At 66.5% G+C, this 54,830-nt stretch carries 54 protein-coding genes, 2 pseudogenes and 1 riboswitch (1 of these 57 cut by a window edge); of the genes and pseudogenes, 35 read left to right on the forward strand and 21 right to left on the reverse strand.

The genetic code is table 11. The features are described from left to right. The 7 genes from ACLQ3C_RS00805 to ACLQ3C_RS00835 form a co-directional block, all read left to right on the forward strand. On the forward strand, positions 1 to 1,167 hold the 3' portion of the coding sequence (locus ACLQ3C_RS00805) for an MSMEG_0569 family flavin-dependent oxidoreductase (protein WP_425702550.1). 123 nt of this gene lie to the left of the window's left edge; only the last 1,167 of its 1,290 coding nucleotides appear in the window; its start codon lies beyond the left edge, outside the window; its stop codon occupies positions 1,165 to 1,167. Positions 1,168 to 1,194: 27 nt separating this feature from the next. Further along, positions 1,195 to 2,667 carry an AMP-binding protein gene (locus ACLQ3C_RS00810; RefSeq protein WP_425702552.1) on the forward strand — a complete coding sequence of 491 codons (1,473 nt, stop codon included), beginning with the start codon at positions 1,195 to 1,197 and terminating at the stop codon, positions 2,665 to 2,667. Further along, positions 2,664 to 3,719, forward strand: a complete 1,056-nt coding sequence (locus ACLQ3C_RS00815) for an MSMEG_0568 family radical SAM protein (RefSeq protein ID WP_425702553.1) — start codon at positions 2,664 to 2,666, stop codon at positions 3,717 to 3,719. Before ACLQ3C_RS00810 ends, ACLQ3C_RS00815 begins: the two co-directional genes overlap by 4 nt. A gap of 1 nt (position 3,720) precedes the next feature. Beyond that, positions 3,721 to 5,160 (forward strand): MSMEG_0567/sll0787 family protein, encoded by a 1,440-nt coding sequence (locus ACLQ3C_RS00820; RefSeq protein WP_425702555.1) that lies wholly within the window; start codon positions 3,721 to 3,723, stop codon positions 5,158 to 5,160. Positions 5,161 to 5,223: 63 nt separating this feature from the next. Further along, positions 5,224 to 6,072, forward strand: a complete 849-nt coding sequence (locus ACLQ3C_RS00825; RefSeq protein ID WP_425702556.1) for a carbon-nitrogen hydrolase family protein — start codon at positions 5,224 to 5,226, stop codon at positions 6,070 to 6,072. Then, on the forward strand, positions 6,072 to 7,172 hold the full coding sequence (locus tag ACLQ3C_RS00830; protein WP_425702558.1) for an MSMEG_0565 family glycosyltransferase: 1,101 nt from the start codon (positions 6,072 to 6,074) through the stop codon (positions 7,170 to 7,172). Before ACLQ3C_RS00825 ends, ACLQ3C_RS00830 begins: the two co-directional genes overlap by 1 nt. Positions 7,173 to 7,326: 154 nt before the next feature. Next, complete coding sequence (locus tag ACLQ3C_RS00835) at positions 7,327 to 7,755, forward strand: nitroreductase family deazaflavin-dependent oxidoreductase (protein WP_425702560.1); 429 nt, start codon at positions 7,327 to 7,329, stop codon at positions 7,753 to 7,755. 120 nt (positions 7,756 to 7,875) lie between these two features. Here ACLQ3C_RS00835 and ACLQ3C_RS00840 read toward each other — a convergent pair whose 3' ends face one another. Together ACLQ3C_RS00840 and ACLQ3C_RS00845 are read right to left on the reverse strand one after the other, a co-directional pair. After that, positions 7,876 to 8,232 (reverse strand): hypothetical protein, encoded by a 357-nt coding sequence (locus ACLQ3C_RS00840; RefSeq protein WP_425702562.1) that lies wholly within the window; start codon positions 8,230 to 8,232, stop codon positions 7,876 to 7,878. A 193-nt stretch (positions 8,233 to 8,425) separates the two neighbouring features. Beyond that, the gene (locus ACLQ3C_RS00845; protein ID WP_425702563.1) at positions 8,426 to 8,800 is read right to left on the reverse strand and encodes a MerR family transcriptional regulator; all 375 of its coding nucleotides are present in this window, start codon (positions 8,798 to 8,800) and stop codon (positions 8,426 to 8,428) included. Between the two features lie 71 nt (positions 8,801 to 8,871). Here ACLQ3C_RS00845 and ACLQ3C_RS00850 point away from each other — a divergent pair, with 71 nt between their 5' ends. The 8 genes from ACLQ3C_RS00850 (at position 8,872) to ACLQ3C_RS00885 (ending at position 15,878) form a co-directional block, all read left to right on the forward strand. Continuing rightward, positions 8,872 to 9,861 carry an MBL fold metallo-hydrolase gene (locus ACLQ3C_RS00850; protein ID WP_425702564.1) on the forward strand — a complete coding sequence of 330 codons (990 nt, stop codon included), beginning with the start codon at positions 8,872 to 8,874 and terminating at the stop codon, positions 9,859 to 9,861. Between the two features lie 33 nt (positions 9,862 to 9,894). Beyond that, positions 9,895 to 10,323, forward strand: coding sequence for an ester cyclase (locus ACLQ3C_RS00855; protein ID WP_425702565.1), 429 nt, complete (start codon positions 9,895 to 9,897; stop codon positions 10,321 to 10,323). A gap of 75 nt (positions 10,324 to 10,398) precedes the next feature. Then, positions 10,399 to 11,124: a GntR family transcriptional regulator gene (locus ACLQ3C_RS00860; protein WP_425702567.1), complete on the forward strand. Its 726-nt coding sequence runs from the start codon at positions 10,399 to 10,401 to the stop codon at positions 11,122 to 11,124. Between the two features lie 139 nt (positions 11,125 to 11,263). Further along, complete coding sequence (locus ACLQ3C_RS00865; RefSeq protein WP_425702569.1) at positions 11,264 to 12,604, forward strand: MFS transporter; 1,341 nt, start codon at positions 11,264 to 11,266, stop codon at positions 12,602 to 12,604. Positions 12,605 to 12,642: 38 nt separating this feature from the next. Further along, positions 12,643 to 14,040: an acyclic terpene utilization AtuA family protein gene (locus ACLQ3C_RS00870; protein ID WP_425702571.1), complete on the forward strand. Its 1,398-nt coding sequence runs from the start codon at positions 12,643 to 12,645 to the stop codon at positions 14,038 to 14,040. After that, positions 14,033 to 14,350, forward strand: coding sequence for a DUF4387 domain-containing protein (locus ACLQ3C_RS00875; protein WP_425702572.1), 318 nt, complete (start codon positions 14,033 to 14,035; stop codon positions 14,348 to 14,350). The genes ACLQ3C_RS00870 and ACLQ3C_RS00875 overlap by 8 nt, the downstream gene beginning before the upstream one ends. Continuing rightward, positions 14,347 to 15,219, forward strand: coding sequence for an amidohydrolase family protein (locus tag ACLQ3C_RS00880; protein ID WP_425702574.1), 873 nt, complete (start codon positions 14,347 to 14,349; stop codon positions 15,217 to 15,219). Before ACLQ3C_RS00875 ends, ACLQ3C_RS00880 begins: the two co-directional genes overlap by 4 nt. A gap of 137 nt (positions 15,220 to 15,356) precedes the next feature. Then, positions 15,357 to 15,878, forward strand: a complete 522-nt coding sequence (locus ACLQ3C_RS00885) for an OsmC family protein (protein WP_425702575.1) — start codon at positions 15,357 to 15,359, stop codon at positions 15,876 to 15,878. 68 nt (positions 15,879 to 15,946) lie between these two features. Here the strand turns inward: ACLQ3C_RS00885 and ACLQ3C_RS00890 are convergent, their stop codons facing one another. Beyond that, positions 15,947 to 16,873 (reverse strand): MBL fold metallo-hydrolase, encoded by a 927-nt coding sequence (locus tag ACLQ3C_RS00890; RefSeq protein ID WP_425702577.1) that lies wholly within the window; start codon positions 16,871 to 16,873, stop codon positions 15,947 to 15,949. A 102-nt stretch (positions 16,874 to 16,975) separates the two neighbouring features. Beyond that, positions 16,976 to 17,878, reverse strand: a complete 903-nt coding sequence (locus ACLQ3C_RS00895; RefSeq protein ID WP_425702579.1) for an NADP-dependent oxidoreductase — start codon at positions 17,876 to 17,878, stop codon at positions 16,976 to 16,978. A gap of 251 nt (positions 17,879 to 18,129) precedes the next feature. On the opposite strand from ACLQ3C_RS00895, the gene ACLQ3C_RS00900 reads away from it, so the two are divergent. From ACLQ3C_RS00900 to ACLQ3C_RS00910, 3 genes are all read left to right on the forward strand, one after another. Further along, positions 18,130 to 20,253, forward strand: coding sequence for a heavy metal translocating P-type ATPase (locus ACLQ3C_RS00900; protein ID WP_425702580.1), 2,124 nt, complete (start codon positions 18,130 to 18,132; stop codon positions 20,251 to 20,253). A 73-nt stretch (positions 20,254 to 20,326) separates the two neighbouring features. Continuing rightward, positions 20,327 to 20,560 (forward strand): type II toxin-antitoxin system Phd/YefM family antitoxin, encoded by a 234-nt coding sequence (locus ACLQ3C_RS00905; protein ID WP_425702581.1) that lies wholly within the window; start codon positions 20,327 to 20,329, stop codon positions 20,558 to 20,560. Further along, on the forward strand, positions 20,557 to 20,955 hold the full coding sequence (locus ACLQ3C_RS00910) for a type II toxin-antitoxin system VapC family toxin (protein ID WP_425702583.1): 399 nt from the start codon (positions 20,557 to 20,559) through the stop codon (positions 20,953 to 20,955). The genes ACLQ3C_RS00905 and ACLQ3C_RS00910 overlap by 4 nt, the downstream gene beginning before the upstream one ends. A 167-nt stretch (positions 20,956 to 21,122) precedes the next feature. Here ACLQ3C_RS00910 and ACLQ3C_RS00915 read toward each other — a convergent pair whose 3' ends face one another. Continuing rightward, positions 21,123 to 21,929, reverse strand: a complete 807-nt coding sequence (locus ACLQ3C_RS00915) for a LysR family transcriptional regulator (RefSeq protein ID WP_425702585.1) — start codon at positions 21,927 to 21,929, stop codon at positions 21,123 to 21,125. 71 nt (positions 21,930 to 22,000) lie between these two features. On the opposite strand from ACLQ3C_RS00915, the gene ACLQ3C_RS00920 reads away from it, so the two are divergent. Beyond that, a complete protein-coding gene (locus tag ACLQ3C_RS00920; protein ID WP_425702587.1) occupies positions 22,001 to 22,519 on the forward strand; it encodes a nuclear transport factor 2 family protein in 519 nt (172 codons plus the stop codon). Between the two features lie 11 nt (positions 22,520 to 22,530). After that, complete coding sequence (locus ACLQ3C_RS00925) at positions 22,531 to 23,511, forward strand: zinc-binding dehydrogenase (RefSeq protein WP_425702588.1); 981 nt, start codon at positions 22,531 to 22,533, stop codon at positions 23,509 to 23,511. 205 nt (positions 23,512 to 23,716) lie between these two features. Here the strand turns inward: ACLQ3C_RS00925 and ACLQ3C_RS00930 are convergent, their stop codons facing one another. Continuing rightward, positions 23,717 to 24,154 (reverse strand): VOC family protein, encoded by a 438-nt coding sequence (locus ACLQ3C_RS00930; protein ID WP_425702590.1) that lies wholly within the window; start codon positions 24,152 to 24,154, stop codon positions 23,717 to 23,719. A 379-nt stretch (positions 24,155 to 24,533) separates the two neighbouring features. Continuing rightward, a complete protein-coding gene (locus ACLQ3C_RS00935) occupies positions 24,534 to 25,133 on the reverse strand; it encodes a TetR/AcrR family transcriptional regulator (protein WP_425702592.1) in 600 nt (199 codons plus the stop codon). Positions 25,134 to 25,218: 85 nt separating this feature from the next. On the opposite strand from ACLQ3C_RS00935, the gene ACLQ3C_RS00940 reads away from it, so the two are divergent. Both ACLQ3C_RS00940 and ACLQ3C_RS00945 read left to right on the forward strand, forming a co-directional pair. Further along, positions 25,219 to 26,148 (forward strand): NADP-dependent oxidoreductase, encoded by a 930-nt coding sequence (locus ACLQ3C_RS00940; protein ID WP_425702593.1) that lies wholly within the window; start codon positions 25,219 to 25,221, stop codon positions 26,146 to 26,148. A 186-nt stretch (positions 26,149 to 26,334) separates the two neighbouring features. After that, a complete protein-coding gene (locus ACLQ3C_RS00945) occupies positions 26,335 to 26,871 on the forward strand; it encodes a hypothetical protein (RefSeq protein ID WP_425702595.1) in 537 nt (178 codons plus the stop codon). A gap of 90 nt (positions 26,872 to 26,961) precedes the next feature. Here ACLQ3C_RS00945 and ACLQ3C_RS00950 read toward each other — a convergent pair whose 3' ends face one another. Continuing rightward, positions 26,962 to 27,732, reverse strand: coding sequence for an alpha/beta fold hydrolase (locus ACLQ3C_RS00950; RefSeq protein WP_425702596.1), 771 nt, complete (start codon positions 27,730 to 27,732; stop codon positions 26,962 to 26,964). A 101-nt stretch (positions 27,733 to 27,833) separates the two neighbouring features. Between ACLQ3C_RS00950 and ilvD the strand changes: the two genes are divergently transcribed. Continuing rightward, the gene (ilvD, locus tag ACLQ3C_RS00955; protein WP_425702598.1) at positions 27,834 to 29,549 is read left to right on the forward strand and encodes a dihydroxy-acid dehydratase; all 1,716 of its coding nucleotides are present in this window, start codon (positions 27,834 to 27,836) and stop codon (positions 29,547 to 29,549) included. 24 nt (positions 29,550 to 29,573) lie between these two features. Here ilvD and ACLQ3C_RS00960 read toward each other — a convergent pair whose 3' ends face one another. The 3 genes from ACLQ3C_RS00960 to ACLQ3C_RS00970 form a co-directional block, all read right to left on the reverse strand. Next, entirely contained in the window at positions 29,574 to 30,587 is a 1,014-nt protein-coding gene (locus tag ACLQ3C_RS00960) for a hypothetical protein (RefSeq protein ID WP_425702599.1), read from the reverse strand. A 61-nt stretch (positions 30,588 to 30,648) separates the two neighbouring features. After that, positions 30,649 to 32,292 (reverse strand): hypothetical protein, encoded by a 1,644-nt coding sequence (locus ACLQ3C_RS00965; protein WP_425702601.1) that lies wholly within the window; start codon positions 32,290 to 32,292, stop codon positions 30,649 to 30,651. Positions 32,293 to 32,307: 15 nt separating this feature from the next. Next, the gene (locus ACLQ3C_RS00970; RefSeq protein WP_425702603.1) at positions 32,308 to 33,606 is read right to left on the reverse strand and encodes a serine hydrolase domain-containing protein; all 1,299 of its coding nucleotides are present in this window, start codon (positions 33,604 to 33,606) and stop codon (positions 32,308 to 32,310) included. A gap of 78 nt (positions 33,607 to 33,684) precedes the next feature. Here ACLQ3C_RS00970 and ACLQ3C_RS00975 point away from each other — a divergent pair, with 78 nt between their 5' ends. After that, the gene (locus ACLQ3C_RS00975) at positions 33,685 to 34,293 is read left to right on the forward strand and encodes a QsdR family transcriptional regulator (protein ID WP_425702604.1); all 609 of its coding nucleotides are present in this window, start codon (positions 33,685 to 33,687) and stop codon (positions 34,291 to 34,293) included. A gap of 38 nt (positions 34,294 to 34,331) precedes the next feature. Here ACLQ3C_RS00975 and ACLQ3C_RS00980 read toward each other — a convergent pair. After that, positions 34,332 to 34,628 (reverse strand): annotated as a pseudogene (locus ACLQ3C_RS00980) (TetR/AcrR family transcriptional regulator); the annotation flags it as partial. 14 nt (positions 34,629 to 34,642) lie between these two features. Between ACLQ3C_RS00980 and ACLQ3C_RS00985 the strand changes: the two are divergent. The 4 genes and pseudogenes from ACLQ3C_RS00985 to ACLQ3C_RS01000 all read left to right on the forward strand — a co-directional run. Further along, positions 34,643 to 35,589 (forward strand): annotated as a pseudogene (locus ACLQ3C_RS00985) (dihydrodipicolinate reductase); the annotation flags it as partial. Positions 35,590 to 35,804: 215 nt separating this feature from the next. Next, a complete protein-coding gene (locus tag ACLQ3C_RS00990; protein WP_425702606.1) occupies positions 35,805 to 36,410 on the forward strand; it encodes an LGFP repeat-containing protein in 606 nt (201 codons plus the stop codon). 171 nt (positions 36,411 to 36,581) lie between these two features. Continuing rightward, positions 36,582 to 37,028, forward strand: a complete 447-nt coding sequence (locus tag ACLQ3C_RS00995; RefSeq protein ID WP_425702923.1) for a hemerythrin domain-containing protein — start codon at positions 36,582 to 36,584, stop codon at positions 37,026 to 37,028. Positions 37,029 to 37,038: 10 nt separating this feature from the next. Beyond that, positions 37,039 to 37,704: a phosphoribosyltransferase gene (locus tag ACLQ3C_RS01000; protein WP_425702607.1), complete on the forward strand. Its 666-nt coding sequence runs from the start codon at positions 37,039 to 37,041 to the stop codon at positions 37,702 to 37,704. Here the strand turns inward: ACLQ3C_RS01000 and ACLQ3C_RS01005 are convergent, their stop codons facing one another. Beyond that, the gene (locus ACLQ3C_RS01005; protein WP_425702608.1) at positions 37,705 to 38,190 is read right to left on the reverse strand and encodes an SRPBCC family protein; all 486 of its coding nucleotides are present in this window, start codon (positions 38,188 to 38,190) and stop codon (positions 37,705 to 37,707) included. 3 nt (positions 38,191 to 38,193) lie between these two features. After that, positions 38,194 to 38,520 carry an ArsR/SmtB family transcription factor gene (locus ACLQ3C_RS01010; RefSeq protein ID WP_425702924.1) on the reverse strand — a complete coding sequence of 109 codons (327 nt, stop codon included), beginning with the start codon at positions 38,518 to 38,520 and terminating at the stop codon, positions 38,194 to 38,196. 188 nt (positions 38,521 to 38,708) lie between these two features. On the opposite strand from ACLQ3C_RS01010, the gene ACLQ3C_RS01015 reads away from it, so the two are divergent. Continuing rightward, complete coding sequence (locus tag ACLQ3C_RS01015; RefSeq protein ID WP_425702610.1) at positions 38,709 to 39,767, forward strand: YihY/virulence factor BrkB family protein; 1,059 nt, start codon at positions 38,709 to 38,711, stop codon at positions 39,765 to 39,767. A gap of 38 nt (positions 39,768 to 39,805) precedes the next feature. Here the strand turns inward: ACLQ3C_RS01015 and ACLQ3C_RS01020 are convergent, their stop codons facing one another. Beyond that, the gene (locus ACLQ3C_RS01020; RefSeq protein ID WP_425702612.1) at positions 39,806 to 40,597 is read right to left on the reverse strand and encodes a hydroxymethylpyrimidine/phosphomethylpyrimidine kinase; all 792 of its coding nucleotides are present in this window, start codon (positions 40,595 to 40,597) and stop codon (positions 39,806 to 39,808) included. A gap of 135 nt (positions 40,598 to 40,732) precedes the next feature. On the opposite strand from ACLQ3C_RS01020, the gene ACLQ3C_RS01025 reads away from it, so the two are divergent. Next, on the forward strand, positions 40,733 to 41,584 hold the full coding sequence (locus ACLQ3C_RS01025) for a 3-hydroxybutyryl-CoA dehydrogenase (protein ID WP_425702614.1): 852 nt from the start codon (positions 40,733 to 40,735) through the stop codon (positions 41,582 to 41,584). A gap of 49 nt (positions 41,585 to 41,633) precedes the next feature. Here ACLQ3C_RS01025 and fadD5 read toward each other — a convergent pair whose 3' ends face one another. Further along, complete coding sequence (fadD5, locus tag ACLQ3C_RS01030) at positions 41,634 to 43,238, reverse strand: fatty-acid--CoA ligase FadD5 (RefSeq protein ID WP_425702616.1); 1,605 nt, start codon at positions 43,236 to 43,238, stop codon at positions 41,634 to 41,636. A gap of 162 nt (positions 43,239 to 43,400) precedes the next feature. Between fadD5 and ACLQ3C_RS01035 the strand changes: the two genes are divergently transcribed. After that, positions 43,401 to 43,616, forward strand: a complete 216-nt coding sequence (locus ACLQ3C_RS01035; RefSeq protein ID WP_425702618.1) for a dodecin — start codon at positions 43,401 to 43,403, stop codon at positions 43,614 to 43,616. A 26-nt stretch (positions 43,617 to 43,642) separates the two neighbouring features. Here ACLQ3C_RS01035 and ACLQ3C_RS01040 read toward each other — a convergent pair whose 3' ends face one another. Beyond that, the gene (locus ACLQ3C_RS01040) at positions 43,643 to 44,455 is read right to left on the reverse strand and encodes a methyltransferase domain-containing protein (RefSeq protein ID WP_425702619.1); all 813 of its coding nucleotides are present in this window, start codon (positions 44,453 to 44,455) and stop codon (positions 43,643 to 43,645) included. 245 nt (positions 44,456 to 44,700) lie between these two features. Here ACLQ3C_RS01040 and ACLQ3C_RS01045 point away from each other — a divergent pair, with 245 nt between their 5' ends. Next, on the forward strand, positions 44,701 to 46,938 hold the full coding sequence (locus ACLQ3C_RS01045) for an NADP-dependent isocitrate dehydrogenase (protein WP_425702621.1): 2,238 nt from the start codon (positions 44,701 to 44,703) through the stop codon (positions 46,936 to 46,938). A gap of 94 nt (positions 46,939 to 47,032) precedes the next feature. Here the strand turns inward: ACLQ3C_RS01045 and ACLQ3C_RS01050 are convergent, their stop codons facing one another. Beyond that, positions 47,033 to 47,587 carry a hypothetical protein gene (locus ACLQ3C_RS01050; RefSeq protein ID WP_425702623.1) on the reverse strand — a complete coding sequence of 185 codons (555 nt, stop codon included), beginning with the start codon at positions 47,585 to 47,587 and terminating at the stop codon, positions 47,033 to 47,035. 69 nt (positions 47,588 to 47,656) lie between these two features. Continuing rightward, positions 47,657 to 47,721: riboswitch (guanidine-III (ykkC-III) riboswitch) on the forward strand. Between the two features lie 18 nt (positions 47,722 to 47,739). On the opposite strand from ACLQ3C_RS01050, the gene ACLQ3C_RS01055 reads away from it, so the two are divergent. The 3 genes from ACLQ3C_RS01055 to ACLQ3C_RS01065 all read left to right on the forward strand — a co-directional run bounded on the left by ACLQ3C_RS01055 (position 47,740) and on the right by ACLQ3C_RS01065 (position 49,016). Continuing rightward, on the forward strand, positions 47,740 to 48,054 hold the full coding sequence (locus ACLQ3C_RS01055; RefSeq protein WP_425702625.1) for a DMT family transporter: 315 nt from the start codon (positions 47,740 to 47,742) through the stop codon (positions 48,052 to 48,054). 1 nt (position 48,055) lies between these two features. Beyond that, complete coding sequence (locus ACLQ3C_RS01060; RefSeq protein ID WP_425702627.1) at positions 48,056 to 48,394, forward strand: DMT family transporter; 339 nt, start codon at positions 48,056 to 48,058, stop codon at positions 48,392 to 48,394. A gap of 145 nt (positions 48,395 to 48,539) precedes the next feature. Then, positions 48,540 to 49,016: a DUF5313 domain-containing protein gene (locus ACLQ3C_RS01065; RefSeq protein WP_425702629.1), complete on the forward strand. Its 477-nt coding sequence runs from the start codon at positions 48,540 to 48,542 to the stop codon at positions 49,014 to 49,016. A gap of 10 nt (positions 49,017 to 49,026) precedes the next feature. Here ACLQ3C_RS01065 and ACLQ3C_RS01070 read toward each other — a convergent pair whose 3' ends face one another. The 3 genes from ACLQ3C_RS01070 to ACLQ3C_RS01080 are packed head-to-tail and all read right to left on the reverse strand — an operon-like array spanning position 49,027 to position 54,691. Then, positions 49,027 to 52,371, reverse strand: coding sequence for an ATP-binding protein (locus tag ACLQ3C_RS01070; protein ID WP_425702631.1), 3,345 nt, complete (start codon positions 52,369 to 52,371; stop codon positions 49,027 to 49,029). Further along, positions 52,368 to 53,204: a DUF4194 domain-containing protein gene (locus ACLQ3C_RS01075; RefSeq protein ID WP_425702633.1), complete on the reverse strand. Its 837-nt coding sequence runs from the start codon at positions 53,202 to 53,204 to the stop codon at positions 52,368 to 52,370. The genes ACLQ3C_RS01070 and ACLQ3C_RS01075 overlap by 4 nt, the downstream gene beginning before the upstream one ends. Continuing rightward, positions 53,201 to 54,691, reverse strand: a complete 1,491-nt coding sequence (locus ACLQ3C_RS01080) for a DUF3375 domain-containing protein (RefSeq protein WP_425702634.1) — start codon at positions 54,689 to 54,691, stop codon at positions 53,201 to 53,203. Before ACLQ3C_RS01080 ends, ACLQ3C_RS01075 begins: the two co-directional genes overlap by 4 nt. Between the last annotated feature and the right edge of the window lie 139 nt (positions 54,692 to 54,830).

Below are 54,830 nucleotides of genomic sequence, written 5' to 3' on the forward strand. Positions count from 1 at the left end.
CAGACCGCGGTCCACGCCTGGACCTCCAAGCGGTGGGACAACTTCACCCTCGTCACACCCAACTGGCATTGCCGGCTCCCCGGCTACGCCTACGAGGGCCCGGACCCCGACGGCTTCATGACCCGTGACGAGGTGGTCGATTGGCTGGGTGGATGGCTCCGCACGTTCGCCCCTCCCCTGCGGGAACACACCACCGTCACGCGGCTTCGCCAGACCGGCGACACCGGATTCGAGCTCACCCTGCAGAATGCCGGCGGCCACGAGACACTCACCTGCGACCAGGTGGTCGTCGCCACCGGCGGGTATCCGCTCCCGGTCGTGCCCGACTTCGCGGCGTCGTTGGATCCGGCTGTCGCCCAGATCCATTCAGAGGAGTACTTCACTCCCGATCAACTGGCCGCCGGTGCCGTGCTCGTCGTAGGCTCCGGACAGTCCGGCGCACAGATTGCCGAGGATCTGCACCTCGCCGGGCGGCAGGTGCACCTCGCCCTCGGCAACGCGCCCCGGGTGGCGCGCACCTACCGGGGTCGCGATTGCATGACGTGGCTGGCCGACATGGGGCTCTACGACACCCCGGCCCAGGAGTATCCCGGAGGAAAGGCTGCGCAGGAGAAGACAAATCACTATGTGACCGGTCGCGACGGCGGCCGCGACGTGGATCTCCGGCAATTCGCGGCGGAAGGAATGACGCTGTACGGCAAACTCACCGACGGCAAAGACGCCATACTCCGCTTCGCTCCCACCCTGGCCGAGTCCCTCGATCACGCCGACTCGGTGTACAACTCGATCTGCTCGGACATCGACCGATACATCGAGGCCAACGGCATCGACGCCCCGGCCCCGTCTCGGTACGAGCCCGTCTGGACCCCGGCGCACGAACCCACCGATCTCGATCTCGGCGATGCCGGCATCACCAGCATCGTCTGGGCCATCGGCTACCGGCCCGACTACCGCTGGATCGAGGCCAGCGCCTTCGACGGTGCCGGGCGGCCGATGCAGACGCGCGGCGTCACCCAGGTGTCCGGACTGAACTTCGTCGGACTCCCCTGGATGCACACCTGGGGATCGGGCAGGTTCCTCGGCATCGATCGCGATGCCCGCCATATCGCCGAGTCCGTCGGAGCTGCGCTGGGCCGGCCGGGCATCCGACTCGCCGCCAACCAGTAGCGGAAATCGCGAGAGGGGCCCAAAGTCATGGTCGTTCAATCGATCTCGTCGGTCTTCGCCGATCGGGCGCGGACCGCGCCGGATCAAGTGCTGGTCACTGACATCACCGGTGCCACGACGGCCGGCGAGATCGATGAGCGTGCCAACCGGCTCGCCCGGCTGCTCCACAACCATCATGTCCAGCGTGACGACCTCGTCGAGGTGGCCCTCCCCAACGGCGTCGACTTCGTGGTGGCATGCCTGGCGATCTGGCGGGCCGGCGCGACTCCCATGCCGTTCGAACCGGCAATGCGCGCCGACGAACGTGCCACGCTCCGGGAGCTCGCACAACCGACGGTGGTCATCGGGGCGTCGGCGTCGGCGTCGGTTCCTGTCGTGACCGAGTCCGACGCCCTCGAAGTGTCGGCCGGGCGACTGCCCGACATCTGGTCCTCCTCCTGGAAGGCACCCGCGTCCTCCGGAAGCACGGGAGTCCCGAAGATCGTTGTCTCGCAGACTCCGGCACTCGTCGACCCCGAGGCGCCGGTTGCGGCGTTCGTACCCCGGCAGGCGAAACAACTGGTGTGCTCGCCGCTCTGGCACTCGACCGCATTCACCTACGCGTTCCGCGGCCTGACCGCCGGACACACCCTCGTCATCGAGCCGCATTTCGACGAACACCGGTTCTTGCGCCTCGTGGCCGAACACCGGATCACCTGGACCGTGCTGTCCCCGCCGTCGATCCGGCGTCTGCTCCGACTGCCCGAGTCCGAGCGGCATCGGCACGACCTGAGTTCGTTGGAGTCGGTACTGCATCTCGGAGCCCGCTGCCCGGCCCCCGACAAGCAGGCACTGATCGCGTGGCTCGGCGCCGAGCGCGTCGTCGAGGTGTATGCGGGCAGCGAATCCAACGGGCTCACCATGGCCACCGGATCGCAGTGGCTCCACCACCCCGGGACGGCCGGAAAACCCATCGGGGGAACGGAACTGGAGATCCGCCTACGCGACGGCTCGGTGGCCGCAGCGGGTGTGGCCGGGACCATCTGGATGCGGCGCGGCTCGGCGCCGTCGTATCGATATCTCGGTGCGCCCGGCAGACGCCGCGCCGACGGCTGGGACACCCTCGGTGATGTCGGATACGTCGACGACGACGGCTACCTCTATGTCCTCGACCGCGAGTCCGACATCATTCGCCGCGGCAGCGACCACCTCTATCCCGCCGACGTCGAACAATGTCTGGCGGAACTGCCCGGCGTCGACAGTGCTGTCGCCTTTGCCGAAGCCGGCCCTGACGGGCGGTCACAGCTGTCCGTGACCATCGAAACCGCTGCACACACCTGCCCCGCAGAGCTCGTCGCGCAGTACATCGAACGACACTTCGGGGCGCAGTGGCGGCCGGCCCGAATCATGTTCACCGATACACCACTCCGCAACGACGCGGGCAAGATCCGACGACGCGCGCCGGCCGGGAACAGCCTGCGCGGGCCGGCCCGACCCACTGACGAACGGACTCCACGATGACCGCATCCACCCGCGTCGACCTGGCACTCCTCGGCATCCGCGGCACCCCACCGGTAAACCGCACCGGCGGCGCCGGACCCACCGACGACGGACACCTCCTGGTCGACGGACTCCATGCCGCGATTCCCCGAAACCCGGACAGTCCCTTCGTCTTCGACGGCGACCGCGTCCTGTACGACGGAATGGACGTGGGCCTAGACATCGGAGTCATCGGACGCCCACGGTTCTACGACCGGAGCACCGACGACGGCGTCGGATACGAGCAGATCGCAAAGCTGCACGGCCGCAACGTCCTCGCGACCACCGTGCTCCAGACGTGCATTCGCTACACCGAAGACCAACGCTGCCGATTCTGTTCCATCGAGGAATCGTTACGCACCGGATCGACCGTCGCGGTCAAGAAGCCAGAACATCTCGCCGAAGTGGCCCGGGCCGCAGTCGATCTCGACGGTGTCACCAATATGGTCATGACCACCGGAACCTCCGCGGGCAAGGACCGTGGTGCGCGACACCTCGCCCGGTGTGTGCGGGCGGTGAAGGCTGCCGTTCCCGAACTGCCGATCCAGGTGCAATGCGAACCTCCGGCGGACCTTGCGACCCTCACCGAACTCCGCGATGCCGGTGCCGACGCGATCGGTATCCACGTCGAATCGCTCGACGACGAGGTACGCCGTCGGTGGATGCCGGGGAAGTCGACGGTGCCGATGACGGAATACTGGGCGGCCTGGCGGGAGGCAGTCCGGGTGTTCGGCCGTAATCAGGTCTCGACCTACCTTCTCGTCGGCCTCGGTGAGGACCCCGACGAGATGATCGCCGGTGCAAAAGAACTCGCGGATGCGGGCGTCTACCCGTTCATCGTGCCGTTCCGGCCCCATCAGGGCACGCTCGCCGTCGAGGTCGACAGGGCGTCGGCGCCCGATCCCGCGGTCGTCGAGAAGGTCACCCGGGAGGTCGCGGTCCACTTGCAGCTGCTCACCATGTCCGGTGGCGATCAACGCGCCGGATGCGCGGCGTGCGGCGCGTGCAGCATCCTGCAGAGCGTCGGGGGCTGACATGCTCGACGGCACCTCCGTGGGATGCGCGACGTCCACCACCGACACGGCCGACCTGTCGATTCTCGCCGGATCACCTCGGCAGGTGGCCAGTCCCTTCCTGATCCACCTGGCCGACACCATCACCGAACTGCAGGCGTACCGCGACCTGCGCCACGTGCAGTTCGTGCAGCGGCAGGACTTGTTCAGCCGCACCGATCGTGACGACACCGATGACGACCCGCGCACCGCGGTCCTGGTGGCCACCGCCGACGACGGCCGTGTGCTCGGCGGCGTCCGGCTGGGGCCGTGCACACCCGTCGACATCGGATGGTGGTCGGGCAGCCGGCTCGTCGTCGCCGACGACGCTCATGCCGCCGGGATCGGCGCGGCGTTGGTCCGTGCGGCGTGCGCCTTCGCCGAAGGCCACGACGTCCTGCGCTTCGACGCCACCGTGCAGGAACGCTACCGGCGACTGTTCACCTCGCTCGGGTGGGACGATCTCGGAACCGGCCCCGTCATCCGAGGCCGTTTGCACCGGCACATGTCGTGGCCGATCGGTCGCCTCCAGGCACACTCCGATGACACGAAATCCGGCCTGGCCCACGCAATACGACCCTTCGCAGCGCAATCCGGCGGTCTGGGGCCGGCGGGATTCTGCGGCGACGACGGCGTACCGGTCCCCCACAGTGACCTCGTCGCGGCCTGCGATGCGATCATCCCGTCGATGGTGGAACGCGACCCGGAATGGGCCGGCTGGTGCTCGGTCCTGGTGAACCTCAACGATCTCTCGGCGATGGGCGCCGATCCCGTGGGCATGCTCGATTCCGTCGGCGCGCCCAGCACCGCTCACCTGCACCGGATCATTCGCGGGATCGCGGATGCCGCGCAGATGTGGCGCACCCCGGTCCTCGGCGGACACACGCAACTCGGTGTCCCCGCTGCGTTGTCGGTCACAGTGCTGGGGCGGACCCCGCAGCCGGTCCCGGGCGGCGGTGGACGGGCCGGCCACACGGTCTCGCTCATCGCTGATCTGGGGGGCTCGTGGCGGGCGGGGTATCAAGGACGCCAATGGGATTCGACGAGCACGCGGTCGAGTGGGGAACTCGTGGGCATGTCGTCGATCGTGGGTGGGCTGCGCCCGGCGGCGGCCAAGGACGTGAGCATGGCCGGGTTGGTCGGAACGCTCGGGATGCTCGCGGAGGCATCGGGCACCGGTGCCGAACTCGACGTCGCCGCCATCCCCCGCCCGGATTCGGCGGCGATGGGTGCATGGATGACGTGCTTCCCCGGGTTCGCGATGCTCGTCGCCGACAAGCGCAGGATCGCCGACGCTCCGGGACCGGCCACCGCAGCTCCATGCGGTCGGTTGACGTCGCAAGCCGGGGTGCGGTTGCGCTGGCCCGACGGGCGCACCACGACCGCGGTGGAATCCACCGTGACCGGATTGGGCATCGCGTGAGACCGCAGCACGCGCGGGTCGTCAGCAGGTCGACGGGGCGAGCTCTCGGTAGAGTTCGATGACATGGGAACAGTCACGCTCGGCGCACTTGCGGGTCACTTCGGCCGCGACGTGGAACGTGGCGTCGCCAAGGCCGTGGGGATCATCGAGGCCGCTCGTCGCGACGGGGTCGATCTCCTCGTGTTTCCCGACGCGACCCTCGGCGGCTACATCGGCAACCTGCGCTCCCCCGATCTCGACGACCTGCCCCCGGCCCTCGACCCGCACGGACCGGAACTGGCAACGATCGCCGAGGCCGCCGGGGACATGACCGTGTGCATCGGATACACCGAAGCCGACGGCGAGACCCATTACAACGCGGCCGTATGTCTCACGGGCGACGGCATTCTCGGCTCACACCGTAAGGTCCATCAACCGGCCGGCGAGTCCGCGGCCTACGCGGCGGGCGATTCGTTCACCACCTTCGACACGCCGGTCGGACGCATCGGGATGCTCATCGACTACGACAAGACCTTCCCCGAATCGGCCCGCACCCTCGCCGTCGACGGAGCCCAGATCATCGCGGCTCTCTCGGCGTGGCCGGCGAGCGTGACCGACCGGGCCGCCCGCCTTCCGGCCGACCGCCAGTCGCGCCTGTTCGACCTCTACGACTGCGCCCGCGCCGCCGAGAACCAGGTGTTCATGGTCTCCGCCAACCTCACCGGGGTCACCGGCTCACTCCAATTTCTCGGCCAGGCAAAGGTTGTCGGGCCGGGCGGAGACGTCCTCGCCACCACCCGATCCAAAGGCGGCCTCGCCAAGATCGACGCGGACGTCGAGTCCGAGATCATCCGCGCCCGACGCACACTGAACCACCTCGCCGAGCTGCGTCCCGAAATCTATTCTTCGGCAGCCGATCTCGGAGCGACCTGATGCGTGTTGCGCTGATCACCTACTCGACGAAGCCGCGTGGTGGGGTGGTCCACACCCTCAACCTCGCCGAATCCCTCTCCCGACTCGGGGCCGACGTCACGGTGTGGAGCCTGGCGCGTGGTGGCGACGAGGGCTTCTTCCGCTCGATCGCCGGTTCCGTCCGACAACGTCTCATCCCGTTCCCGGACGTCCCCGACGAGACGGTCACCGACCGAATCGTGAGGTCGATCAACGTGATCGGACATTCGTTCGCGTACAACGATTATGACATCGTCCACGCCCAGGACTGCATCAGCGCCAACGCAGTCGGGACATGCATTCGGACGATTCACCACCTCGACCGGTTCACCACGCCGGTGCTCGTCGAGTGTCACGAGAAGGCCGTGGTCGATCCGTACGCACGGATCTGTGTGTCACAGGCCGTCGCCGACGAAGTGCGCAACGGGTGGGGTCTGCATCCGACCGTGATCCCGAACGGAGTCGACTATGCGCGGTTCGCGTCGGCAGCAGCCGACACCCCGGCCGCCGAAGCGAGGCGGGACGAGTGGCGCACGCGTCTCGGGCACTACGTCCTGGCTGTCGGCGGCATCGAGCCCCGCAAAGGCAGCATCGACCTCCTCGAGGCATATGCTCTGCTCCGCCGTGATCACCCCGATCTCTCGCTCGTATTCGCGGGCGGCGAGACCTTGTTCGACTACCGCGACTATCGAGCCGACTTCGACCGCAGGCAGTCCGAACTCGGGGTAGCGCCGATCGTGCTCGGTGCCGTCGACGACGCCGCCCTCCCCTCGCTGGTCGCGGGCTGCGACGCATTCGCCTTTCCCTCGATCAAAGAAGGTTTCGGGCTCGCCGCGATGGAGGCGCTTGCGGCCGGAAGACCAGTGGTCACACGCGAACTCCCCATCCTCCGAGAGGTTTTCGGAGATGTGGTCACCTACGCCGGGGACGTTGGGTCACTGGCCGCGCGACTCGACGCGGCATTGCGCGGCGATCATTCCCGAGCCGAGCCCGGCCGTGCACTGGCACGCGAACTCACGTGGGAGACCGCGGCCCGGTCGCATATCGAGTTCTACGAGCAGCATCCGCATCCGGAGAGTTGATGGATCTGCGTGACTCCCCGCGTCCGCACCTCGGCGAAGCACTACCCCGCGACCCGGCCGTCGTCGTAGAGTCGGTCTACGACGCACGACCCTTCCGCCGGCGCCACCCCGCTGTTCATCACTGACCACTGCACCGACCATCGATGAGGAGCCCATGAGCGCGCCACACGACTGGAACACTCAGATCATCACCGAGTTCCGCGCCAACGACGGCAAAGTCGGTGGCAATTTCGAAGGCGCACCCATGGTCCTGGTCCACCACCAAGGCCGCAAGACCGGCAAGCAGAACATCACCCCGATGATGTACCTGCCCGACGCCGACAATCCGCGCACCATCTACGTGTTCGCCTCCAAGGCCGGCGCACCCACCAATCCCGACTGGTACTACAACCTCACCACCGCGGGCACTGCGCGCATCGAGGTGGGCAGCGACACCCGCGACGTCGAAGTCACCGAGATCACCGGCACCGACCGCGACCGTATCTACGCCGAACAAGCCCGCCGCTACCCCGGCTTCGCCGACTACGAAAAGAAGACGGCCGGTATCCGCACCATCCCCGTCCTCGCCCTCACGACGAAGTAACGCAACGTCTTCGAGAAGTACGTCGTGCCAGTGCACGGCTGTCACGCGCGCTCATTTGTTTCCCGCTCGACGATCTCGTCGCGCGGGAACAAAACGGTTGAGTGGGAACGAAACCGTTACTCAGCGATGCGCCGTAAGGGTGCCCGTGCCGACGACCACGGAACCGAAATAGACCGGACCGCTGTATCCGCCGTGTCCGTCGCGGTTGTAGACGATTCGGTGTCCGGGGAAGATGTCCACGTAACCGCCGTTCGGTGTCGAGTGGATCGGGTACCGCCCGATGAGAACCAGGTCATGCCCTTCGACGTGGCCTGGGCGTTGCAGCAGCACGATGCCCGACGACGACGTCGTCGAGGTGTAGGTGCCGGGGGTGATGTCGGCCGATGCGTGGCCGGCCGCGCCGAGAATGGCGGCGGTGGCGGCGCCCGCGGCGATCACCGCGACGCGGATTCTGGTGGTTCTGGCGTTTCTGGACATCGTCGACTCCCTTTGTCGCTGGGCCTATCCGTCACAACCTCGGCCTGTGCGAACTCGCCCGGCGCCCGTGTGTCAGCAAGGACCGGACAAGGTGAAGAATCCTGGTACGGGTCCGACATTGCCCTTCTAGCGTTGCACTCGTGAGCTGAAAGCACGCTGAAAGATCATCCGGTCGCGCTGCCGCTCGGCCCGCTCATCCGTGGTGCGCAAAGTCGGAACATTCGGGGCATTGGTCGACGAGCGGGTGGCGACATTGGGTGACGTGGCCGAGGAATTCATCGGTGCGACGCAGTTGTGCGATCGTGTTCTGGATTGCGGCGCGCTGCTCGTTGATGATGGCGACTCGCTCGCCGGTGGTCGAGGGCGCAAGCGCACGTATCTGAGCCAGCGAAAGGCCGGCGTGCTGGCATCGCCTGATGATCCGAGCGCGAGTGATCGATTCGTCGTCGTAGATGCGCTGCCCCGTGGCGGTGCGCGCTGGGACGAGCACACCGACGTCCTCCCAGTGCCGCAGTACATGCGTCTGCACCCCGATCGCGGCGGCCGCTTCTCCGATCCGATAGCCCATCCGGGGCTCCTTCTGCCGATTTCGAGTCGACTCTTGACTTCAGGTCGACCTGAAGAAATAGCCTGCCAGACATGACCTCAGCACGCTCGATTTCACGCGACCCCGATCGTCCGGATGTCTCGGCGCGAGGACGTCTGGTCCCGAATCTTCTCGCGGTGTCTGCCGCCGTCGCCGATATGCTGACCAGCGGATTCGGCTCGCACCATGACCCTCGGTCCCCCGCAGGCACCGCGAGCCTCCCGTCGGCTTCCGGAACTGTCACGCTGACGACGTTTCGTCAGGTGCGACGCGAGCTGGCAACGCCGATCGTTGCCGCCGGAGTACGGTCTCCGGCGCGAGTGGGCAATGCGATGACCAGTTTCCTGGTTCGGCACGCGGACGCCAATATCTTGGTCGATCCGGCGACCTGCGCCGACGTGCATCGCCGCGTGTTGCCACAACTGCCTGCCCCGATGCGCGCGTTGGTGGCGCCGCCGGCGTCGGTTGTCAGTGTGCGCGACTCACTGGAAGACGTCGGCCTCACATTCGCCGACATTGATTTCGCGCTGCCCACCCATTTGCATTGGGATCACGTCTCGGGCCTCGTCGACGCGCCGGACCTGCCGATGCGGGTCACCGAGCGTGAATGGCATTGGGCCATGGACGGAAGACGGGCACCGTCGGGTGTCGCCCGTCGGGCCCTGGTGGATCGAATGGTGGACTTCTACGAGCTCGACGGACCTCCGGTCCTCGGCTTTCCCCGCAGTCACGACATGTTCGGCGACGGTTCGGTCACGGTCCTGGAGATGTCGGGTCACACACCGGGCAGCGTCGGATTCTTGTTGCACTTGGGAGAGCGTGCAGCACCGCAACCACGTTGGGTGTTGCTGGTCGGAGATGCGGTGTGGCACAACGTGCAGATCCGGTACAGGCGGGGCAAAGGGCTGAGCCGTCTCTTCGACAGCGATCGTCGGACGGCGTTCGACGTGATCCGAATCTTGTCGGCACTCGACTCGTCCGTGGCAATTGTCCCCAGCCATGACCCCGATGCGGCCTCGCCGTTCCAGCCTGCCGACATCTGACCAGAATTCACCGAGCAGTCGAAGAGGCACCGGATGGATGTGATCGAAATACAAAGACGCGTGCAAAACGCATGGACCAGACAGCGATGGGACGACTGGCGTCGGACGTGTGCGGACCGGTATCGGTTTCACCTCACCCCGACCATCGAACTCGACCTGGAGCAAACGCTGGCGTGGAGCCGCGGATGGTTTGCCGCGTTCCCCGACTATCGCGAACAGATCACCGCACTGTACCGGTCGGACGACACCGCTGTGGCGTATGAGATCGTCGGCGCCGGAACGTCTTCGGCCGATCTGCACCTGGGCGGACGAAAGTTGATCCCCCATTCGCCGGGAGCAACCTTCGAAGTGCGCTACATGAAGGTGCTCGTTCTCGACGGTGATGGCAGAGTCCTCAAGGACCGCCAATATCTGGACACGCAGACGCTGCAGAGTCAGCTGACGGCTACGCACCGGGCGTAGTGATCACACGCGAGGGGCTCGGCGGGGCCGAGCGCTGCTGCAGCAATATGCGATGGCACACGTTAGTCTGGACGCGTGTCAGCCACCTTCGATCCCGCGTCCGATTCCGACTTGCCCGATTCCGACCCGACTGACTCAGCCGCCGTCATCCCGCTGGGCGAGCGCGCCTACCTCGAGATTCGCGAGCAGATCGCCACGGGCCGCATTGTTCCCGCTCAACGGCTCACCGAGCGCTCGCTGGCGCTGTCACTGGGAATGAGTCCGACCCCGGTCCGTGAGGCATTACGTCGACTCGAACAGGAAGGGCTCGTCGAGAAGACCGGCCCGCGCACCCTCGTCGTCGTCGAGCACTCGGCGGAGGCCCTCGCCGAGCTTCAATCGGCAGAGGTGGCGATCCGGGGGGTCTTGGCCGGATTCGCCGCCGAAAAGGCGACGCCGGATCAGATCGCGCTCTTGCGTTCTCGGCTGCGCGACCTCGAAACGGCGGCGCGCGAAGGGATTCCGCGGGTCATCCTGGTGGCGGCACGCCGGTTCGACGACACGGTCGCGAAGGTCGCCGACAATCCGGTCGTCACGCGGCTTGCGCAGAGTTGTGAAGTGGTCGGGCGGTCGGCGCGCCTCGAGGCCATCGAGGTGATGACGCAAAGTCGACGCGAGCTCGGTGAGCAACAGCTGCGTGCGCATGCCGATCTCGTCGACGCCATCGCAGCCCACGACCCCGAGCGTGCCGAACAGGTTACCCGCACCCATCTCCGTTCTTCGGTGGATCTCCGGTTGTCGCACCCGCAGTCGCGACGCTGACCAGCAAGTTTGCCGCAGCGAGTGGTGTGCAATTCCACGATGCTATTGCATAGCGCTATGGCGATGTGCAATGCTTTGTGACGTGGATCAAGTACCTCCGTCGCGTAGCACCGCTGCTGCCCGACCTGCCATGACCCGGATGGACCCGGCGATCGGCGACGAGATGATGGCTCGTCTCGGCGCCGAACCGGTGACGAGATGGCATCGCCGCCTCGTCCTTCTTCTCGGCGTGGGAGGAGTGTTCAACTTCGCCGAGGTTGCGCTCGGGTCCCTACTCATCCCACTCATCGGTGAGCACTGGGACCTCAGCACGATGGCCAAGGCCACGCTGCTGGCTGCTCCGTTCGTGGGCGAGGCAGTCGGCTCCCTGACCCTGGCGCCCCTCGCCGATCGTTTCGGTCGCCGCAGGATGTTCCAGGTCAACCTCGCGGCCTACGCCATCCTGTCGGCCTTGGCCGCGTTCTCGCCGACAGTCGCCGTGCTGATCATCATGCGAGTCCTGCTCGGCATCGGGCTGGGTGCGGAATTGACGCTCGTCGACAGCTATCTGGCCGAGACGATGCCCAACGCGCGCCGCGGCCGACTCATCGCCGCCAGCTACACGATCGCCCTGACGGCCGTCCCCGTCATCGGTGTGCTGACCTTTGCTCTGCCGCACGAAATCGCAGGTGTGGCGAGCTGGCGAATTCTCATGGTGTGCACCGGTGCTGGGGCGATTGTCGTGTGGCTCATGCGCCGCTCATTGCCCGAGTCGCCGCGCTGGCTGATCAGTCAGGGCCGATACGACGAAGCCGAGAAGATCCTGCGCGACATCGCTCGTTCGGCGCCGATCGGGCACCGTCCCACGGTTACCGCTGCGCCGGTTACCGCTGCGCCGGTTACCGCTGCGCCGTCTGCGGTGGCACACACGCCGGGTGAGCTGCGCCGGCGAACCATCCTCATCTGGGTGGTGAACCTGTTGAACCCCATCGGTTTCTACGGCTTTGCCTCGTTGGCGCCGCTGGCGCTGGTCGCCAAGGGGTATGACGTGGCCGATTCGCTGTTGATGGTGGCGTTGACCGCGATCGGCTACCCGCTCGGCTCCATCTGTAGTGTGTTCCTGGTCGAGCGAATTCAGCGCCGAACCCTGCTGATCGCGTCGAGTATCGCAGTCGCCGTGTGCGGCACCATCTTCGGCGTCGGCATCGATGCGGTGGTGATCGTTGCCGCAGGGTTCCTGACGGGGCTCGCCAGTGTCGTCCAGTCCAACGTCAGCCATATCTACCTCGCCGAACTGTTCCCGACCCACATGCGGGCCGGCGCGATCGGACGGCCTTACGCACTCTCGCGGGTGGTCTCGGCCGTCTTGCCGCTCGTCGCGGTTCCGGTCCTCGACGCCGCCGGTGCGGGAACCGTCTATGTCGCGTGCGCCGCACTCGTTCTGATCATGGCGGCGGCCGTGCAGATCCTGGGGCCGAAAACCAACAACCGCACCGTCTGAACGACCTTCGACGTCAACAATCAAGGAGACCTGCCTTCATGTCCATGAGTCTTCCACCGATCGCCCGCATCATGGTTCCGGCCGGAATGCTCGGGACCGGATTTCCGGCCGAGACTCTCGACCGGGGCATCGATCTCGGCGTCGACGCGATAGCGATCGATGCGGGATCCACCGATCCCGGTGCGTACTACCTCGGCACGGCCACGGCGAAGCCGACCGCTGCGGCGGTGCGACGCGACTTGCGGCTGCTGCTGAACGCGAGCTCCCGCGCCGGTGTACCCCTGATCGTCGGTTCGTGCGGCACCGCCGGCACCGACGCCGGGGTGGACTGGGTAGCCGGGATCGCCCGCGACATCCTGACCCAGGACGGGCTGTCCTTACGACTGGCGCGAATCTACAGCGAACAGAAGCCGTCGGCGCTGGTCTCGGCACTCGCTGACGGCGACATCGCTCCGCTGCCGGGCGGCGGCCCGCTCGATCAAGATCTCCTCCTCGAATGCGAGCACATCGTCGGGTTGATGGGGCACGAACCCCTCAGCGATGCACTGGACCGCGGCGCGGATGTCGTCCTAGCCGGACGCACCACCGACACGGCGGTCATCGCGGCGGCCATGCTCCGCAAGGGCGCGCCCGAAGGCCCCACCTGGCATGCCGCGAAGATCGCCGAGTGCGGCGGGATGTCGACCACCAACCCGGTGGCCGGTGGTGTACATATCACGCTCGACGCGGGCGGTTTCACCATCGAACCACTCGCCGCCACCGCAGCGTGCACACCGAGATCGGTTGCCGCGCACATGCTCTACGAGAACGTGGATCCGTTCTTGCTGCGTGAACCAGCCGGGACCCTCGATACGACCGCGGCCACCTACACCGCACTTGACGACCGGCGGGTCCGGGTGGAGGGCAGTGTCTTCCACCATGAACCGCACACCGTGAAACTCGAAGGAGCCGCGCTACGTGGCTACGAGACGATGAGCCTTGTCGGTCTTCGGGATCCGGTGATCCTCGACCGCTTCGACGAGTGGCTCGCCTTCTTGCGAGTGCAACTCGACATCCGTATCTCCGATCTCCTGGCGGACAAGGCCACTGGGGTCACCTACGATCTGCGCCCCTACGGCTACAACGCGGTACTCGGCGATATCGAACCCGATGTCTCGCCGCCGCGCGAGGTCGGTCTGGTGATGCTCGTGCGTGCCGGCGATCAGGAGACGGCGACGGCCGTGGCGAAGATCGCCAGCCCCCTACTGCTCCACCTGCCGCTTCCGGACATGGATCGGCTGCCCAGCTTCGCCTTCCCCTACTCCCCCGCCGAGATCGAGCGCGGACCCGCCTACGAGTTCGTTCTGCAACATGTCTTGTCGGTGGAGTCGGCAAACGCCGCATTCCGCACCGAGTTCGACGGAAACCTCCACCACGACGGGAGCCACCATGCCTGAGTCACCGACCGTGTCGGACATCGCCAGCTACGTGCGGGCCAAAAACGCTGGACCGTTCTGGACGACCATCGACATCTTCCTCCCCGACGATGCAGCATTCACCACGCTCGTCAACAGTTCGGCCATCACCGCCGAGCGCGTCGGCGAACGCTACCGCGTCGACCCCGCCGACGTCCGGGTCTTCGAACTGCCGGAATTGCGGGTGGTCAAGGTGTCCCTGCCCCGTCGCGCCCCGCAGGGCGGGCTCCATGACCGTGACCTGCACTCGGGTCAGCAGCACGTACCGCTGGCGACGATGAGGTTGGCGTGAGTGTGCCTGGTTCCGGCCCACATGTACCACCGGCGTGTGACGCCCACATCCATGTGCTCGAGCCGGGATTCGCGCCGCGCGGCGACTTTGAAGGTCAAACCGTCCCGGCCGGTTTCGGGCTCGAGGACTATCTGCGCGCCCGACGCCCATTCGGCACCCGGCGCGTGGTGATCGTCCAGTCCAAGGTGTACGGCACCGACAACGGTTGTCTCGCTGACGCTCTCGACCGACTCGGCGATGCCGGTCGCGGGGTCGCCGTGGTGGATCCCGACATCTCCGATTCCGAGCTCCACGCGCTCGACGCCGCCGGTGTCCGAGGGCTTCGGTTCAGTCTCTGGAATGCCGCCGATTCGGTGGTGGACGTGGACATGCTCGAACCGCTCGCCCGGCGTGTCGCCGATCTCGGTTGGCATATCCAGGTGCACCTGATGGGTGAGCAGATCGCCGGATATGCCGACCGGCTCGATGGTCTGCCGTGCCCGCTCGTCATCGACCACATGGCCCGGTTGCCGCTCACCGGCAGCATGACGGGTCCGGCCTTCGACGCGCTCCAGCGGTTGCTCGACAACGGTCGTACATGGGTCAAACTCTCCGGCGCCTACCTCAACGCAACCGATCCCGAAACGGCGAATCGCACCGGCGACTATCCCGAAGCGGCCCGCGTGGCACGGACACTGGTCGCCGACGTGCCGAATCGACTTGTCTGGGGCAGTGATTGGCCGCACCTCACCGAACTGGGGCGCCCCCCGGACGACGCCGCCCTGGCGGCGGCGCTGAGCACCTGGGTACCCGATCCTGCTGTCCGCGACCGTATCCTGCGCCAGAATCCGGCCGAGCTCTATGGATGGGACGACGCCGTACAGGGGTGATCGCCGAGCACGGCGGGTCTGGTCCCGAGATGCGGGCGTAGTCTTCCCTTGTTTGAAATCGGTGCGGATTTAACGAGGAATCCCCGGGTGCCGCGACCTACCGTCGGTGTGGTCGACGACTCGAGAGGATCCAATCGATGACCGAAACCGCGACCAGCCAGCTCAACGATGTCAACATCGGCGCCGTCGGAAGTCTGGTGCAGTCGATCGAGGACGACCCGGGGAACGCGAAGACCACCTGGGCGGCCCATGTGACCTGGAAGGGTGCGTTCGCCTCGGAGGCCAAGGTACGGAAGTTCGCCCCGTCGGCATCGGACGAACCGGCCGGCCTGGGCGGCGCCGACACCGCGCCGAATCCGGTCGAACAGCTCCTCGGAGCGCTGGGCAACTGCCTGGCCGTCGGCTATGCCGCGAACGCCACGCTCGCCGGGATCGAGCTTCGGGACGTGCGCGTCGACCTCAAAGGCGATCTCGACCTGCACGTCTTCCTCGGACTGGCCGAAGGCCACGCCGGGTTCGACTCGATCACCGCGACGGTCACCGTCGATTCGGATGCGCCGCGCGAGCAACTGGAGTCGCTGCACGCGAACGTACTCAAGAGCTCGCCGGTCGGGCACACCATCGGCAACGCGGTACCCGTGCAGATCAACCTCGCTTGACCGGCACCGCGTCCAGGACGTCGGAGCATGCCTGTTGCCGCGCCGGCGCTTTGAGTTGGTACGGCCGATCAGACTGTCGTCGTGGGACTTCTGTCATGGCTGGGCGCGATGGTGATGCGGTCTCGTATCGCGTAGAGGCGATGTAGCGTCTGCCAGGCGGTGTCCCGTTCGGCGTCGGCGAGCAGCCCCGGGTACGACGCCTTCTGTCGGAATCGGTCGATCTGGACTCTGCTCCACACGGCATCGCCGGCGAGAAGTGTTGGGCCGGCGGCGGTCTGCGCGAGAATTCCGATACTCGCCGGGGTGTGACCGGGTAGGCCGACCAGGATCACCGACTGATCGCCGAACAGGTCGAGACTGTGCGGAAAGGTGAGAACGGGCGGCCCGTCGAGGTCATATAGGCTCACCGGCCTGTCCCGCAGTGCCCGGCGTACGCCGCCCTGCGGAGCGAGTTGCCCGCTCATCATCCAGGTGTGTTCGGGGCGATGAAGCCACACGGGCAGCCCGGGCAGGTCGAGCAGTCCGGCGACGTGATCCCAATGCAAGTGTGTGGGCAACGTGAAGTCGATACCCGCGCCGTCGATACCGGCGAGGGTGAGCGCCTGTCGAATGTCGATGACGTCGCGTCGCGGCGTCACCGCGATCCGAAGAGCCCACGGCAACTCGGCGACCGCACGATCGACGACATCGATGCAGACGCCCGGGTCGACGAGGAAAGTTGCTTCTGGGTGGCGGACGACGAAGGCGTTGATCAGGTTCGGGGTGCGGGCGGGTCGCCACACGCCCTCGGCGATCCCCGGAGTCGGCACCAGCCGTTCTCGCTGGGGCAGCGTGATCACCTCGACGGTCGTGTCGGAGGCGGGTATGCCGTGGTCGGTCAAAGATGCCAAGAACGGGCGGTCGGGTCGTCGCGGACGGATGACGCCGAGCGGCAGACCGGCGGCTGCCCGGCAACAGGTCAGCAGAGACGGGTGTGCGACGCCAGCATCTGTCATCGGTGACACTTCCTTGTGGTGGGAGGGCGAAACCGTTGGTGTGCCGAGGTTTCGGCGCGTGAGGTTCACGTGCTCGCGGATGCTCTCCCAAGTGGACATCGGTCACTGCACCGTCAGCACGAGCTTTCCGCGCACCGCGCCGGATTCCCCGACCCGGTGGGCCTGGGCAACCTCGGACAGGTCGAAGGTGGCGCCCACCGGAATCGAGAAGCGGTCCTCGGATGCCAAGGTCGCCGCCTGCGCGAATGCGTAGGTCGCGCGGCCGTCGTCGCCTCTGCTGAAACGGACGCCGTTGTCGCGAGCCCCGACGAAGTCTGCGATTGTCACCACACGCTCGGGGCTTCCGGTGAACTCGATCAGTTCGGGTAGGACGCTATTTCCCGCGACGTCCAATGCTCGGGCGATTCCGGTCGGTGCCAGGGCGTGTACGCGAGCACTCATCCCATCGCCGTACGCCACCGGCTCGGCTCCCAGGAAACGTAGGCGCTCATGTGTGACAGGGCTGGCCGAACCGATCACGCGAACACCGCGGGCGACGGCGAACTGAACGGCCGCACTCCCGATGCTGCCCGAGGCGCCATTGATGAACAACGTTGTGCCCGAGGCCACATCGAGGGTGTCGAGAGCCCGAGCGGCCGTCTCGGCGGCCGCAGGGATGGCAGCGGCGTCGGTATCGGCAAGCGACTCCGGCGTTTTCGCCCAGTACGACAAGACGGAAAGCTCGGCTTGAGCGGCACCGTAGGCCGAGGCGCCGAAGACCCGGTCTCCCAGAGCCACACCGGAGACCCCTGCCCCGAGCTCGTCGACGACGCCGGCCGCCTCGTAGCCCAACGTCTGCGGCAGCTCCTGATCCATCAGTCCCTGCCGCTTCTTCCAGTCACTGGCATTGACACCTGCTGCGCGCACCTTGATACGGATCTCTCCGGGTCCCGCATGCGGGGCAGGGAGGTCGACGATCTCGAGGACGTCGGGTCCGCCGAATCGGCTGAACCGCGCCGCCTTCATCGGATGACCTCCCGACGAGCACGTCCCGAATGGGACGCATATGAACGTTGCACGACGAACTCCTTCACGAGAAGAAGTGGCGGATCGGGCGATACCGCGTGTGCGTGCGCTCCCCAACGACTCGGTGGCCGCAGGCAGGAACGCATTTTTACTCCGATGACCGCGATGCTAACAGCCCAATCCGGTTGGGGGCACTGCCCTACGTTGTCGATCGTCGCTCGGAAATACCCCAGATGGGTATATTCGGCGACATGGACAAGGACCGCGAGCACTCCGCCGCGACCGGGTACTCCGCGCACGACGACCACGGCTCGGCCGGCCCGCACGGTCACCACGGCGATCACGATTCGCATGCCGGCCACGGCGACCATGTCGGCCAGTTCCGCCGACTGTTCTGGATCATGCTGGTATTGGCGATACCGACAACGATCTTCGACGGAATGTTCGCCGATGTCATCGGCTACACCGTCCCCGACACCGGGTGGGCGCGGTGGATCTCCCCCGCGATCGGCACGGTGATGTATCTGTGGGGTGGGCGGCCGTTCCTGAGCGGCGCGGCCGACGAACTGCGCACCCGCAAGCCGGGGATGATGCTGCTGATCGCGCTGGCGATCACGGTCGCCTTCGTTGCGTCATGGGGTTCGACGCTGCATCTGCTCGACCATGAGCTGGACTTCTGGTGGGAACTCGCTCTGCTCGTGGTGATCATGCTCCTCGGGCACTGGATCGAGATGCGGTCACTGGCCCAGACCTCGTCGGCGTTGGAGTCACTGGCCGCGTTGCTCCCCGACGAAGCCGAGAAGGTCGTCGGCGACGACACCGTCACGGTGTCACCGAGCGAACTCCTCGTCGGCGACATCGTCGTCGTCCGGCCCGGAGCATCGGTTCCCGCCGACGGCACGGTCGTCGACGGCGCGGCCAGCGTCGACGAATCGATGGTCACCGGCGAATCCGCGCCGGTGCGTCGTGAAGTGGGTGACGCGGTCGTGGCAGGTACCGTCGCCACCGATTCCGGTCTGCGCGTGCGCGTGACGGCGATCGGTGACGACACCGCGCTGGCCGGGATCCAGCGTCTGGTCGGCGATGCACAGGCATCCACCTCGCGGGCCCAACGCCTCGCCGATACCGCGGCGGGATGGCTGTTCTGGTTCGCCTTGGGCGCCGCGATCATCACCGCCGTCGTCTGGAGCGCACTCGGAATGCCCGACGACGCCGTCACCCGTGCCATCACGGTCCTCGTGATCGCGTGCCCACACGCGCTGGGCCTCGCGATCCCGCTGGTGGTGTCCATCGCCACCGAACGCGCCGCCCGTGGCGGTGTCCTCGTCAAGGACCGACTCGCCCTGGAATCGATGCGCAACGTGGACGCCGTGCTCTTCGACAAGACGGGAACGTTGACCATGGGTGAGCCGACGGTCACCGCAGTGGCCGCCGCCGCCGGCCACGACCGCGATCACGTGCTCGCCGCCGCAGCTGCCGCCGAATCCGACAGTGAACATCCGCCCGCGAAGGCGATCGTCCGAGCTGCCCGAAGCGAAGAACTCGACATCGCACCGGCACAAGACTTTTCGTCCTCCCCGGCCGTCGGCGTCAGTGCCGTCGTCGCCGACCGGATCGTCGCCGTCGGGGGCCCGCACCTGCTCGAGGAACACGATCTCACCGAACTGCCGATCGCCGCCGGGTGGCGTGACAAGGGAGCCATCATCCTGCACGTTCTCGTCGACGGTGCGGTCATCGGTGCGCTCGCGCTTGCCGACGAGGTCCGGCCGGAATCCCGCCGAACCGTCGATGCCCTGCACCATCTGGGCGCCCGGGTGGCCATGATCACCGGCGACGCGCAAGCCGTCGCGGATTCTGTGGCCGCCGACCTCGGCATCGACCGTGTCTACGCCGGAGTCCGCCCCGCGGACAAGGCGGCACGAGTCGCCGAACTCCAGCACGAGGGGCGCACGGTCGCCATGGTCGGCGACGGCGTCAACGACGCCCCCGCCCTCGCGCAGGCCGACGTCGGTATAGCCATAGGCGCCGGCACCGATGTCGCGATCGGGTCCGCGGGTGTCATCCTCGCCTCGTCGGATCCGCGCTCGGTGCTCTCCGTCATCGAACTGTCCCGTGCCACCTATCGAAAGATGAAGCAAAACCTTTGGTGGGCAGCGGGTTACAACCTCGTCTCGGTACCGCTCGCTGCCGGCGTACTCGCCCCCGTCGGATTCGTGCTGCCGATGAGCGTCGGCGCGATCCTGATGTCGGCGTCCACGGTGGTCGTCGCGCTCAACGCCCAACTGTTGCGCCGCCTCGATCTGACACCCCAACACAGCATCGACAGCGTGACCAGAACGCGTTCTGCTCGGCGTGGCCGGCGGGTGCCTCACTGAGCATGGTGCCGGGTCCGATGTGGCCGGGACTCATCGGACTAGTGGATCTAGACCGTCACGGTATTCTGGGCGTATGAAAACGGTAAGCAGCACCGAGGCCAAGATGCGGCTCAATGCTCTTCTCGCCGAGGTCGAGCGGACCGGCCAAACGATCACGATCACCAACCACGGACGGCCGGTAGCTGTGATGTCGCCTGTCGTCCCCACGACGCGCCGGTTCGGTCAGTTCCCAGGACTGACGATCCCGGATGACTTCGATGCGCCCCTACCCGCTGACGAGTTGGCCGCGTGGGAGTCGGATTCGTGACCGGCATACTTCTCGACACGAACGCGCTTCTCTGGCTGGTCAACGATCCCGGCCGGCATGCCCGCCCCGCCCTTGACGTTCTCGAGAATCCGGCCAACGACCTGTTCGTCTCGGCAGCGTCTGGCTGGGAGGTCGCCATCAAGACCCATCTGGGGCGTCTCGATGCTTCTCCGCTGTTGTCGGCCTGGAATGACACCCTGGCAACGATGGCGGCCACCGATCTCCCGATCGAGGCCGCTGATGCGGTGACGGCTGGACTACTCAATTGGTCGCACCGAGATCCCTTCGATCGCATGATCGTTGCCCAAGCCACCCGTCGGGGGCTGAGCATCGCCACGAGTGACAAGACCATGCACGACGGGACACTCACTCCGGTCGTCGACATCCGGAGATGAGGTGACGGAGCCCGTCTGCTCCGTTCGCAGTCTTCGTCGGCGCGATCCTGATGTCGGCCTCCGCCGTGGTCGTCGCGCTCAACACGCAACTATTGCGTCGCATCGACCTGAGACCCGAGATCAGCACCCCGCGGGCCCTGACGCGGCAACGGGGCCGATCCTCACAGTCAGGTCGGATAGGCGGCGCGGCGGGCCTGGATGAGTAGCTCACGCATACGCGGATGAACCCGGCCGGGGTGGTGTGCAAGGCCGAGGTGGATCGCCGGCGCATCGACCACCGGAACGGCGCGGACTCGGCCGCCGAGACGCGGCTCGATGTCGTGGGCGGCGAGCACACTGGCGTGGTGTAAATGGATGTGGTCGACGATCTCATCGAGACCCAGATCCGGGCACTCGGCCAAATACCCTGGCGTACTGATGACTTCGCGGAGCATCAGCGTCTCGCGGTCCCCGAGCGGATGCGTACTTGCCACCAGTGCGACAGCCGATAGCTCCCTGAGTTCCTCCGCGACGAGCCCGCCGGGCAGATTCGTCAGACAGGCGAGGGCTACGTCGGCAGTTCCCGTGCGGACCGCGTCGGTGGGTGTGCGGGTCAGTTGAACTTGTACGGGAATCGGATGCGAAAGTGTCGTCACTCGGTGTAGGAGCTCGTCGAGCAGCGCCGAACCGGTGGCCGGGCGTACGGCCAGGGTCAGCGGTCGGTCGGCGTTCGCGGCGCGCACCCGATCCACCGCAGCGTGGCTGGCGTCGAGGATGACGCGGGCGTCGGTGGCCAGGGCACGCCCGGCGGCGGTCGGGGTGACCGCGCGGCTGGTGCGGTCGAACAACGTCACCGCGAGGCGCCGTTCGAGCCGGGCGATGGCACGTGACAGCGGTGGCTGCGCGATTCCCAGGCGTGTCGCGGCGCGCGTAAACGACCGCTCCTCGGTGACGGCGAGCACGTATTCGAGGTCGCGCAGTTCCATCCGATCCATACCACCAGGATATGGCCGTCAGACCCGATTGTGCATGGCTTGTTCGTTGCTCGGCGAGTGAACTGGTAGCCATGACCGCAACCGACATTCTTGTTCCGGATACCATCCCCGATCATCACCGGCTGATCGAGGAGGTGTTCGCCCGCTATGTGCGTGCGGCCGACCGCCGCGATCCCGCGGCGATGGCGGCACTGTTCACCGACACGGCGACGGTGGCCATCCACTATCGCGGTGGTGAGCGCCCAGAGGTGCTCGCCGAGCTGACGGGCGCGGGCACCATCGGTGCCGCCGTCACGTCCGGTATGGCGCCGCATCCGCCGTTGGGGTGGAGCCATCACACGCTCCTCAATCCGATCATCGACGTCGACGCCGGCCACGGACGATTCGATGCACAGTTCCTCGTCTACGCGGTCCGTGGACTGCCGCAGCCTGACGACGGGTGGCCGGCCGGCACCGTAGGCGCCCAGGGGTCGATCGTCCCGATCGAATCCGGTTACGCCCACGCCGAATTGGTTCTATCGGGAGCGACCTGGACGATCGCCCACCTGGTCATCGAACACGACCTGCCCTACGCCTTTCCCACCCCGTGACCGAGCGCCCCGTGACCGGAGTGTTCGGGGCGCGCCTCACCGCGCCCGGACCCGATCCGGCCCGCGCGGTGGCCCTCGGCAGCGCGCCGGTGGCCGACGCGCCCACCGACTGGGCCACCGTGCGAATGCGAGCGGCCACCCTCAACGCCAGCGACCTCGCCACCATGGCCGGGCATGGTTTCGACGCCGCCGGGCTGCCGACGATCCTGGGTTCCGACGGCGCGGGAATCGACGCCGACGGAAACGACGTCATCATCTATCCGATCCTGACCGACCCGAAGCGGCTCGTCGAGGACCCCATGCTCGATCCCGGCCTGCAGATGTTGTCGCAGGGAATCGACGGCACCTTCGCCGAGACCGTCCGCGTCCCCGCGGCCAACCTGGTCCCCAAACCGGCGGGCTTGTCGTGGGAGGCGGCCGCATGCCTCGGTACCGCATGGCTGACCGCGTACCGAGCTGTGTTCACGCGTGCGCAATTGCGCCCGGGAGAAACTGTGGTGGTGTACGGCGCCGGCGGCGGAGTCGCCACTGCGGCAACTGTTCTCGCGCGCGCAGGTGGCGCCCGCGTGTGGGTTGTCGCCCGCAGCCCCGCCCGCGGCGCCCGGGCGGTCGACGAGCTCGACGCCGATGCCGCCTACACCCTCGACGAGTCTCTGCCCGGAGAGGTCGACGCAGTCATCGACTGCGTCGGCGGTGCGACGGTGGCGCATGCCATCCGCTGGCTGCGTCCGGGCGGCCGGCTGATCCTCGTCGGTGCCGCCGCGGGAGCCGCCCCGGTGATCGATATGCCGCGCGTGTTCACCCGATCATTGTCGATCCTGGGGTCGGCGATGGGATCACCTGCCGAACTGGTCAGGCTGGCAGCCTTGTGCGTCCGCCCCGACGTTCGGGTGCCGATCGATTCGGTATTCCGCCTGGTCGACATTCATGCCGCATTCGAGCGGGCGCGTAGCGGTCAGGCGTTCGGCAAGGTCGTGCTCGACTGCCGGTGACCTGCGTCGCTTCTGCTCGCCGTGGGCAGCCGGTGCGTTCAGACTGTCGTCCCGAACTCGACGACTTCAAGCCACCGATGCGCGCGACATGATCGCGCTCTGAAGTCAGTCGGAGCGATGAGAATGAACTCGATGCCATTGTGCGCGTATGCCAGCGTCTGGACCGGCAACGTTGTGGCGCATGAACTTTCATCGACGCAGGCCGTCAGCCCTTCTTCAGCTCCTCGGCGAGCATCACGAGGATGCCGCTGGGCCCACGGAGGTAGGTGAGCTTGTAGATGTCCGCGTAGGTCGCGACGCCGCGGAGCGGATGACACCCATGCCGCGCGGCGATCTCGAGCGCGGCGTCGATGTCGTCGACGGAGAATGCCACGCGGTGCGTCCCGATCTCGTTGGGTCGAGTGGGCGCCGTGTCGATCGCTTCCGGATGGATGTACTCGAAGAGTTCCAGACGACCGTGACCGTCTGGTGTCTGGAGCATCGCAATTTTCGCGTGGTTGCCGTCGAGGCCGACCGCGACGTCGGTCCATTCGCCGCTGACCGTGTCACGGCCCATGACGGTGAGCCCGAGATCGGTGAAGAACGCGATGGTTGCTTCGAGGTCGCGTACGGCGATGCCGACGTTCTCCAGTTTGATGGCCACGTGTTCGATGCTAGACAAGCTCCGCGCTGATACCGGTGACCCGGTGGCGCGAACCCGGCAGATTCGCGAGCGCTGACGCCTGCCGATTCCATCGGCAGATCGCCTGTTTGGCCCGTGAGATCCACGAGAACGGGATCATCGGTTGGGCGACCGAAGGTGTGGTGACGGTAACCAGGATGAGGGGCGACCTCTGGGGCTGTGGCATCAACCGCCAAAGGTCTGACTGTGACGGCTCCCGGGCGCCGATCACAGCGTGCTTGTGCGGTAGCCCGTTGTGGGCAGGGGTAAACCTCGTCGCTTCTTGGCCTCGGAACACGTCGGTCACCGGATATCGGATCGTGACCGGCATCGGAATCCGGAGCAGCAGCTTTGCCGGCGTTCAAGGACTTTCAGTGTTGCGGCTGTCGTCGCACAGGAGGGAGGCGGCCGACTGTACCTCGGCAAGTGCGTGGCGCGCGAGCGCACCGAACGGCTCAACGCCGCCGGCTTCGCTCCACCGCTCGAAGGCGAGTTCCAGGGCCAGCGAACCGCATTCGGCTCCCACCCGCGCGGCAACGAGCGATACGCCCCGACGCTCGAGCGTGTCGGCCATCGCCGCGGTGACCGCGAGCCCTTTGAGGGCTTCGCGTTCCCGGAGTCGGGGGCTGGCATCGATCACCGCCGAACGCCGGACGACGAAGTCCAGGCGATCGCCGGTGAAGATCGTCGTGCCGAGTAGATCCATCGCGTGCGCGACCGCCTCAAACGGTGTCGCGTCGCTCGGTGCCTCGGCAATGCCGTCGACGACCAGGGCGGTCAGGGCGCCGTCACCGAAGAGGACCTCGCGCTTGTCGAGACAGTGCCGAAAGAATGTGCTCTTGGTGAGTCCCGCTCGCTGGGCGATCTCGATGACCGTCGTGTCGTCGTAGCCCTGCTTCTCGAACAACTCGAGCGCAGCGACGGCGAGACGCTGCGGTGCATCCGGTTGCCAGCGGGCCATGCGCTGAATGTTACGGGACTTGGTCCCGTAATCGGGTGTACGTTGACAGGACCAAGTCCCATCACTTCCCGGAGAGCAGGAACCCATGAGCAGAGCTGTCGTCTACGAGACTTTCGGCGGACCGGAAGTTCTGGAGCTGAGGGAGGTTCCTCGGCCGCACGCGGGGCCCGGCGAGGTGTGCGTGCGCGTGACGGTTGCCGGCCTGAATCCGATGGACTGGAAGATCTCCGAGTCGCCCGAGCTGGCGGTCATGTTCGGCGTCACGGTGCCGTCGGGCTTCGGATACGACTTCGCCGGGGTCGTCGACGAGGTCGGCGCAGGCGTCACCGAATATGTCGTCGGCGATCGCGTCTTCGGTGGGGCATTGGCAAGGGCGGTAGCCGATTTCGTTGTCGTCGACGTGTCGGACGGTACAACGCGATCGCTGTGGCACACACCCGACACGATTGGTGACGAAGTCGCAGCCACGCTTCCGGTGGCGGGGATGACCGCCATTGCCGCGTTGGCCGCGATCGATCTGCACCGCGACGACACCGTGCTCATCGGCGGTGCGGCAGGCGGGGTGGGCATCTTCGCGGTTCAGCTGGCGCGGCTCGCCGGCGCTCGCGTGATCGGGACATCGTCGGAGGCCACATTCGACTTCCTGCGGCAGTTGGGTGCCGATCCCGTCGCCTATGGCCCCGGACTGGCCGAGCGGGTGCGCCGCCTCGCCGCAGACGGCGTGAGTGCAGCCACCGACCTCTTCGGAACCGAGACCGCGGAGACCGCACTCGAGCTGGGCGTCTCCCCCACGCGTATCTGCACCATCGCGGCCGGTGTCAGTCCTCCTGGTGGCGTGCGCACGGCGGGAGGTTCGGACGCACCACGCGACGGCATGGCACAGCTCACCGACGCTCTTGTCGCCGGTGCGATCAGCGTGCCCATCGCCGCAGCCTTTCCGGTCGAACGGATCCGTGAGGCGGTGGCATCGCAAGCCGACGGCCACGTCCACGGAAAGATCGTGGTCACCCTCTGAGCCGCCGACCGGGATGGCGGGGATGACCGAGTTCGGCACACCACTCCGATCATTCGTCGGGGTAACGAGTTGGGTCCGGCGAACGACGTAGCGGACAGGACGTTCGTTCGCTGCCAGTGCATGGGTGACTCCGCGTCCGACCACCGACCAGGTCCCTTCGATGAACGGGTGATGATGAGACTCAACATGATTCGCACCGTGCTCGGTGCAGCCATTGCCGCGACCGCCATTGCGCTACTGCCGGCGACGGCGTCGGCAGCGCCCGGCGCGCCTGTCGATCCGGTGTCAACCCTGATCAGGGCGGGGACGCCCCCCGAGGTCGCCGCGGCCGCAAACTCGGCACAGCGTGTTGCGGGCGCACACCCGGTCAACATCGCCAATCCGGGACGTGGATTCCCCGGTGGCACCGTAGACGCGGTCGTCGACACGGGTCGGCACGATGTCACCGTCATTCAGCGGTGGCTCGACGAACCGTCACGACTGCAGATTGCCTGGGTCAACGTCGCCAACGGCCGCAGCGGTGTCACGGGACTACCGAATCGGGTGACCGAGCCGGACCCGGTGCTCGGTACCAGAGTCGACCGAACGGCAACTCTGCCCACCGGTGCGGGTAGCACACTCGTGGTGGTGTGGGGCCGGGTCCCGGGCTGGACCGGGCTCATTCCGGCGGCGCCGGAGTACTTCGGCTACCTGGCACCGCACGCGGTGATCGTCGGCGCCTGACGGTCGGGATGGGGTGTGCGACAAGCGCTTCGTACCGCAGTCGCGCCGATCCTGGTGATCACGGATCCGGTGAACACGAGGAACCAGAGTTCACGAGAGGCCGGCTCGCAAGAACTGCAGGATCACACTGTTCACCGCTTGCGCTGCCTCGATCGGGATGAGGTGCGTACCGGGGATGACGCACAGCCGGGCGTCGCCGATGGCGGCGACCACGTCACGGCTGTGGCGAAGTGTCACCTCGTCCCGGTCGCCCTGCATCACCAGAGTGGGACAGGCGATCGCGGACAGATCACCGAGATCGATCTCGGGTTCGGCGCCGATCATTGCCATGGTCTTGTCGACGATGATCGGGAAATGGTCGGTGCCGTCCGGCGACTCGGCAGCATATTCGGCGGCAAGGAACGACATCAGCTCGTCATCGCGGGCGCCGAGTGCGTCCAGGATGCCGCCCGCCGCGCGCCCCGAACTGTTGAAGTACTGGCCGATCAGAACCAGATGGCGCACCAGATCTGGCCGTTGCAGTGCGACGAGGGCGCCGACCACGGCACCGTCGCTCCAGCCGACGACCGCACTCGGCCCACCGACGATCTCGTCGAGGTAGGCGATCGTCTCGGTCGCCATGTCTGCGTAGTGGAATTCGGCGGTGACGTCGGAGCTGTGCCCGTGGCCATGGCGCTCCGGGCAGTACACCCGGCGGCCGCCATCGACCAGAGCGGGGATCTGACCACCCCAGGAGGATGCGCCCGCGAAGGCACCATGCAGCAGGACGACCGGAGGTCCGTCACCGTAGACCTCATGCCAGACACGGGTTTGCGGTTCGGGATGGCCGATGGTCGTGTACTCACGCAAGGCAGACTGCATTGCGTTGACGCTACCCGCCGCGGTGGCCCGATACCCCGCTTGTCTGCGGCAATTCGCGGTTGCTGCGCGCGTGCCCCACATCCGCCTCTAGGGTGGCGAATATGACCTCTGACAACGACTCTGCGCCGAATGTGGATATCAAGCCCCGTAGTCGCGACGTCACCGACGGGCTCGAACGCACCGCGGCTCGCGGCATGCTTCGGGCCGTGGGAATGGGCGACGAGGACTGGGTCAAACCCCAGATCGGCGTCGGGTCGTCGTGGAACGAGATCACGCCCTGCAATCTGTCCCTCGATCGGCTGGCCAAAGCGGTGAAGGAGGGTGTCTTCGCCGCGGGCGGGTATCCCCTTGAGTTCGGCACGATCTCGGTCTCCGACGGCATCTCGATGGGACACGAGGGCATGCATTTCTCCTTGGTGTCACGGGAGGTGATCGCCGACAGCGTAGAAACGGTGATGTCGGCCGAACGGCTCGACGGCTCGGTACTGCTGGCCGGGTGTGACAAATCCCTGCCGGGCATGCTGATGGCGGCGGCCAGGCTCGACCTCGCCAACGTGTTCCTCTACGCCGGGTCGACACTGCCGGGCTATGCCAAGCTCTCCGACGGGACCGAGCAACAGGTGACCATCATCGATGCATTCGAGGCGGTCGGCGCATGCTCACGTGGACTGATGAGCCGTGCCGACGTCGACACCATCGAACGCGCCATCTGTCCCGGCGAGGGTGCCTGCGGTGGCATGTACACCGCCAACACGATGGCCGCCGTCGCGGAGGCGCTGGGTATGTCGCTGCCCGGCAGCGCCGCCCCGCCCGCCCCGGACCGGCGCCGTGATCTGTATGCCCGGCAGAGCGGCGAGGCGGTCGTCGGACTCCTGCGGCGGGGCATCACCGCCCGCGACATCATGACCCGCGACGCCTTCGAGAACGCGATCGCAGTCGTGATGGCGCTGGGCGGGTCGACCAACGCCGTGCTGCATCTACTTGCCATCGCATATGAGGCGCAGGTCGAGTTGTCTCTCGATGACTTCTCCCGGATCGGCTCGCGTGTACCGCATCTGGCCGATGTGAAGCCGTTCGGGAAGCATGTGATGACCGATGTCGATCGGATCGGGGGGCTGCCGGTGGTGATGAAGGCGTTGCTCGACGCCGGGTTGATGCACGGCGACTGCCTGACCGTCACCGGTGCGACGATGGCCGAAAACCTTGCGCACATTGCGCCGCCGGATCCTGACGGAAAAGTGTTGCGGGCCCTCGATTCTCCCATTCATCCCACCGGCGGCATCACCATCCTCTCCGGATCGCTGGCCCCGGGCGGCGCGGTGGTGAAGTCGGCAGGATTCGACTCCGACGTCTTCGAAGGGGTGGCCCGGGTCTTCGATCGTGAGCGAGCGGCGATGGACGCGCTCGAGGACGGCACGATCACCGCCGGTGACGTCGTCGTGATCCGTTACGAAGGCCCCAAGGGCGGTCCGGGAATGCGGGAGATGCTGGCCATCACCGGCGCCATCAAGGGAGCCGGCCTCGGCAAGGACGTGCTGCTACTGACCGACGGGCGTTTCTCCGGCGGTACCACCGGGCTCTGCGTCGGGCACGTCGCTCCCGAGGCCGTCGACGGCGGCCCGATCGCGCTGGTTCGAGACGGCGATCGCATCCGGCTCGACGTCGGCTCCGCGACGTTGGACGTCCTTGTCGATGAGGACGAACTGTCTGCACGCGCCGAGTCGTTCGCCCCGCTCCCTCCGCGCTACACCCGCGGCGTGCTGGCGAAATACGCCAAGCTCGTCACGTCGGCATCGCGCGGCGCGGTGTGTGAGTAGGGCGCCGGGGCCGGTCGGCGGTGGTCAGCCGGCCCGCCGCAGCGTGGACACCATCTGACTGACGTCAGCGGGATCGGCGGCGCCCGGAACGCCTTGTGGCAGTGAGATCACGAACAGGACGCACCCTGGCTGCCCCGGGACCGTGGTGGCAACCATGCTGTGGATCGCCGTCGGCCCGACGCACGCCGACGGCTCGATGTCGGTGACCGTGGCGATCACTTGCACCGCCGGCGCGCCGCCCACCGTCAGCCGCTGGGACGCACCGAGTTGCACCTGCGGAACATGCCCGGATTCGGAGGTGTAGATGTCGGCGACCAGCGACGCCTCGGATTGCACGGCCTCATTGATATCGGTGGTGTCGGATGCACCGGGCAAGCCCGAAACACCCACGGAGTCGTTGCGGCACTGCGCGGTCTCCAGGCTCGCGGCACCGCTCATCGTGCGGATTGGACAGTAACCGAAAGGTCCGCTGTCGCAGCGCTTTTCCCAGCCGACCAGCGTTCCGCAGCTGGCTACCTTCCAATTCGCCGGGACATCGTAGGACAGGCCGCGTTTGCCCGCCACGGTGTGCCATCCGGCGGGCGTGTTCGAGGCGGGTGTGGCGGTGGGGCACTGTGTTCGTTCCGGTGCGGTGGTTCCCGACCCCGATTGCGATGCCGGCGGTGTCGCCGAGGAAGGCGGGGCCAACGAAGACGGGCCCGCCGGCGAACTGTCGGCGACCGGCGAACCGTGCTGATGCGAGTTGACCTGCCGATAGGTGACGACACCGACCGCGACGACCGCACCGATCAGCAGGATTGCGACGATCCCGATGACAGCGAGCGCTTTGCCGCTGCCGCCGCCGCTGCCGCCCGAGGACAGGCCGATCGGATCCGTCGGCACGCCCGCGTCCCAGGCGGGCTGCGGCTGAGCGGCCATCGGCTGCCGGCCCTGTTGTGGGTATCCCTGCTGGGGATAGCCGTCCTGGGCATGATCCTGCCGAGGACAGTCCGGCGGCGAATTGTGCTCGGATCGGCCATCGGGTGGCGGATAGGTCATCAGGTTCCCCCGTCATCGTCCTCGACGGAGCGCAACGCTATCACCCGTGGTCGGGCGGGTGTCAGGGGCGGCGACATCCCGGTCCGGCGGGCGCAGACGCGGGGCCGGGGACGCCGTCGAGGTTGACGCCGATGACCCGATAGCAGGCGAGCACGCCGGGTGCGGGGTCGATCCAGCCGTTGTCGTCGTCGGTGACGCAGTGTGCACAGACGGTATGCCATGTCCCGCCGGCGTCGCGGCGCTCGATGGTGTAGCGCGGTGACCCGGCGGAGCCCTCGAATCGGACGTGCCCGTCGGCGGTGGAGATGATGCGGGGCGCCGGCACCCGCTGATGGGGCGGTGGCGGCCGATACCCCGCGACGGCGAATGCGTGGGTGCGGAGTAATTGCGCTCGGGCAGCCATGTCGGGGGCCGAGTTGGTGATGGTGTTGCGTCCGGTGTAGTACAGCGCCCACCAGTTGCCGTCCTCGCCCCATTCGCAGGTAGGGTTGCATCGAGAATTGGCCGGAACGGGTTGCCAGCCACCGCCATCGGCATGCGAGAGCAGCGCCCAGTAGTTGTCGCCGACGATGTGGGGGTCGGCTCGCAACCCCGCCAGGAAGTCACTCAGTGCGGCCGGTGTTGCGAAATCGGTACGGTCCCAGCCGAATTCGATGACCGCGAAGGCCTTGCCGGCCGCCGCGACCTGTGCGGCCTCCTGATGCAGGAACGGCGCGGCACCATCGATCCGGTTGCCGCCGGAAACCAGCGGAAACCAGTGCGGGTAGTACTCCAGGGCATAGATGTCGATCCCGGGGATGTTCAGTGCCGCCGGAGTCACAAAGGCGTCACCGCCACCGAGGCTGATGTTGACGAACAACTGGCGCGGACTGGTGGTGTGGAACGCTTTCGACACCTGGCCCAGCCACCCTTCGACCGCAGGCAGACCGACTCCGTCGAGCAGGGCGAGATTGTTGCCGTCCACCCAGCCGACGAACGTCGGGTCGTCCTTGTAGGCCAGCCCGGTCAGCGGGTTGACATGCTCGAGTACCGTCCGCATGTGGTTGATGTAGTCAGAGATGATGCGGGGATCGGTGAAGAATGCCTGCCCGCAGTCGGAACGATTGCGCCACTGGCAATACCACGAGTGACTGGAGACGTTACGGGCCCCGGGAAAGGCCGGGCGCGCATTCGCATCCCCGTCGAACTCGCCGAGGAGTTTCAGGCCATGCCGCCGGGCGGCGGCCACGACCTTGTCCATCTGCGCGAAGGCGTTGGGGTTGAACTTCCCCAGTGCCGGCTCGATGCAGTCCGGGCAACCGATGGTGTCACCGAGTGTTTGCGACCGCACCACGGTGGCGCCCATGTCGCGGGCGGTCGCGAAGGCGTCGTCGACCTCGTACTCCGATGGGTACGCCTCGCTACCGGCGGGAATGGAAGCCGACGGCTCCGGACCGTAGTTCTTGAGCCCCAGCCATTCGATATTTGCGCCTGCAAAACGAAACGGCTTGCCCTGCAACGATAGTGTCGACCCGTGGCGTTCCACGCGCCCGTCACGGAACTGTGCAGCGGAGAGACCTGCGACCGGCGCGACGGGGCCGGCCGAAGCCGGTCCGGCGGCACCGGGCTGATCTGCGCGTGCGTGAGCGGGCATCAGTTGCAGACCGACCAACATCAGGAGTGTGCAGATGGTTCCGAAGGCGAACAGCCGGTATGAGCGGGGCATTGTGTGAGATCTCCTTCAGTGCGCGCTGGGCGCGAGGTCGCGAAGCAGGACGTTCGGGTCGGCGTAGGCGTCCGGCGATGCCGGTACGCCGGTGGGTGGAGCCTGGTACGGGCCGGGATCGTGCCAGGGTGTATCGCGCACTCCGTGCAGCAGGATGCGGAAGAAGTTGTGGAAGAGATCGCTGGCGGCCGGATTGTTGGTGCCGTATGAGTTCGCGTCGCCGGCGACGCCCATCCACATCACGGCGATGCGCAGGCTGGGGATCATGAAGTCGTCCTGATGGGCGGCGCCGTCGATCGCATACAGGTCCGGTGGTGCAGAGAGGATCATGCGGTGGTCGATCGTCTGGCGATACGGCATCTCCCCGGCGGTGCACCGGGTGCCGCGATTGGTCCAGAACAACAGGCCGTAGCATCCGTTTGCGGCCGACGGAATGCTGACTCGTCCGGCGTAAGACGGCGAAACGATCTGGCGCCCAGCCCATGTGCCCTCATTCAGCATCAACAGCCCCAGTTTGGCGAACGACCCGGGCTGCAGGAACAGGTGCGCATAGCCGTAGGTGTGTCCGGTGCGGTCTCGCAGCCAGGTGTAGTTGGCGTGCGCAATCCCCAACGGCGCGAACAGATATCGATCGGCGAATGCCTGCAGATCGGTACCCACGGCTCGTTGCACCACGAAGGCCAGCAGATCGGGGCCGCGCTGACTGTAGGAGAAGTACGTGCCGGGTCGGGCAACGAGCGGCTGGGCGAGTGCTTCTTGCGCGATGTCGGGATCGTTTCCCACCGACGCCACCTCGGCGATCTCGGCCGACTGCAAACCCGACGTCTGGGTCAGCAATTGTCGTACCGTGATGGCGCGGTGTGCCGCATCGCCCCAATCACGTCCTGTCGGAAGGTAGCGACCGATCGCGTCGTCGAGTCGCAATGCACCGTGGTCCGCCGCGATCCCGGTGAGTATGGAGACAACACTCTTGGTCGCGCTGAATACCGGCATTTGCGCGCCAGAAGTCGCGGTGTTCGATCGACCTGTACCGACGAGGCAGTTGTTGCGGTACACCCGCACGGTCGCACGCATGTGGCTCTCGGCGTAGGCAATTGCGTCCCGAACGGCGACCGGATCCAGTGCGACCCTGGCCGGCTCGACGCGTTGCTGATCGGCGCCGGAGGTGGTGGTCGGACACTGCGTCGGTGTGGTGCTTCCCGGGGCGGCGGCGGCCGGAGCGGGGACCGGCAGCACGAACACCGCGATCGTGCAGGCCACAGCGGTGAGAATCGACGCGATTGCGGGTCTGATCCGGTGTGGCGTCGCGAGCATGATGAGACAATAACCAACAGTGTCGTATCGCGTTGCAAATTGCAGAAATGTCTCATCGGAGCGGCTAGGATCTTGCCCATGGGCAAGACGGGTGAGTCTCTCGCGTATCGGCAATCGACAAGTCGCGACCAGCTGCCGGCGCGGTCCACCCCGGTAGATGCATTCGAGGCGGCGCGACACGCCTTTCTCTCGGGCCGGCGATTGGACATGGGTGCGCTGGCACGTGATCTCGGTGTCTCGCGTGCGACGCTCTACCGCTGGACCGGTGATCGCGACAACCTGCTGGCCGACGTGCTGTGGGTGGAACTCGATCGGCTCCTCGACGCAGCCGCCGACCAGGCGGGGGGCTCAGGTGTCGCGCGGATTCACGCGGGTGTCACCTGGTTCCTCGAGGCGGTGGCCGCCGCTGACCCGCTCCGGGCCTTGCTGCGCGACGACGGCGCCCGGGCCGTCCGCATACTTACTGCGCCGACCGGTCCGATCCGGCCACGATTGGTCGGTCGTATCGAAGAACTGATCGCGGCCGAGGTCCGCGAGGGTGGTTACCGCCCACCGGCGCCGGCCGGTGTGCTTGCCGATGGAATCGTCACCGTCGGCGAACGGTATCTCCACAATGATGGCGACCCGGAGCTCAACCCCAATCCGGAAACCGCGCGGGTCGTGATCTCGCTGTTGCTGCGGGAGTGAGGTCGGTGCGGCGCCGGCGCGAGCGGTCCGAGCCCGGTTCAGCCCTCGAGGTAGGCGACCATGCTGCCGTTGAGTCCCTCGATGGCGTCGTCGAGGTCACCGTAGGTGCCGAGCACGCGCTCGGAGGTGATCCCGCGCATGGCGGCCGGGATCAGCGCCGCCACCCGGCGGACCTTGACCGGGTCGAGTTCGAGGTCCGCAAACGAACGCTGGCATGCTTTGTCCCAGTGCGATTTCCATGAGGACAGCTCCGCGGCGGTGAGCGGGTAGTCGCGTTCGAGTTCGGCATGGTCGCGGGGCAGCGCCGCGCGCAGGGTCTCGATGGCGAGCGACTCGGATCGACGTAAGCGACGCAGGCGAGATCGTCGGCACCGCGCGGGTCGGCGTGATCGCCACCGGGACCATCGAGGAGATCATCGCCGCCCACCCCGACGTCCTCACCTTCCACGGCGTGTTCCCCGACGAGGAGCTCTACGAAAGAGTGCTCGAAGCCGGTATCGACATGGTGACCACCGCCGACTGGATCACCGGCTTCCACCGCGACCGCAACCACGCCCATCCCTCGCGCGCAAGGTCAGCGAGGTCATCGAAGCGGCATGCGAGCGTGGCAATTCCACCTTCTACGGCACCGGAACGAATCCGGGACTGTGCCAGATCCTCGCCATCGTGCACACCGCCGACGTCGCCGACATCGAGAACGTCACGGTCACCGAATCCGTCGACGTCTCCTGTCATCACTCCGTGGAGACCTGGAATGCCGTCGGCTATGGCCGGCCGATCGACGATCCGACCATCCCCGATTCGCTCTACAAATACACCGCCGTCTTCGCCGACTCGGTCTACCTCATGGCCGACGCCTTCGACCTGGAACTCGACGAGGTGAAATTCAGCTACGACCTCGGCGCCTGCACCAAGGACATCGACCTCGGCTGGTACTTCATGTCCAAGGGCTCCTTGGGTGCGAGTTACATCAGATATCAGGGCATGGTGGACGGGGTCGCGCGCGTGGAGTCCCGCCTCGAATGGCAGATGACCCCGCACACCGATCCTGCGTGGAACATCAAGGGCTGCTACATCACCCAGGTCACCGCCGACCCCGACATCTACAGCAAACACATGATCTTTCCGCGGAAGGGCTTCGACTTGTCGAATCCGGAGAACTTCGCCTCCATCGGCATGACCGTCACCGGCCTGCCCGCCCTCAACGCCATCACATCGGTCGTCGCCGCCGCTCCCGGCATCGTCACCAGCGCCGACCTTCCCCTGCGCGGGTTCGCCGGCCGCTTCCGCATCTGAGCTGCACGGTCTGCGGGCGCCCACATCAACTGATCGGCGCCGCCGCCGTACCCTGCGGCGTTTCGGGCCGGCTACGGCGACTCTTCGTGCAGGACACGAAATAGCACCGTGACCCGCAAATCCTGGATTCATCATGACAACTTGGTTAGCGTCGCGGACGGGCCATCGATGGCCTGTCCGCTTGGCCGAGAAACAGTGAGAACCGAAGGGAAATCATGAAGCAGACCATGCGACTGGCGGTGGGCGTTGCCGCAATCTCCGTTGCGGTGTTCACCGCAGCCGGTTGTAGCGACGACAACAACGATTCGTCGGCATCATCGTCGTCGTCGGCGACGATGGCCGAGAGTCCCGCTTCCAACAGTGCGGGCGCGCAGGGACAATCGGTGAGTCTGACGGCCGCCGACGGCACGCCGGTCACCCTGACCGGACCCATTGCGGCGAAGTACAACTCGGCGACCGAGAAGCAGAAGACGGACCTCGGCAAGCCCAAGACGGGCGCCGAAGCGTCGGGCACCAGTCCCAACGGCGTGGTGTTCCAGCAGTTCGACGGCGGAGTCATCACGGCCAAGAACGCCGACGCCCCGGCGTACATCACCTGGGGCAAGATCCGTGACGCGTGGAACCTTCCGCGCGACGCATCCGGCCAGCCGGCACCAAACGGCAAGGGCGGCTCACAGGGACCCCTCGGTACCGCGACGAGCGATGAGACCGAGGCGGGCACCGTGAAGACCTCCACCTTCGAGCACGGCAAGATCACCTGGGATTCCGCGACCGACAAGGTCGAGGTAACGGTCAACGGGACAGTCGTCCCGGCGTCATAGTCTCCCGCCGCGGGCCCGATGTCCCGGCCCGGACCGGGGCATCGGGGCCCGCGCCAAGGGGCCGGTCTTGCCGTCTCGTGCGGAGTACGGTGTGGTGCGGATGTGGTCGACGGCTGCGAAACCCCACAGGCAAGGAGATCCGACGTGTGCCAGTACTGCGGATGCCGGGAGATGCCGCTGCTCCGCGACTACACCGCCGAACATGAGCGCGCGGTCAACCTCGGCGGAGACGCCGTCCGGGCATTGGACGCCGGCGACCTCGCGCGAGCGCGGGAGTTGGCAGCGCGGCTGCGCCGCGAGCTGCGCTCGCATTGGCAGGGCGAAGAGGACGGTCTGTTCGCCGAGTTGCTCAGCACCGATGAGATCTTCGCCGACCATATCGATCCGCTGATCGCCGAGCATCGCGAACTCGACGACTTCCTGCAGTCGATGGATCTCTCGCTGACGCCGGTGCAAGAAGCATTTCGGGAAGCGGTGTTCGATCTGCATCACCACATCGCCAAAGAGGAGGATGCACTCTTTCCGGCGTCGGTGACCACCCTGGACGGCGACCAGTGGGATTCGGCGATCGCTGCATGGCAGCGCGCACACCCCGGCGAGACGATGCTTCACACCTGAATGGCGGCTGATGAGCCCACCGGATCGCCCGTACCGCGACCGCACCGACGCCGGTCGCCGGTTGAGTGGGCACTTGTCTCATCTGTCGGGGCGCAACGATGTGGTCGTCTTGGCCCTCCCCCGCGGTGGGATTCCGGTCGGTGTGGCCGTGGCCGAAGCGCTCGGGTTTCCGTTCGACATCTTCCTCGTCCGAAAGCTCGGCGTGCCCGGCCAACCCGAACTGGCCGCGGGAGCCATCGCCGCCGACGGCACGGTCGTGATGAACGACGATATCATCGCCCACACGCATACCTCGCCGCATGAGTTGGAGGCGGTGATTGCCAGGGAGACAACCGAACTCGCGCGCCGCGAAGGAGCCTACCGAGAGGGTCGGCCAGCGCTCGCGGTGGCAGGTAAGACCGTTGTCGTCGTCGACGATGGCGTCGCCACCGGGGCCACGATGCGTGCGGCGCTGAGCACCCTGCGGCGGTTGGGCGCGGCCACACTGATCGTTGCGGTGCCGGTCGGCCCCGGAGAGGTCGCGACAGACTTCCCCGACGCGGACTCGGTGATCTGCCCCGTCACCCCACACCCGTTCCGCGGTGTCGGCGGCGCCTATGACGATTTCACGCAACTGACCGACCGAGAAGTGCAGTCGATACTCGCCGGGTGGTATCCGCCCGCGGGTAATCCGTGACTACCCGGCGAGGAAGACGTCGATCTGATCGATTGCGCCCGACGCTCCTTCGACGACGCCCATCTCGAGAACCTTCTCCAACGCCTCAGCGGAGTCGTATCTGCTCAGATAGGTGGCGACGGTGCCGGCGTCCTTTTCGGCGAAGGTGTACTCGTTGACCGATACCGGCAGGGATTCCACCGGGTTGAAGTCGTCATCGGCGAAGCCGTCGCGAAAGGCGAAGCCACGCGGCTCGTCGATGGAATCGATGATCCAGTAGCCGGAGAACTTCTGTCCGTCGGGACCGGTCATGAAATAGGTGACCCGGCCACCAGGAGTGAAGTCGTGGTCGACAAACGTGGCCGGATGGCTGGGCGGGCCCCAAATGCGTTCGAGCTGCCGCGGATCGGCGTAAATCTGCCACACCCGTGCCCGCGGTGCGGCGAACTCGGCGGTGATGGTGAGGGTGCGGGCGTCGATATCGTGTGTGACGTCGATGACGGGCATGGGTCAATCCTCCTGATTTCGGTGATCTCTTGGTGTGGGTTCGGTGGCGAGGAGCTCGTCGATACGGGCGATTCGGCCCCGCCAGAGCTGTTCGAGTTCGGCGAGCATCGCAGTGACCGCGCGTACCGCGGTGACGTCGCCGGTGGCCAGTTGCTCACGACCGTGACGGCGTTTGTTCAGCAGGCCGGCCCGCTCGAGTACGGCGACATGCTTTTGCACCGCGGCGAAGCTCATGTCGTAGTGCGCCGCGAGTGCGGAGACCGAGTGCTCCCCCGACAGGACGCGTCGCATGATGTCGCGGCGGGTCCGGTCGGACAACGCATGGAACATCGCATCTGCGCTGTCCTCGTCGTCGGATCCGGCCACCTCCTGAATATACAACCAATTGGTTGTATGTTGTCAAGGCCGCTGGACACGCCGTGGCGGACTCGTGATTCGGCGACATCACCGTCCGGTCGGTGATGATCGTCGTGGAAGGTTCCCGAACGGACCCGAGGTGTCGGAGAAAGGTGGCCGTGATGTCGCTCAGTGCGCGCGTCGACCGATTCCAGCGCCGCCACCCCCTCAGTGGTTATCCCCTCGCGGTCGCCTACAAGTTCTTCGACGACCAAGGCGGGTACCTCGCCGCCCTCATCGCCTACTACGCGTTCATCTCGCTGTTCCCGCTGCTCCTGCTATTGACGACGGTCCTGGAATTCGTGCTCCGCGACAATCCCGGACTACGGGAGCGGATCGTCGATTCGGCGATGTCGCAGATCCCGGTGCTCGGATCCGAACTGGGCCGCCCCGGCGAGCTCAGCGGCGGGACGGTTGCAGTGGTCATCGGGATCGTCGGTGCGCTCTACGGTGGTCTCGGCGTCGCGGTCGCGACTCAGAATGCGATGAATGTGGTGTGGGCGGTGCCCCGCAACGACCGGCCCGACCCGATCCGGGTGCGGGTGCGCGGCCTGATGCTGCTCTCGACTGTGGGAACCGCGATCATCGCGCTGACCGTGGTCAACGGCGCAATCGCGGCCGTGGACCTCGGTACGACGGGCCGATGGCTCTCGATCGCGGGCGCGGTACTTCTCACGGCCGCGGTGTTCGTGGTGGCCTTCCGCATCGGTACGGTACGCACACTCGGTGTCGCTGACGTCCTCCCCGGCGCCGCGGCCGCCGCCATCGGCTGGCAGGCACTGCAGAGCTTCGGCAGCATCTACGTCCAGCACGTCATCGCGAACGCGAGTGCCACCACCGGGGTGTTCGCCGTCGTGCTGGGCTTGCTGGCCTTTCTCTATGTCGCGGCCATTCTGGTCGTGTTCTGCCTGGAGGCCAACGCCGTTCGCGTCGATCGGCTCTATCCACGCTCGATGCTCACCCCGTTCACCGACAACGTCGTCCTCACCCGCGGCGACAAGGCCGCCTACTCTGCTCAGGCGAAAGCCCAGCGACACAAGGGGTTCGAGGAGATCCACGTCAGCTTCGACAAGCGCCCGAAGGACCCGGGCAGCTCGAAGGACCCGGGCAGCTCAAAGGACCCGGGCAGCTCAAAGGACTCGGGCAGCTCAAAGGACTCGAAGGATCCGCCGCCGGAGTGACCGGCCGACGAGACCGTGGTGCGCCGTGCGTGGCGAGATCAAGGACGGGGATACACCGCGTCGAACGGCGCCGCGGAGGCGATCCGGTTCTCGATCCCGGCATGGGTGAACGCTTTGGCGGTACCGACGGCATCGAGCACGCTCGCACCCTTGGCCAATTCGGCCGTGGTCGCCGCAGCGAAGACACACCCCGCACCGGAAACGCGCTCCTGGCCGACCTTCGGCGCGCGCAGCACGGTGACCCCCGAGCCGTCGAAGACCACGTCGACGGCGTCGTCGCCGGCGAGCCCGACCCCACCCTTGACGATGACCACCTGCGGCCCCTGGTCGGCGATCCGGCGGGCTGCCTCGGAGAGGTCGTCGACGCTGGTCAGTTCGTCCATCCCGGCCAGCGTCGCCGCCTCGAACAGGTTGGGGGTGACGACGGTGGCCAACGGCAGGATGTGTTCGCGCAGCGCGTTGTCGGTGTCGAGAGCGGCACCCGGCTCTTGTCCTTTGCAGATCAGCACCGGATCGACGACGACATGCCGCCACGGCCGGGCGCGCAATGCGTCGGCGACGGTGGTGATGGTCTCCGGTGTGCCGAGCATCCCGATCTTGACGACCTCGGGTTCGTGGGCGACGGTGGCGGCCTCGATCTGGTCGGCGATGACGGGTGACGCGATCGGGACGAACCGGTGTCCCCATCCGGCTTTCGGATCGAACGAGACGATGCAGGTGACGGTGCCGACGCCGTAGGTACCCAATTGGGCGAAGGTCCGCAGATCGGCCTGCAGTCCGGCTCCCCCGGTGGCCTCGGAACCGGCGATGACGTAGGACACCGTGGCCATGAGCGTTTCTCCTCTGCTTGATCGCGATCTGCTACGCCTTCCACCATGCCAGGAAGGCGGCATCCGGCTGCGACGTGCCCCGCGCCTGGCACTACGCTTGGCGTCGGTTCACTACTGCCTACGTGGAGGGTTTTCATGACACAGCTCGGAGTGGTCGGCGGCGGCACCATGGGTGCGGGCATCGCCGAGGTCGCGATCCGTGCCGGCGATGATGTCCTGGTGCTCGAACGTGACCAGAGCGCCGCCGACGCCGCGCGCACCCGGATCGAGAAGTCCATCGGACGGGGGGTCAGCAAGGGCAAGCTCTCCGAGGACGACGCCGCACAGGCGCTGTCCCGCCTTACCCTGACGACCACGGTCGGAGATTTCGGCGATCGCGAACTGGTGATCGAGGCACTCCCCGAGGTCGAGTCACTCAAGGTCGGCTTCTTCGCCGAACTCGACAAGGTCACCGACCCCAAGGCGATCCTGGCCACCAACACCTCGTCGATCCCGATCATCCGGGTCGCCCGGGACGTCGCCGATCCGTCGCGCGTCGTCGGTGTCCACTTCTTCAACCCGGTGCCGGTGATGCCGCTCGTCGAGATCATCTCGAGTCTTGCCAGCTCGCCCCAGGCGATCGAGACGGTCACCGCCTACGCTCGTGATCACCTCGGCAAGCGCACGATCGCGGCCGGTGACCGCGGCGGGTTCGTCGTCAACGCCCTGCTGGTCCCCTACCTCGTGAGCGCCATCCGCATGTACGAGAGTGGTTATGCCACAAAGGAAGACATCGATACGGGCATGATCAACGGCTGTGCCCACCCGATGGGCCCGCTCACACTGTGTGACACCGTCGGTCTCGACGTGGTGCACGATGTCTCCGAATCGCTGTACCAGGAATTCCGCGAGCCGCACCTGGCACCGCCGCCGCTGCTGGCGCGCATGGTCGAAGCCGGTTACCTCGGCAAGAAGAGCGGCAAGGGCTTCTACGAGTACAAGAGCTGACCCGAGCAGCCGAGCGCTGATGCCGGCGGCGCGGACGGCGCTCCCGGCATCAGCGCAGTCCGGCGTCCTTGCTGCCGAAGGCTTCGCGGAGTCGGTGCTTGACGACCTTGCCGCCGGCGTTTCGCGGTAACTCGCCGACGATGATGATGTCCTTCGGCTGTTTGAAGCGCGCCAGGGTCTCGTTCAGATACGGCTCGAGTTCGGCGAGCGTGAGATCGTCGACGCCGGCGGTCAGTGCGACGACGGCGACCGGTACCTCACCCCACTTCTCGTCGGCACGTCCGATGACCGCGGCCTCCGTGATCTTCTCGTGTGCGTAGAGGACGTTCTCCACCTCGGCGCAGTACACGTTCTCGCCGCCGGAGATGATCATGTCCTTGGCACGGTCGACGACGTAGAGGAAGCCCTCCTCGTCCTCGCGTACGAGGTCTCCCGAGTGAAACCAGCCGCCGCGGAACGCGTCGGCGGTCGCCCCGGGATTGCGCCAGTAGCCCTTCATCAGATTCGGTCCGCGGTAGACGATCTCGCCGACATCGCCGGGCGCGACATCGTTCATCATCGGGTCGACGATCCGAGCGGTCACCACGGGCACGATCTTGCCGATCGAGCCGACCTTGGTGAGCGCGTCCTTGCCCTCGAGGATGCAGGTCACCGGTGACATCTCCGTCTGCCCGAACGCGGTCATGTTGGCGGCCTGGGGAAATGTGGCGTTCATCGCGTCGAGGACGGTGTTCGACGCCGGCGCCGCACCCCAGCTGATGGTGCGCAGCTTGAGATCTCGCGGCCGTGCGCGTTGGGCGGCGCACACGGCCTGCCATTGGGCGGGCACCATGAACACCGAGGTGGTGCCCTCACGCTCGAGGGTGTCGAGCATGTCGTCGGCATCGAAGGCGCCGAGCGGATGGATCACCGCCGTCACCCCCCGATAGAACGTCGGCGCGAACGCTGCGAGCCCGGCGATGTGGAAGATCGGTGGCACAACCGAGGCAACGTCGGAGTCCGAATGTGCCTGCGCGGCCGCGATGGTCGTCACCGCCTGCGCTTGCAAATTCTGGTGGGTGAGCATGGCGCCCTTGGGTTTTCCTGTCGTGCCCGAGGTGTACATGATCAGCGCGACGGTGTCTTCCGGTACATCGATCGCCGGCAGATCGGCGCCGTCCTCGGCCACGAGGGTCTCGTAGTCGAGGTGGTCGGCCGCGTCATCGCCACCTCCGACGACGATGGTATGGGTGATGCCCCCGGCCGCGGTGGCGGCTTGCGTCAGCGGCGTGAGGAGGGACTCGGTGATGACCACGTGCGCGCCGCTGTCGGCGAGGAGATAGGCCACTTCGGCCGGGCTCATCCGGATGTTCACCGGAACGGCGACCACACCGATCAGGTTGGCGCCCAATACCGCCTCCACATATTCGGTGCGGTTGCTCAGGACCAGCAAGACGCGGTCGCCGAAGCCGACCCCGCGGCGGCCCAGCGCAGCTCCGATCGCGCGGGATCGTTTGTCGAGTTCCCGCCACGTGGTGGTGCGTCCGAGGAATCGCAACGCGGGGCGGTCCGGGGTCATCAGCGCGTGCCGGTGCACCTGGTTGTTCCAGTGCGCGCGGCGCGATCGCAATGGCTCGGTGGTCAGATCGCCTACCGGCTCGGTGATGACGCTCATCGGTGCTCTCCCCAGTGGCATGGGTGTGTCGTGACTCACATGGTAGGGCCGTTGCCCGAGCAGCGCGGGCGCATCGGCCATCCGGGCGCGCCGGTGAACACGAGTTGGTGTTGATCGCCCGAGAGCGGCCACCACGGCTGCAAACCGTGCCAGAATCGGCCTATGAGTGAGCACACATATCGGGTCATCGAGGTCGTCGGCTCCTCTCCTGACGGCTCGGATGCGGCGATCGCCAATGCCATCGCCCGGGTTTCCCGGACGACCCGAAACGTCGAATGGTTCAAGGTCATCGAGACCCGTGGGCACGTCGCCGACGGGGCCGTCGCGCACACGCAGGTGACGCTGAAGGTCGGTTTCCGCATCGACGACGCCGACTGAAGTCGGCTGATCTGCGCCCTGGGCCGTCACGCGCGGGCGACCACCTCGCCGTGGGGGATCACCAGCCACCCATCAGGGTGTGCTGCCCACTCCCGCCAACCCGCTGAGATGGCGTCGAGGTCGGCGCGGCTGGCGAGGCCTCGTTCGATCGCCATCTGCCCGATCGTGGAGTAGATCCGACGCTCCCACATCCCGCCCCATGCGGCCCGCTCGTCGGGAGTCGCGTAGCACCACACCGATGCCGACGGCGTCACCTCGGTGAATCCCGCCTCGTGGGCCCACGCGAGAAGACGGCGGCCCGCGTCCGGCTCGGCGTCGTTGCCGTGTGCGACGGTGCGATAGAGGTTCAGCCACGCGTCGAGGCGCTCGTCGGCAGGCCACCAGCTGAACGCCGCATAGTCGGCATCGCGCACCGCGACGACCCCACCGGGCCGGGTGATCCGGCGCATCTCGCGTAGCGCTGCCACCGGATCCGACAGATGCTGGAGCACCTGATGGGCGTGGGCGACGTCGACACTGTCGTCCGGGGTGGTGAGCCGGTAGGCGTCGTCGACGGCGAACTCGACCGGGATGCCGCGCTGCGCGGCGAGCGCACGGGCCTGTCCGAGCGGCGCCTCGGTGATCTCGACACCGCGTACCCGACCGGGTGCGACGAGTCGGGCGAGGTCGACGGTGATACTGCCGGGCCCACACCCCACGTCGAGAAGGTCGAGGCCCGGACGGAGAAAGGGAATCAGGTAGGCGGCGGAACCGGCCGCGGTACGCATCCCGTGACTCGACACGACCACCGAGCTGTGGCCATGGGTGTAGACGTCACGATGTGGCGTGGCATCGGTCATGTGTTCCGCTCCTTCCTCGAGGTCATCGGGTCTGTGATTCTCGTCGCAGGCGCGGAGCGCATGTGACGTAACGGGAGGCCGACCGGAGTCGTAAGCTCGGAACTGGCCCGAACCCGAGGGCCGTGGGCGGTGGCTCCACCGAACGCGTCAACACGCGCCGATGCCGCTACGCCCGCGATACTGGTACCGCCCCGACAACACGAATCAGGGCGCTGCGTGACCACGACTGGAGAGTAAGGCAGATTATGAGCGCGGAGAAACCGACCATCATCTACACGCTGACCGACGAGGCGCCCATGCTGGCGACCCACGCCTTTCTGCCGATCATTCGAGCGTTCGCCGACGCCGCCGACGTCAACGTCGAGACCTCCGACATTTCGGTTGCCGCGCGCATCCTCGCCGAGTTTCCCGATTATCTGACCGACGAGCAGAAGGTTCCCGACAATCTCGCCGAGCTCGGCCGGCTGACTCAGGACCCCGGGACCAACATCATCAAGCTACCGAACATCAGTGCATCGGTTCCGCAGCTCCTCGCGGCGATCAAAGAGCTCCAGGACAAGGGCTACAAGATCCCCGACTTCCCGGGTAACCCGAAGACCGACGCCGAGAAGTCGATCCGTGATCGCTACACGAAATGTATTGGTAGTGCGGTCAATCCTGTTCTACGCGAAGGTAATTCGGATCGTCGCGCACCCATGGCGGTCAAGGAGTATGCGCGCAAGCACCCGCACAGCATGGGCGAGTGGTCGATGGCCTCGCGGACACATGTCGCCTACATGCGGCGTGGTGACTTCTACCACGGCGAGAAGTCGATGACCCTCGACCGCGATCACGAGGTCAAGATGGAACTGATCACCTCCTCGGGCGAGAAGATCGTGCTCAAGCCCAAGGTGCGCCTCGAGGCCGGCGACGTCGTCGACAGCATGTACATGTCGAAGAAGGCACTCGTCGATTTCTACGAGGAGGAGATGGAGGACGCCTACAAGACCGGCGTCATGTTCTCCCTGCACGTGAAGGCCACGATGATGCGGGTCAGCCATCCGATCGTGTTCGGACACGCGGTGCGGACCTTCTACAAAGAGGCTTTCGCCAAGCACGGTGAGCTCTTCGACGAGCTCGGCGTCAACGTCAACAACGGACTCTCCGATCTGTATTCGAAGATCGAGGCGTTGCCTGCGTCGAAGAAGGAAGAGATCATCGACGATCTGCACGCGTGCCACGAGCACCGTCCGGAGCTGGCGATGGTCGACTCGGCACGCGGCATCTCGAACTTCCACTCCCCCAGCGACGTCATCGTCGATGCGTCGATGCCGGCCATGATCCGCGCCGGCGGCAAGATGTACGGCGCCGACGGACGGCCCAAGGACACCAAGGCCGTCAACCCCGAGTCGACGTTCTCGCGGATCTATCAGGAGATGATCAATTTCTGTAAGACCAACGGCCAGTTCGATCCCCGGACCATGGGCACGGTCCCCAACGTCGGTCTGATGGCGCAGCAGGCCGAGGAGTACGGCTCACACGACAAGACCTTCGAGATCTCCGCGGACGGCGTCGCCAACATCACCGACCTCGCCACCGGTGAGGTGCTGCTGTCGCAGAACGTGGAAGAGGGCGACATCTTCCGCATGTGCATCGCCAAGGACGCCCCGATCCGGGACTGGGTGAAGCTCGCCGTGACCCGCAGCCGCGACTCGGGGATGCCGGTGGTGTTCTGGCTCGATCCGTACCGTCCCCACGAGAACGAACTGATCGCCAAGGTCACCACCTACCTGAAGGACCACGACACCGAGGGCCTCGACATCCAGATCATGTCGCAGGTGCGTGCCATCCGGTACACGATGGAACGGCTGATCCGGGGCCTCGACACCATCTCGGCAACCGGCAACATCCTGCGCGACTACCTCACCGACCTGTTCCCGATCCTGGAATTGGGTACCAGTGCGAAGATGTTGTCCATCGTGCCGCTGATGGCCGGCGGCGGGCTCTATGAGACCGGTGCAGGTGGCTCGGCACCCAAGCACGTCAAGCAGCTCATCGAGGAGAACCACCTGCGGTGGGACTCCCTCGGCGAGTTCCTGGCACTGGCGGTCAGCCTCGAGGATCTCGGGCGCAAGAACGACAATCCCAAGGCCGAGGTGCTCGCGCACGCCCTCGATCTCGCCACCGGGAAGCTGCTGGAGAACAACAAGGGCCCCTCACGGAGTACCGGCGAACTCGACAACCGTGGCAGCCAGTTCTACCTGGCGCTCTACTGGGCCCAGGCACTGGCGACGCAGACCGACGACGAGGAACTCGCCAAGCACTTTGTGCCGCTGGCGAAGGCGCTCGAGGACAACGAGCAGGCCATCGTCGCCGAACTCGACGGGGTGCAGGGCGAGCCGGTCGATATCGGCGGCTACTACGCCCCGGACAACGAGCTCACCGACGAGGTGATGCGGCCGAGCGAGACGTTCAACTCGGTACTCGAGACCGCGCGCGCCTGAACCCGGCGCGAGGCGATCGCGCACCGCACGCTGTACGCGAGCCCCGTTCCCGGCCCGGAGCGGGGCTCGGGTCGTCGGTGGCGGGTCTTCTGCGTCACATGGCCTCGAATGCCCGCCCGAGTTCGGCCGCGACGTCGATGATGCGGGCACTGGTCACCAGCGGATCCTCGATCCGGGCGGCGACGTCGCGCGCGATGAAGCGCTTGATCTCGTCATCGACCTGCCCCACCACCCGGATGATCTCCCCGCGCAGATTGCGCGACGCCACGCCGACGGTGACATCGCTGGGGCGTGGCGGCCGGACGTCGATGTGCAGCTGGAGAGGTTCGACGGCCCGCGCGGTGAGGGCGAGCCGGACCGATCCGTCGACGTCGTACTTGATGCGGTCGACCCGCAGATCCACCAGCAGTCGGATCGACAACGGGATTCGGACGGTGAATGTGATCAGGTCGGAGATATCGCGGACGATCTGTGGTTCGGCGATGCTGACCCGGGCGCGGACCCTTGCGATCCCACCCGGGCCGGATGGGATGGGACCGACGTCGAAGGAATCGCCGGTGATCGCGGTGAACGCCCCGGCCACCCGATCTTCGGTGACGGCCACTTCGAAGAAGCGGCGGCCGAACTCCTCGTAGGTGAGGTCTGACATCCCACCATCGTCGCAAATGGCCGCCAATTCGGCGGGAATCATGACGAAGAACTGTTTGCTAGCCTCGTGGCGGTGTCCGATCCGGGCCCGCGGACGAGGGAGCAGTACCCGCTCAGCGACAAGACTGCCACGAAGGTGGAGGCGAACTCGTCATGTCCTGGCTGATCCTCATTCTCTCCGGTGTCCTCGAAGCCGTCTGGGCGGCAGCGCTCGGAGCGTCCGACGGGTTCCGCAAACCCTGGCCCGTCGTCGTCTTCGTCGTCGCGCTGACCCTGAGCATGGTGGGTCTGGCGGTTGCGATGGCCGACTTGCCGCTGGGCACCGCATACACGGTCTGGGTGGGCATCGGGGCAACCCTGACAGTCCTCTGGGGCCTCGCGACCGGCCAGGAACGCGCCGGTGTCGGGCGCGTCCTGTTGTCGGCGTTACTCATCGGCTCGGTGATCGGCCTCAAGGCGGTGAGCTGACATGCCGTGGGTCATCTTGGTGCTCTCGGCAGTCTGCGAGTCGGTGTGGGCTGCTGCCCTCGACCGCTCCCATGGCTTCACCGAACCCGTTCCGGTGATCGTCTTTCTGGTGGCGCTCGCGGTCAGTATGGCCGGTATCGGCTGGGCCGCAAGGTATCTCCCGATCGGTACCGCCTACGCGGTGTGGGTCGGAGTCGGCGCGACACTTACCGTGAGCTACGCAATGATCACCGGGCTCGAGAGTGTGTCGGCGGCCAAGATCGTGTTTCTCGCAGGCATCGTGGTGGCGATCATCGGGCTCAAGGTCGTCGGATCGGACCGGCAGGTGCCGAGGCGCTAGAAGGTACCACTGTACAATCGGTTGTGCACTACTGATTGTCGGCGGGGGTCACCCCAGAACGGGAACCGCCTCCGCTTCGCCGATCCGGCACCGGCCGGAGGACAATGAACGGTGACGGACGATCGCTCGAGAAGAGGAACCCCGCATGGTTGAGACCAACATCGGCTCCGGGAACACGGGAGGCTCCGCGAAGGCCGGGTCATCGACCGGTGCCGCACGACCAACCGTGCCCGGGGTGGGCAGAGATCAGCGTCCGCACGGGTGGCAGTACGTCAAGTACGTGTACGGCGCCCGGCTCCCCGACTCGATGCGCGAGTGGGTCGAGGGTGACCTGGCCGGCCCCGGCGCCACTGTCCGGATGGTGGCCCGATGGGCGGTGCCGTGCGTAATCATTTTGATCCCACTGCTGTTCGTGCCTGCCGACTGGCTGGTCCGGGCGAACATGACCGTGCCGATCCTGATCCCGTACATCTTCTTCTCCATCGCCCTCAACCGCGTATGGCGGCGTTACCGGCTCAGCCAGCACGGCCTCGATCCGGACCTGATCTCCAAGCGGGAGCGGGAGAAGAACGCCGACCTCTACGACGAATACCACCGCAAGTACCGCGGCACCGGCCGCTGACGCCGGCCGGCTAGATCAGCCGATCGTGGCCCGAGGTCCGGCGGAGATCGGAGAACGCCCCGATCGACGTCGACGTCGCCGTGGCAACAGGCCGCCCGCCGGCCGCCTCGGTCTTCGACACCATCACCACGTTGTCGATGTAGGGCTGGATCGTGCTGGTGTTCTGCACCGTGGCCACGATCACCAGCTGGAATCCGAACTTGCGGAACGCCGAGAGCGCCTGTTGGGCGAATTGCGGGTCGGACTTGGAAAACGCCTCATCGAGCATGAGCTGGGCGAAGATCGGCCGGTTGTCGTCGCCGTGGGGGCTGGCCAGGTTGAAGCTCAGGGCGCCGGCCAGGCAGAACGCCATCAGCTTCTCCTGCTCGCCGCCGGAGTTGTCGCCGGCGTTGCTGTAGGTCCGGATCGTCTCGCCGCCCTCGGCGTCATGTTCTTCGCAATAGAAGTCGAAGCGATTACGCACGTCGAGTGCATCGCGCGTCCACTGCCGGTCCTCGGGCGTGGCACCGGCCAGCCGCTCTCGCAGCATCAGGATGTCGGCATACTGCTCGAGGATCGCCTGCTCGTCGCCGAAGGCCACCGCCGTCGAACGCTGTGCGATCAACCGAGCCTTCTCGGTGAGTTCGGCTGCGGCACCGAGGTTTCGGCGTCCCGGCTGTAGTCGCAGACGGGTTCCGCGGTTGAATGCGACGGCCCCCAACCCGGTGTTGACCCGCTCGATCTGATCGATGATGCGCCGTTCCTCGGCGTCAGCGGACATATGCAGGTTGAGGATGGCACCCGGGGCCTGCTCGGTGATGAGGCGACGCATACGTTCGTAGGCGCCGGGAAGTTCGCGTTCGTCGATCCGACGGCACAGCGCGACGTAGTCGTAGATACGCTCGTCGAAATCCGCACTGTCATTGGGGATCGCGTCCGGGAACTCCTCGTCGTAGGTGGACAGGATCCGCGTCAGTTCGTCGCGCGAGCGGCGTGCATCGGCCCGCATGCGGTCCCGATCCCGGCCGACGGCCTTGAGCAGCTCCTGCCGATACGGATCCGGTGTCAGCACGTCGAGCGTCGCCGCCGAATCCTCGCGGAAGGTGTCGAGGGCCGCCTCGGCCGGCCCGGAGATGTCCTCGGCCTTGAGTCGATCGACGAGGTCGAGGAGCTGGGTCCGGCGCACATCCTGGGTGGCGATGCGGTCGCGAACGAGGGCGGCCTGCGAGATCGCCGAGCGCACCTGCTCCCAGATCTCCTCGGCTTTGCGTTGCAGGGCCTCGACGTCGGGATGCTCCTCCATGAGCAGTTCATACTGCTCCGAGAGCCGTTCGGCACGATCGTCGGCGGATTCGACATCGATCTCACTCCACTGGGTGAACTGTTCGCACACAGTGCGATACATGTCCCGACGGCGTTGCTTGTCGGCACGCTCGCGCTCGAGGACCGCGGTCGCTTCCCGCGCCGCCCGGTACACGCTCTCCTCGTGATCGAGTTCTTCCTGCAGTGCGGCGAGCTTGGCGTCGACGTTCCCGACGAAGAGGTACTGCGACGGTCGCAGCTGCTGACGGTCATCCTTGATCGCCAGCTTCGCCGAATCCTTGCGCAGGCCGCGGTCGGTCACGGCCTTCGGGTGGTCGGCGAACTCGGCGGGATCGTCCACGCACACGTAATTGCCGAGCCGCCCCAGGATCGCCAGTGCCTCGGTCGAACTCGGGTGCTCGGGATCGACCGCGCGCAACGTGGCCGCCAGCGTGCCCGGCTCGGGCGGCGCCGACGTCCGGCGCTCGACGTGGTGTAGCTGAATCCGGCCGCGCATGTCGTGGGTGTTGACGAATCGCAATGCCGACGCGAAATGCCGGTCGGGCACCAGGAGTCGGAGTCCGGCGTTACGCAGGACCTTCTCCACTGCCGGGCGCCACCGTTCGTGTTCGGGATCGAGTTCGACGAGCTCGGCGACGTAGCGCAGGGCGGTCTCGTCGACTTGTAGAGCATCGGTGAGCACCCGGCGCATCTCGTGTTCGGCGCGCGGGAGGGCCGAACCGGCCTTTCGCACCCGGGCGAGCTCCTCGGCGGCCCCATCGCGGCGGGTACGTGTGGACACCTCGGACGCGAGCAGCTCGGCGTAGTGCCCCTTGCCTGCCGCGAGCTGCCCGTCGAGCCGGTTCGCATCCTCGATCAGCGATTCGCGGGTGGCCCAGAAGTCCTCGGCGGACTCGGGGATCTCCACATCGAGTCCCGACATCTTCGACTCGAAGGAGGCCCGCCGCATCGACACCTCGTTGGCCGCCTTCTGTGCGGCCGCGAGCTGCTCCTGCAGCGGAGCGAGATCAGTTGTGCTGGAGGATATCCGGGACAACAAATGGCTATGGTCCTGGCGTAGCTGGTCGTGCTGGGTGGTCAGCGCGGCCAGATCCCCGTCCAGCCGGGCGATCTGGTCGTCGAGATCGGCGATCTCCGGTTCCGCGTTGCGGATGCGCAGGTTGGTCACATATGCACGGATCGTGGCGGAATCGATGGTGTCGAGCACCGAGAACTTGGCCGATTCGGTCGCATACCGTTCCTGCACGGTCTCGATGTTTCCGAGGATCGTGCGCTTGCGCCGCGCGACGTCGAGGAGCTCACGTGCCTCGACCAGCGGATCGATCTGCTCGAGGGCGTCCTTGATTCCGGCGATGCTCGTGGGCTCGTCGAGCATGAACTCCCGCACGAACTGGGCCAGGCCGCCGACGCTCTTGAGCGACTTTGCCTTGCCCAGCAGCTGCTGTGCGGCCTCGGAGCCGCGAATGCCGATGAGCGAGTACAGGGATGCGAGATACTTGCCCTCGCCCGGCCCGCCGCGCCAGCCGCGCTCGCGCAGCCGCGCGGCGTTGTGCCCGTTCGCAGCCCACTCGTTGCAGACCTCGACGATGTCGGCGTCGCCCTCGGTGATGAAGTAGGCACTGTGGGCGTCGGTCATCTTGCCCGCCGCCAGCCACTTCAGGACCAATCCGGTGATGGCAGTGCCCGACGCGGAGGTGTAGGTCACCGAGATGGCCGCCCACGCGGGGCCGGTCCCACGCAGATACATGATCTCGCGGGTGGAGTTCACACCGTCCCGACGCTCACCCCACGCCCCACGCACGTATTTGCCGACGGTGCGCCGTCCGCTCGCCGAGCCGGCCGCGGTGGCATCGCCGGAGGCGTTGAAGTTGCGCCGGTGATCGGGCAGAAAGGCCAGGGAGATGGCGTCGAGCAACGAGGACTTGCCGCTGCCGGACGCACCTGTCACGAGAGAACCGTTGGCACTGAACGGGATCGAGTGGTAACCGTCGAAGACGCCCCAGTTGATCAGTTGCAGCCGGGACAGATGGAACTGATCGACGCGATCGCTCACCAGTCATCTCCTTCGTCGGTGTCGTCGCCGTAATCGGTGTCCTCGGCGTCGCGGTCACCGGGCCGATACTCCCCCGCCGGGTTCTCGCGGCTGTGGGATTCGTCGTCCTCGCCGGCCCCGGCCTCCTCGCCCGACCCGATGAACTGCTCGAACTGATGCTGCAATTCGGTGATCACCGAGGCGGTCATGATCGCGCTGATCGCCGGGCTGACCGTGAAGGTGTCCGGGTCGTCGCGGTGGCGGCGCAACAACTCGAGTTCCTCGAGCTTGTCGATGGCCTTGTCGATGCGTTTGTCGAACAGCGCAAGGTCGCGGTCGATGGTGTTGGAGACACCGGCGAACAGTTCGTGGATCTCCTCGTGGGTGATCAGTACCTGGTCCTCACGCGCGGCACGCATGTGCTTGGCCAGGTGCAGGGCCAGGATCGCATCGTAGGCCTGGATCGTCTCGCGCTTGAGAAGCCGTCTGCCCCAACGGGAGTCGTAGCCAACCTGCTCGGCGAAGGCCACCTCCAGTTCGCCGACCAGACGCAGTCGCAGGTCGAGCTCGGAGAGGCGCACGCGCAGGAGGTCCTGATATTCGACGATCCATGACCACAGCTGCGGGGTGCGGTCGCCGCTGATGTAGCGGCGGGTCAGCAGATTCTGCAAGGCCCAGCACGCACGGTCGGGCATGGCGCTGACGTCACCGTCGAACCGCGGGACCTTGGTGCCCTCGTCGGCGACGGCAGCGCGACTGACCGCGGGCAGGTCGTCGTAGCCCGTGAACTCCTCGGCCCGGAACGTGGTTGCCTCGGAGTTGCCGGTCGCGGGCTTCTCGGACTGGCTGGTCACAGGTTGTCGACCTCCGCGGTGGGAATGGGTTCGGTGAATCGTAGGACTGGTACCTCGATGCGGCGGTCCTGGCCGTCGAGGGAACGGAATCGTATCTCCGAGGTCTGCGGCCCACCGGGATCGACGTCGATGCCGATATCGGTGTCGGTTCCCGACGGCTGGCGTAATGCCCACGACCACAACACGATCACGTGGGCCAGATACGGCGCAGCGAGCGCATCGATGACCTCGGGCAGTGACACCGGGCCGCGGGCGACGGCATCGTTGACGACTTCGGTGAGTTCGACGGTGTCGACCTGTCCGGCGAGTGAAACGAAGGAGTCGAGGTCGGCGTCACCGGTTGCCGGTAGCGCCGGCTGCGGCGGTTCGGGGGTGCGGATCTCGAAGGCAAGGCGCCCATTGGAGGCGAGTGCCGGTGTCGCCAGCGGCAATTCGTGGCCGAGTCGGCGATCGGCGAGGGAGATCGTCAACAGTTCGTTGGCGGTGGCCAGTGCGTCGTTGAGCTGGCGCGCGATCCCGCGGCTCTGCTCGAGAGTGCCGGAGGCGACGAATCGCCGGATGCGCCGGGCACATCGGCGGCGGATGCGGCCGACCTCGTCGATCTGCTGGGTGACGAGGACGAAGAAGTTCTCCATCACCGAGCGCAACCCGTGGTCGATGGCCGGCAGGTTCGCGGTCAGGGTTTCGATGTCGGCGGCCAAGCGTGCACGTTGGGTGGGATCACCGATCATGTGGGTGAACGCATGGTAGGAGGCGCTTTGCGACGACTCCAGCAACGCCTCGTAGTCGTCGAACAGCTGACGCTGCCGGTCTCGGTAGGCCAGGTCGGAATCGTTCGGGTCGTCGAGCAGGACGGTGGTGATGCGATCCAGCATGCTGCCGTACTGGCCGATGTCGGAGATGATCTGTTCCATCTGATAGGCGATGGCGCGTGCCTCGTCCTCGGCTGCCCGCAGGTCCGGTGGGCGGCGCCGGCCGGCGTCGAGATCGGCGAGCTCGGCATCGAGTTCCTCGATCTGCTGGGTGAGGTCCTCGCGTATGTATCGCGGGTCGGCACTCACCTGCCCCGCCACCCGGCGCAGGCCGGCTGCGATGCCGTTGATCGAGCCGCCGGTGGCAACCGAATCCTCGCGGCGCAATCGCCGCATGTAGTCCAGGACCGATCGAGCCTCGGGCGTGAGGTAGCACAGGTTCTGGGTGGCCACGACCGGATCGGCCATGCGGTGCAGCCAGCCGTTCTTGGCCCATAGCTTCAGCAGCTCCATGCCGTTGGGCTGGTCGCCGACTCCGAGGTCGGTCATGTCGCGCTCGAGGCGGATGGCCAGGTCGGTCTCCGTCCGGCGGGCGCCGAAGTCGAGATGCCGTTCCATCAGCGTGACGTAGAGGGCGGAGTTCGTCGCGGCGAACAGTCGAACGGCCGCCGACCGCTGAATCGACCGGTTGGAGTCCCACGCCTGCAACAACGTGGGTTGGTTCGCGCTCTCCATCGCTCCTCGTTGTGTCATATCCGGGGTTGTGCCATATCCGGGGTTGTGTCATATCCGGGGTTCTGTGTCATCTCGGCGGCCATCGTGCCGCCAGGTAGTCTCCCACGTTCACCGATCGGCACCCGCAGGGCGTCGGAAC

The organism is Gordonia sp. DT30 (assembly GCF_049844915.1).
Taxonomy (GTDB): Bacteria; Actinomycetota; Actinomycetes; order Mycobacteriales; family Mycobacteriaceae; genus Gordonia.

Excerpts from the sequence above, each read along its gene's own strand:
- ACLQ3C_RS01060 (WP_425702627.1), top strand. The coding sequence starts at position 48,056 with ATGCCGTGGGTCATCTTGGTGCTCTCGGCAGTCTGCGAGTCGGTGTGG.
- ACLQ3C_RS00970 (WP_425702603.1), bottom strand. The coding sequence starts at position 33,606 with ATGCTCGCGACGCCACACCGGATCAGACCCGCAATCGCGTCGATTCTC.
- ACLQ3C_RS00950 (WP_425702596.1), bottom strand. The coding sequence starts at position 27,732 with ATGCAGTCTGCCTTGCGTGAGTACACGACCATCGGCCATCCCGAACCG.
- ACLQ3C_RS00905 (WP_425702581.1), top strand. The coding sequence starts at position 20,327 with ATGAAAACGGTAAGCAGCACCGAGGCCAAGATGCGGCTCAATGCTCTT.
- ACLQ3C_RS01015 (WP_425702610.1), top strand. The coding sequence starts at position 38,709 with ATGTCGCTCAGTGCGCGCGTCGACCGATTCCAGCGCCGCCACCCCCTC.
- ACLQ3C_RS01020 (WP_425702612.1), bottom strand. The coding sequence starts at position 40,597 with ATGGCCACGGTGTCCTACGTCATCGCCGGTTCCGAGGCCACCGGGGGA.
- ACLQ3C_RS00995 (WP_425702923.1), top strand. The coding sequence starts at position 36,582 with ATGCCGCTGCTCCGCGACTACACCGCCGAACATGAGCGCGCGGTCAAC.
- ACLQ3C_RS00850 (WP_425702564.1), top strand. The coding sequence starts at position 8,872 with ATGACCTCAGCACGCTCGATTTCACGCGACCCCGATCGTCCGGATGTC.
- ACLQ3C_RS01050 (WP_425702623.1), bottom strand. The coding sequence starts at position 47,587 with ATGTCAGACCTCACCTACGAGGAGTTCGGCCGCCGCTTCTTCGAAGTG.
- ACLQ3C_RS00865 (WP_425702569.1), top strand. The coding sequence starts at position 11,264 with ATGGACCCGGCGATCGGCGACGAGATGATGGCTCGTCTCGGCGCCGAA.
- ACLQ3C_RS00840 (WP_425702562.1), bottom strand. The coding sequence starts at position 8,232 with ATGTCCAGAAACGCCAGAACCACCAGAATCCGCGTCGCGGTGATCGCC.
- ACLQ3C_RS00830 (WP_425702558.1), top strand. The coding sequence starts at position 6,072 with ATGCGTGTTGCGCTGATCACCTACTCGACGAAGCCGCGTGGTGGGGTG.
- ACLQ3C_RS00885 (WP_425702575.1), top strand. The coding sequence starts at position 15,357 with ATGACCGAAACCGCGACCAGCCAGCTCAACGATGTCAACATCGGCGCC.
- ACLQ3C_RS01005 (WP_425702608.1), bottom strand. The coding sequence starts at position 38,190 with ATGCCCGTCATCGACGTCACACACGATATCGACGCCCGCACCCTCACC.
- ilvD (WP_425702598.1), top strand. The coding sequence starts at position 27,834 with ATGACCTCTGACAACGACTCTGCGCCGAATGTGGATATCAAGCCCCGT.
- ACLQ3C_RS00895 (WP_425702579.1), bottom strand. The coding sequence starts at position 17,878 with ATGAAGGCGGCGCGGTTCAGCCGATTCGGCGGACCCGACGTCCTCGAG.
- ACLQ3C_RS00940 (WP_425702593.1), top strand. The coding sequence starts at position 25,219 with ATGAGCAGAGCTGTCGTCTACGAGACTTTCGGCGGACCGGAAGTTCTG.
- ACLQ3C_RS01025 (WP_425702614.1), top strand. The coding sequence starts at position 40,733 with ATGACACAGCTCGGAGTGGTCGGCGGCGGCACCATGGGTGCGGGCATC.
- ACLQ3C_RS00890 (WP_425702577.1), bottom strand. The coding sequence starts at position 16,873 with ATGACAGATGCTGGCGTCGCACACCCGTCTCTGCTGACCTGTTGCCGG.
- ACLQ3C_RS01055 (WP_425702625.1), top strand. The coding sequence starts at position 47,740 with ATGTCCTGGCTGATCCTCATTCTCTCCGGTGTCCTCGAAGCCGTCTGG.
- ACLQ3C_RS00875 (WP_425702572.1), top strand. The coding sequence starts at position 14,033 with ATGCCTGAGTCACCGACCGTGTCGGACATCGCCAGCTACGTGCGGGCC.
- ACLQ3C_RS00855 (WP_425702565.1), top strand. The coding sequence starts at position 9,895 with ATGGATGTGATCGAAATACAAAGACGCGTGCAAAACGCATGGACCAGA.
- ACLQ3C_RS00870 (WP_425702571.1), top strand. The coding sequence starts at position 12,643 with ATGTCCATGAGTCTTCCACCGATCGCCCGCATCATGGTTCCGGCCGGA.
- ACLQ3C_RS00845 (WP_425702563.1), bottom strand. The coding sequence starts at position 8,800 with ATGGGCTATCGGATCGGAGAAGCGGCCGCCGCGATCGGGGTGCAGACG.
- ACLQ3C_RS00935 (WP_425702592.1), bottom strand. The coding sequence starts at position 25,133 with ATGGCCCGCTGGCAACCGGATGCACCGCAGCGTCTCGCCGTCGCTGCG.
- ACLQ3C_RS00825 (WP_425702556.1), top strand. The coding sequence starts at position 5,224 with ATGGGAACAGTCACGCTCGGCGCACTTGCGGGTCACTTCGGCCGCGAC.
- ACLQ3C_RS00900 (WP_425702580.1), top strand. The coding sequence starts at position 18,130 with ATGGACAAGGACCGCGAGCACTCCGCCGCGACCGGGTACTCCGCGCAC.
- ACLQ3C_RS00975 (WP_425702604.1), top strand. The coding sequence starts at position 33,685 with ATGGGCAAGACGGGTGAGTCTCTCGCGTATCGGCAATCGACAAGTCGC.
- ACLQ3C_RS00990 (WP_425702606.1), top strand. The coding sequence starts at position 35,805 with ATGAAGCAGACCATGCGACTGGCGGTGGGCGTTGCCGCAATCTCCGTT.
- ACLQ3C_RS01000 (WP_425702607.1), top strand. The coding sequence starts at position 37,039 with ATGAGCCCACCGGATCGCCCGTACCGCGACCGCACCGACGCCGGTCGC.
- ACLQ3C_RS00945 (WP_425702595.1), top strand. The coding sequence starts at position 26,335 with ATGATTCGCACCGTGCTCGGTGCAGCCATTGCCGCGACCGCCATTGCG.
- ACLQ3C_RS00960 (WP_425702599.1), bottom strand. The coding sequence starts at position 30,587 with ATGACCTATCCGCCACCCGATGGCCGATCCGAGCACAATTCGCCGCCG.
- ACLQ3C_RS00810 (WP_425702552.1), top strand. The coding sequence starts at position 1,195 with ATGGTCGTTCAATCGATCTCGTCGGTCTTCGCCGATCGGGCGCGGACC.
- ACLQ3C_RS01065 (WP_425702629.1), top strand. The coding sequence starts at position 48,540 with ATGGTTGAGACCAACATCGGCTCCGGGAACACGGGAGGCTCCGCGAAG.
- fadD5 (WP_425702616.1), bottom strand. The coding sequence starts at position 43,238 with ATGAGCGTCATCACCGAGCCGGTAGGCGATCTGACCACCGAGCCATTG.
- ACLQ3C_RS00920 (WP_425702587.1), top strand. The coding sequence starts at position 22,001 with ATGACCGCAACCGACATTCTTGTTCCGGATACCATCCCCGATCATCAC.
- ACLQ3C_RS00835 (WP_425702560.1), top strand. The coding sequence starts at position 7,327 with ATGAGCGCGCCACACGACTGGAACACTCAGATCATCACCGAGTTCCGC.
- ACLQ3C_RS00820 (WP_425702555.1), top strand. The coding sequence starts at position 3,721 with ATGCTCGACGGCACCTCCGTGGGATGCGCGACGTCCACCACCGACACG.
- ACLQ3C_RS00965 (WP_425702601.1), bottom strand. The coding sequence starts at position 32,292 with ATGCCCCGCTCATACCGGCTGTTCGCCTTCGGAACCATCTGCACACTC.
- ACLQ3C_RS01035 (WP_425702618.1), top strand. The coding sequence starts at position 43,401 with ATGAGTGAGCACACATATCGGGTCATCGAGGTCGTCGGCTCCTCTCCT.
- ACLQ3C_RS01040 (WP_425702619.1), bottom strand. The coding sequence starts at position 44,455 with ATGACCGATGCCACGCCACATCGTGACGTCTACACCCATGGCCACAGC.
- ACLQ3C_RS00815 (WP_425702553.1), top strand. The coding sequence starts at position 2,664 with ATGACCGCATCCACCCGCGTCGACCTGGCACTCCTCGGCATCCGCGGC.
- ACLQ3C_RS00915 (WP_425702585.1), bottom strand. The coding sequence starts at position 21,929 with ATGGATCGGATGGAACTGCGCGACCTCGAATACGTGCTCGCCGTCACC.
- ACLQ3C_RS01045 (WP_425702621.1), top strand. The coding sequence starts at position 44,701 with ATGAGCGCGGAGAAACCGACCATCATCTACACGCTGACCGACGAGGCG.
- ACLQ3C_RS01080 (WP_425702634.1), bottom strand. The coding sequence starts at position 54,691 with ATGGAGAGCGCGAACCAACCCACGTTGTTGCAGGCGTGGGACTCCAAC.
- ACLQ3C_RS01010 (WP_425702924.1), bottom strand. The coding sequence starts at position 38,520 with ATGTTCCATGCGTTGTCCGACCGGACCCGCCGCGACATCATGCGACGC.